We start from the raw sequence: 57,671 nt of genomic DNA on the forward strand, positions 1-57,671 counted from the left end.
CCGCAGGGCGGCGCCTACTGGATCGTCAAGGCCGTGAACACCACCGGCAGCCAGGGCGCGACGCTCACCATCACCGGGTCGAGCGCCGAGACCAGGTGGCTGCTCAAAGGAGCGGCGGCCGGCGACAAGGTCGACACGGTCAGCCCCGGCAGCGGCCTGACCAGCCGGCCGGTGGTATGGCGACCGTCCTCGCATCGCCGCACCGCAGCAGCACGCGCACGCTCAGACCATCCACAAAATGCAGATCAAGGACACGCGACTTCATCTCCTGCGAATACATCACGGACTCCAATCCAGACGCCAAGGCGCCCAACTTTTCGTCCGCGCCCCCTTTCCACACGCTCACACGGCCCACTTTCAATTGAACACACACAGCTTGCAGAACCGGTCGTACCCCATGAACGGCATCCTGCCCGGGAACAGCATCGCGTACACCTCGTCGTCCATCTTCGTCTCCACGTCCTTGTATGAGACGCCGAGCCGGTCGGTCGCGTCGAACACGTCGAACACGCTGTGCTTCGACATGCCGTAACCCACGGCTATCGCGTTGCGCGACAACCCCTGATCGTGAAGCCTGAGCACGAGCTTCACCTTGATCCCAGCGAAAACCAGCCCACCCAAACCCAGCCGGACAAGCCAAACAAACGCCCGCCCAAATATGATGTCGCAAGTTCGAATCCCGCTGTCCCGACGGCAAGAGTCCTGCTCACGCAAGGGAGACAGGACTCCTCCTTCTTTTGCATTTTGCAGATGTTGCAGGGCTATAACCTTGCGACGATATCTTTCTCGATGGCCGAAGGCTTGGTAGTAGGGGCGTACCGCAGTCCAAGTCATCTGAAATACGCCGACGGACCCAGTTCATCGGGATGATGAGCCGGGTCCGTCGATTGCGAGAAGAAATTAGAACTCGGGGTCGGCGGTCCAGGGATCAGCGGTCTCGTCGTCCCAGTGGTACCCGCCGCCTGCGACGGGCCGTGCCGTACCAGTACCGGCCGAGTCCGCCGTGTCGGTGCGGGCTCGAGCGGCGTCGGCGCGCGCCTGGCGAAGGAGATCGATACCGATGGTGTCGATGATGACGACGGGGTCGGCGTGCACCGTGCCCTGCCGGTCGGTCCAGGTCTCGGGCGCGTCGAGCCGCCCGGTAGCGACGACGGGCGTGCCCTTGGCGAGCCGACCGTCGGCGACGAGCCGGCCGACGAGGTCGGCCGTCGGGCCGAACGCCTTGAGGATGACGACCAGCGTGACGCCGGTGTCCTCCCACCGTCGGGTCTCGGGGTTGCGGCGGCGTTCGGATTTGAGCAGGCGGATCGCGGCGAAGCTACGGCGGCCGTCCCGTCCTGCCCTGTAGACGGGTTCGCGTCCGATGTTGCCGTCGGCGCGCAGCGTGGGTGTGATGATGTCAGTCATAGTGATGTTCCTTTCTTGGTTGTTCTACATATATCAACCGGACAAACGGGAAAAGGAGCGCATCATGGCCGGGACCGTCGATCCCACACGGGCACGGTTCCCTCGGGCACCGGCTCGCCTATGGGGATCCCGTCGCACGAGTATCCGAACTCGTGGTCGCCGATATGGAGCCGGCCGGAGGATCGGTTGGACAGGACGATCAGACGAAGAAAGCATCGAAGGAGCTCCTCCCCTCCGCTTTCGTTTGCCGCTGCGGCAGTCCCAAGAAGGAACGCATACTCCTGATTGCAGCCGTATTCCTTACTCCCTCCACTGCAGTAGGGAGACACGTATCGGGAGCGAACGGCGAGAAAGACCATTTCCCATTCATCAGGTCCGGCCGCAGCGAGCAGTCCCATCCGCTGATCCAGCGTCAGATACCGACGTCCGAAACGGCCGCTGAGCGCGATCATCCACGCCGGGCTGATCGCATACTCGAGGCGATCCAGACTATCGTCCGAAGGGACGATACCCAGACTGTCCCTCATTTTCATGGGCCTGCGGAAGTGTTCGTCGGCCCGGCCTAACAACGGGTGGCCGAGGATTTCGCCGACCGTTTCCGCTGATGCCAGACCGAGATCGAGCGTCTGGTCGAGCAGCGGGTATTCCCGCTTGGCCTTTTGCCTGGTACCGTCTTCGTGACGCATTTCATTCCCTTTCCATCGTTGCGTATCGGGATGCACCAAGTGCAACCGGACAATTTCACAAATTGGGTGATTTCACTGAGTTTTCTGGGCGGATCCCGAACTACGCACACGCGCCACTCGCCGCGGCCGGAGTTCCCTTGTATACTCCACCACGGCCATCCCGAAACCCCAGTCCAAGAAACAGCCCCCGTATACGAAGAATAGGCCTTTCGCAACGCAGTCGGTTTCGCTGCAGTCACCGACCAAGCCATGCGAAGTCGCCTCTACGTAGACGCATGTAGATTCCCCGCGTCATGTCCGGGCGTGCGGACAATGTTGATGGTGCAGTTCAGTGCTGTTGGTAGTGCAGTTCGGTTCAGTGCAGTAGCGAGTGGTGAGAGGGGACGCCATGCGTCTGTTCAGGAGCTCAGCGAAACAGATAATGATCGCATTGGTCGTAGCAGCCGCAATGCTGTTGAGCGGCATAGGCATCGCCAGTGCCGCGGAGGGCGACGGCGTCTACAATCCCGACGCCCCGGCCGTTGAAGTCGGCAAGGACGGCTCCAAAACCAAAGTCACCGTCAAGCTGTATCGGGACAAGGATCACATGGATCCGTTCGACTCGACCGCCGACAAGCTCAAGGTGGGCGAAACCCTCTACGGCTACATCGAATGGGATTGGGATGAATCCGAAAAGCCCACATTGGAAAGCCCCACACGCTTCTACACGTTTCCCGACAACATCAGTGTCAGGAACATCGAACCGAATGACCTGTTCGATGGCCAGGGCAACGTGGCGGGAACATGGTGGATCAGCAACGGTCTGGCCTATGAGAAGTGGAACGAAGACTGGCTGCGTCAGCACGGCTCCGACATCAAATCGTTCGTGAGCTTCGACTTCACGCTCAAAGGCGATGGCGGCGTCGACAGCAACAAGGAGACGGTCACCTTCCCCGGTACCGGTTCGGGCATCACCATCCAGCTCGATAAAACCGAGATAGAGGGCGGCAAGGATTGGACGGTCAACGACGACGGCACCGTAACGTTCACCGTCACGCTCAACAACAGGTTCGATGTCAGCAACCTCGTGGTCACCGACATGATGGGCACGAACTTCCGGTTCGCGCCCGAAAGCTTCCGGTTTGACGGCAAGACGATTGCGGCGGACGGTGTCTCCGTGGACGGGCAGCAAGCCACCGTAAGGCTCGGCAGCGTCAAAACCGCCGACGGCAATGGCCACAAGCTCACCTACAAGGCCACGCTTTCCGAGGCGGCACTCAGCAAGCTCGCGCAGGGCGAGAAGCTCGACGACGCCGACAACACCGCCACATGGCAGTGGGATGGCAGCAATCCGGGAGGCAGCGAGCCGAACAGCGCCCATACCACACCCGATCTCTCCTATCGGATGGTGGACAAGGGCGATGGTGCAGCCGACGGCAGCGCGGGCATCAAATGGACGGTGAACCTCAACGTCGGCAACCTCAAGGCCGACATGGGCGACTACGTCTTCACCGACACCCTGAAGTCCGGCCATAAGTACGCCGGCTCCTACACCGTCTATGAAGGCGCCAGCGGGAACAACATCTACGCCACCGGCACACTGGATCCCACGGCCACGAGCTTCACCTACACGTTCCCCCAGGATGCCGGACGGCGGCAATACCGCATCGTCTACCACACCAGGCTCGACGACCCGAAATCGCATGGCAGCGCGGTCAACAACGCGCAGGCCACTCCGCCGCCCAACTCCGGGCGGCCCAACGGCAGCGACGTCGGCGTGTTCACACCCGACATCGACTACATCCATAAGCAGCTTGATTCGAGCGCATCCACGAACGACGCCGGCGAAGCCACCTGGACCTCGACCATCTACACCTCCCGCATGCCGAAATCGACCGACCCCACCACACTCGAATTCGCCGACGCGCTGAACGGTCAGCCGAACGGCTCTACCTTCCATTTCACAGCCAAACCGACGTTCACGATCGGAAGCGCCACCCTCGTGGAGGGAACCGACTACGATTTCACGCGGTCCTTCACGCCCGGCAAAGACACATCATTCAACGTCAAATTCAAAGGCGACTCCGTCAAGGCCGCCTTCGGCGCCGCCGACATCATCGTCACCTACGCCACCGTGTGCAGCGGAACGCCCGGCGACTACGCCAACCGTTCCCTCGTCAAGTTCGGCAGCAACCCCAGTCAGGGCTACAATGCGGTGGACCACGTCGACAAAACCAATCTGGTCTCCAAAACCGGCAAACTCCACAGGGACAGCCGCTTCCAGTGGAGCACGATCGATCCGAACGACACCTCAGTGGGCGCATGGGTGGCCAACTGGACCGTCGTGGTGAACGAGGATGCCGATCCCAACAACCATCATGGTCAGGTGAACACCGAGGGCAAGCCCATCGTGGTGCGAGAAACCCTACCCGAGGGCATGAGCTACGTGCCGGGCGGCAAATACGACATTCAGGCGGGTCTGGATGTCGGCCCATTCAGGAATCAGGACCTTGACAAGACCATCACCTCCAACAACAACGGCCGGCTCGAATTCACCATCCCCACGGACAATCTGCGGCAGAACGACGGCTACTACAAGGCCTTCGCCACGCTCACCTATCAGACCGCAGCCAAGGGAACAGGCAAGGACGTAGCCTTCACCAACACCGCGAGCGCATCGACGAACGGCACCGATCTCGGCGGCGGCTCCGCCACGGTCACCGGCAGGAATCCCGTGATCGACAAGACAGCCCATGCCGAGGAGCAGCTCAACCATGTGCGCTACACCATTGCGGTGAACCCCGAGGGCGTCGACACCGTGCCGGACTCCGACACGGTGACGCTTTCCGACGTGATGGATGCCAAGGGAACCTTCCTGCCCGGTTCGATGCGGATCACCAATGATGCCACGGACGGCAGGCTTGATGTGCCCGTCAGGCTCGAAGACGTCACCGACGCCGACGGCAATCCGACGCAGAAACTCACGATCACCCTGCCGGATGCCACGCCAGTGAGGGTCGTCTACGACGTCATGCCCTCCGGCAGGCCCGGAGACAAGGTGAATCTCAGGAATGTGGCCACGCTGGAAGGGCAGCGTGGCGGCAGCGCAACCAACGAAAGGGAGTGGGGCGTCACCAACGCGCAGGCCGGCACGTCGGGTACGGCCGGCTCCATCGCCATCATCAAGGTGGATGCGTCGTACCTGTCCCGGACTCTGCCGGGCGCCAGGTTCGCGCTCTACAAAGTAGACATGAACAAGCTGGGCAAGCCGTCCAACGGCAAGGTCACCGACGAGCAGGTCGAGACCGCGGCAGCGAAGGTACGCGCCGGTACGACCGATGCCAACGGCTCGCTGGAATTCGGCACCGCGGAGGATCCACTCGACAACTACGCGCTCTACTATTTCGTGGAGACCGAAGCCCCCACCTTCACCAGGGATGATGGCACTGTGGTGAAGTACGTCCTTGACTCCACCAAGCACTATGCGATGATCAGGGGCGACAACGACGCCGAGTATCAGAAGGCGCTCGACAAAGCCCGGAGCTTCGGGCTGCCGGTGTCGACCAACACGACGTTCACGGTTGCCGACGAGCGCATCCCAGTGCCGGTCAACACGCTGCCGCTCACCGGCGGTTTCGGCGTGCAGATCGGCTGGGCGGCCATCGGAGGCCTGTTTCTGATCGTCATCGGCACTGCCATGACGCTGGCCGCCCGACGCCACGGCAAGCGTCACCAGGCGTAGGCACGGCAACGTGCAGGGAAATCAGCCGGGAAATTCGCTACGGAGCATGTCGGCGACGGCGTCGGCCAGCCGCGCGTGGCTCCTCGCATCCATGTGCAGCTTGTCGGCGTCACTGGCTTCGGCCACGGCGGCCGCGTCGAGGAACAGCCATCCGTTCTCCTCGGCGACACTGCGGTAGAACGGCGCCAGACGGTGCGAACGCTCCACGGAATCCTCGGCGAAGCCCACATACGGGCTACGCGAAATCCCGGGTTTGACGGCGATCGGCGACACCAGCAGAATCCGAGGGGCGGGACCGCATCCGCCGTACGGATAGTCGCGGATCGTCGCACACACCTGACCGGCCGCCGCGGCGATGGTGCGCGGCGACGCGTGGAACAGCTCCTTGAGATCATTCGTGCCGAGACTTACGATCACGCAGTCGAGCGGACGATGGGACTGCAATATGATCGGCAGCGCGTGAATGCCCGCACGCTGCGGTTCCAGCGGATTATCGAACACCGTGGTCCGCCCGCCCATCCCCTCCTCGATCACACGCCACTCCGGGGCGAGCATCGTGGCGAGCCGACCGGTCCAGCGAACGTCGAACGGATGCCGTGTTCCCGGATGGAGCGGATCGGTGCCGAACGTGTTGGAATCACCGAAGCAAAGCAGAGTTCTCATGCTTCATGATGGTACACGTCCAATATGACCGGAGGTGAGATCCACATCCTCGGCGGTGGCCGTGGACAGCAGCATTGATACGGCGAGATCGGCGATATATGAGGCCATCGGCGAAAGCTCCCAATCCTTGCGGGTCACCAGAGCGAACGTATCGTAGATCGGCTCCTCAAACGACGTGGTGTACACGGTCGACGGGAAATCCACGTCCATGGCCACCGCCTTCGGCAGGATCGTATCCCCCAGACCGTGGGCCACCAGATCGACCGCCGCGCCCACCGTTTCGATCTCGATGATCGGTTCCAGCGTGATGCCATGCATCTGCGCCTGCTGGGCGAGCTGACGGCGGGACGGATCATGCCATCCATGGTGGGCGTCATAGAGGATCAACGGCTCGGCGGGAATGTCCTCGACCCGCATCGGCCGTGCGCACCGCTCCGGCTTGGAACTGGCCCACACGATCTCCTGCCGCATCAGCGGCGTGATCTCCAATCCCTCGGACGGCACCGGCAGACATAGCAGACCCGCCTCCAGTTCACCGTCACGCACTGCATCCGCCACTTCGAACGAATTCTGTCCGACAAGACGCAGATGTACGTTCGGATGCGCCTCGCAGAACACCGCCGCGAGTCCGGACAATCCGTAGTATCCGGCGTTGCGCAGAATCCCGAACGATACCGTACCCCCCTTTCCCGTCAGCAGCGACGTCAACGCGCTTTGCGCCCCCAGCGCACCGTCGAGCAGACGCTTCGCCCACGGCAGCAAGGTACGTCCGGCCGTGGTGAGCACTAGGCGACGCCCTCCTCGAACAAACAGCGGAAGACCGTAACTGGTTTCTATCTTGCGCACCAGCTCGCTCACCGTCGGCTGCGTCATGCCCATGTAGTCGGCGGCGGCGGTGAACGACCCCAATGTGGCGGCGTAGTAGAACGCCTGAACCTGCGTCAACGTCATCGAAGCGGCAGTCATATACCCCCCTATTCTTGTGAGCAACCAATCCATCGCACTGCCATGGCCAGCGGGATCACTCCTCGAATCCATAGGCACCAACGATGCGGACAATCTACAATCCATAGGTTTTCCCTGTGTTAATTCAAGGAAGTGGTGCTCTTGTGCGATACATCATGGGTGCGTATGGTCTGGAACTGTTGATTTCCACGGCGCACCCCCACGAAACCAGCACGCCGACACCTCGGCAAAACCGAGCATTACCGAACACCAGGAGGTTACCAATGACCGCTGCGACCCTGACCGATGTGGCCATCACCGATACCATGCGCAATCCAGACGGCGTCCGTCCCTTCGACCCGAACACCGGCGACAACCGCGCCACCAGAACGGAGCACGACTGCATCGGCAGCCTGCCGGTCCCGGCGAAGGCCTATTGGGGCATCCACACGCAGCGAGCCATCGAAAACTTCCCCATCTCCGGCATCCCCGTCAGCCACCACCCCGAACTGATCCGCGCCTACGCGCTGGTGAAGCAGGCATGCGCCCGGGCCAACGCCGAACTGGGCGGCATCACCCAGACGCAATGCCGACTCATCGACGCCGCCTGCCGGGACCTCTACGACGGGCGCCTGAACGACCAGTTCCCCGTGGACGTATTGCAGGGAGGCGCGGGAACCAGCACCAACATGAACGTGAACGAGGTGATCGCCAACCGCGCCCTGGAAATCGCCGGCCATCGCCGCGGCGACTACCGGCTCATCCATCCGAACGACACCGTCAACAAGTCGCAGTCCACCAACGACACCTACCCAGCCGCATGCCGTCTCGCGCTGATCTTCGCGCTGCGCAGGCTCATCCGCAGCGGCGAGGCTCTGGCCATGTCGTTCATGGCGCTCTCCCACCGCACCGACCACATCGTCAAGCTGGGCCGCACACAGCTCCAGGACGCCGTGCCCATGACGTTCGGCCAGGAGTTCGGCGCATACCATTCCGTGCTGTGCGATGACGTACGACAGCTCAACGCCGAAATCGGCCGTCTCTCCACGGTGAACCTCGGCGGCACCGCCATCGGCACCGGCATCTGCGCCGACCCTCGGTTCCGGGAAACCGTCGTCAAACACCTGCGGTACGTCTCCGGCATCTGCGTGACCGCAGCCAAGGATTCCATCGCCGCCACCAGCGACATGGGCGATTTCGTCGACACGTCCAGCGCGATGAAGCGCATGGCCGTGCATCTGGGCAAGATCGCCAACGACATCCGTCTGCTCACCAGCGGACCTCAGGCCGGTCTCGTGGAGATCCATATTCCGGCGAGGCAGGCGGGTTCCTCGATCATGCCGGGCAAGATCAACCCGGTGATCCCGGAAAGCGTGAACCAGAGCGTATTCACCGTGATGGGCATGGACACCACGGTGGCGTTCGCATCGGAGGCGGGCCAGCTTCAGCTCAACGCCTTCGAACCGGTGGTCGTGCATTCGCTGCTCGACGGCATGACGATCCTCGCCCATGCCATGGATACGCTGCGCGCCAACTGTGTGGACGGCATCACCGTCAATGCCGAACTGGGGCGTGAGCGCGCCGAGCACAGCGCGTCACTGGCCACGTCGCTCAACGGCTACGTCGGCTACGAGGAGGCGGTTCGTCTGGCCAAGAAGGCATTGGCCGAGGGACGCAGCGTGCACGACGTGGCGGTGGATGAAGGTCGGATCCGCAAGGAGATCCTCGACGACGTGCTCGACCCGCTGAAGCTCTCCCGCCTCGGCCGCTGATGATTCAGACCCGCATCGACCAGGGGTCGGTGTTCGTCCGCGAGAGCTCGATCAACGGACGAACACCGGTTTCCCGCTCCACCGCGTCGGCGACATCGCCGACGAGATAGTGGAACAGCGAACGTTCGATCGCGGAGTGCGGCGTGTTGATCAGCATCGGGCGGGGCATGGCATCGCCGGATCCGACCGCAAAGCCACGGGCGCGCAGCTCGGCCTCATACACCGCCTGCTGCCAAGCGTCGGTGGCCGGATGATGCCGCAGATCACTGGTGATGTATACGTCCACACCGCTGGCCCGCACCTCGTCGAACAGGGAGTCTCCCGAACCGGGCAACGTAGCGACGGTACGAACCTGCGCATCGGGATCGCCCGCCACCTGAACACCCATCTGCGTGTGAGGCAACAGCTGCGACACCTTGCGGGCAAGATCACCCAGCGTCGTCGGAGAAGCGAGCCGACCGACCCGCCCCAAGCCCACGGGATGGTCGCCATTCGGATCGTCGATGGGCACCAGAGGCTTCTGCTCCAACAGTCCCAGACGATCGGCGAAGGCGTGGGCCGTTCCCCGGTGAGCCGAATCGGCGTTGGTGTGTCCCACCCACAGCGCGCAGCCGGCCCCCACCAGCGTATTGACGATATCCCCCCGAAATCCCAGACCGGACACCGCATGCACCGAACGGAAGAACAGCGGGTGATGGGTGATCATCAGATCGGCCCCATAGGCCACGGCCTCGCGAACGGTCGCGATCGTCGGATCGACCGCGCAGTATATGCGGCGCACCGGATGAGCGAGATCACCCACGATCAGACCCGGCTCATCCCAGCTTTCGGCATATCTCAACGGATACAGAGTCTCCAGCACGTCGACCACGCGCTTCACCGTAGGATCACCCATACGTCTCCTCCTTACGATCCCATGATCGGACTTCGATCAGGCGTCTCCATACCATCACCTTCGAATCCGACGATACGCAGCACGCCCCTGATCAGTGCGCGGCCAACTGCCAGTCGTCGCCGATGCCGGTGGAAACATCCAGCGGCACGTCCAGATGCACCGCGGTCTCCATGGCCCGGCTCACCAGATCGGTGACCCGCTCGGCCTCTCCCCCGGCCACCTCCAGCACCAGTTCGTCATGGATCTGCAGAATGATGCGGCTTCGAACGCCCGCCTCACGCAACGCGCCATCAGCCTTGATCATCGCCAGCTTCATGATGTCCGCGGCGGTTCCCTGAATCGGCGCATTGAGAGCGCCACGCTCCGCCGCATCCCGAACCCGACGGTTCGTGGAACGCAGTCCGGGGAAATACCGGCGGCGACCGAACATGGTTTCGGTGTACCCCTTCTCCCTTGCCTCGGAAACCAGCGTCTCCAAATATTCATGCACCTTGCCGAAGGTGGCGAAATACTTGTCCTTGAGTACATCGGCCTCCGCGGGAGAGATCTTCAGCTGCTGGGCCAAACCGTATGTGCTCAGACCATAGGCCAGACCATAGCTCATCGCCTTCACATGCGAACGCTGATCCGCAGTGATATCATCCACGGGAATCCCATACACCAGCGAAGCCACATACCGATGAAAATCCGCTCCCGACCGGAACGCTTCGATCAGCGACTCGTCACCGGAACAGTGCGCCATGATGCGCAGCTCCACCTGCGAATAGTCGCAGCTCATCAACGACACGTAGCCTTCTCCCGGCACGAAGGCGCCACGAATCTCACGACCGGCCACATTCCGGTTGGGAATGTTCTGCAGGTTGGGGGCCACGGAACTCAGACGCCCAGTGGCGGCTACGGTCTGTTCGAACGTGGTGTGAATGCGACCGTCGTTCCCGTTCACCTCATCAAGCAGACTCTGCACGATCTGCTTGAGCTTGTTGGTCTCCCGGAATCGCAGCAACGATACGAGGAACATGCTGGCACGCTCGTTGTTGACGTTGCGAATGGCCATCTCCTGCAAAGCCGAAGCATCGGTGGTATACCCGCCGCTTTTGGTCTTGCGCGTTCCTCGAAGCTGCATGTCGTCGAACAGCACCGTCTGCAGCTGCTTAGGACTCTGCAGGTTGATGCGCTTGTTCGCGGCATCCCATGCCTGCTCCTGCGCCTCGCGGGCCTCCGCCGCGAAACGGTCGCGCATATCGACCAATCGGGATTGATCCACGGCGGCGCCACGCAGCTCCATGGCCGCCAGAATCTCCGAAACGGGAATCTCCACGGTGTGCATCAGCTCGTACTGCCGACGCTGACTCATCATCGGCACCAGTTTGCACACCAGTGCGCTCACGCAGGCGACCCGTCGTGCGGCAAGGACCTCGTCGATCTCACCGGCATCACCCTGAGCCTGATCGCCATCAAGCAGAAGCTCGCCCTGGGACGGCTGATCCTTCCGGGATTCGACCTGAACATCCAGAAAATGGGACACGGCCGCATCCAACGAATCCGGATGATAATCGGATTCCACCAGATATCCGGCCAGCTGGGTGTCGAACCACGGATGCGCCGCTTCAATGCCCAATGCTGCGAGCAGATGGATCTGCTCCTTGTACCCGTGCATGGCGCATGTGCCGGCATGGGAGGCCAGCAATCGCGAAATCACGGCACTCTGTTCGCGAGCCTGCGCCGGAGAGAGCACCACCGCATGACGATCAGGGGCGAGAACGCTCAACGACCACGGCGTGCTTTCCCCGTGAAGGATCGTACCTTCGACGTGAATCGTCCAGAAAGCGTTCACGGTTCGGGAAGGATCGTCCAACGAATCGACATGAACCTCGCCTGCGGGAAGAACTTCGACGATATGCCGGGCCGCCCACCCCTCAAACCCATCCGTATCGATATCATCGATGGTCGGATCCTCTATAGCGCATTCAGACTCGGGCTCCTCCGTCGTGATCCGCGAGGATTCGCCTCCGGGAAACGCCTTGAGCAGTCGCTGCTTGGTTCTCGGCCCGAATTCCAACTCGGCGAAGAGCTTGTCCACCGCCGAAAGATCCGGTTCGGCGAGCACCAGGTCGCCCACCTGCGCATTAAGATCAAGATCACGCACCAACGCGTTCACCCTGCGATTGAGCTTCACCTGCTCGATGTTCTCGCGCAGCGCCTCGCCCTTCTTGCCGCCGATTTCGTCGGCGTGCTCGATGATCCCATCAAGGGAGCCGAACTGGTTGATCCATTTCGCGGCGAACCCGTCACCCACGCCGGGAACGCCGGGAATGTTGTCGGCCGTCTCGCCCCTCAACGCGGCAAGATCCGGATACCGCTGCGGGGGAACCTTGTACTTGTCCTCCACGGCCTGCGGCGTCATATGCTTGAGATCTTTGAAATGATGCCCGGGATACAGCACGGTGATCTTGTCGTCGATCAGCTGGAACGCGTCGCGATCACCGGAAAGAACAAGCGTATCGAACCCCGCCTGCTCCCCCATCGTGGCAAGGGTGGCGATGACGTCATCGCCTTCGAATCCCGGCTTCTCGATATACGTGACGCCAAGCGCGTCGAGCAGCCTTTGGATGACCGGCAGCTGCGTGAGCAGATCCTCGGGGGCGGCATCCCGCGTGCCTTTGTATTGAGGCAGCAGTTCGTTGCGGAAGGTACCGCCCTTGACGTCGAACGCAACGGCGATATGAGTCGGGTGCTCGTCAAGAATCACCCGGGAAAGCATGGATGCGAAACCCCACACCGCATTGGTGGCCATGCCGGCCGAAGTGGTGAAATTCTCCACCGGTAGCGCGAAATAGGCGCGGAACGCCAGCGAATGGCCGTCAATGACCAGCAGACGCCTGTCTGCGATCGCTGGTTTCAGACTGGTCGCAGACAGATCCATCGACACCTCAGCCCTGCACCTGATCGATGACGGCGTCCGCGACCTCCTGCATGGTCAGACGACGATCCATCGACGTCTTCTGAATCCAGCGGAATGCCTCGGACTCGGTCAGCCCCATCTTCTCCATCAACAGGCCCTTGGCGCGATCCACACGCTTGCGGGCTTCGAAACGAGCCTTCATATCGGAGACTTCATCACGCAGAGCGTTCATCTGATCGAAACGGCTGATGGCCACTTCCAGCGCGGGGAACAGCTTCTCGGGCACGAACGGCTTAACCACGTAGGCCATGGCACCGGCATCGGCGGCCTTTTCCACCAGATTCTGCTGGGAGAACGCCGTCAGCATGACCACGGGAGCCAAATTTTCCTCAGCGATCTCCTTGGCCGCGGTGATACCGTCCTTCACCGGCATCTTGACATCCATCACCACGACATCCGGCTCAAGCTCCTTGACCAGATCCACGGCCTCCTGGCCGCTAGCCGCCTCTCCGACAACGTCGTATCCCGCGGCGCGCAGGGATTCCACGATATCCAGACGAATCAAGGCTTCGTCCTCGGCCACCACAACAGTGCGACCCTTGGGATCATCGACCAGATCTTCAACATCCACATCAGCCATGTGAGAAGCCCCTTTCATTGTCACAATCTCATAAGCTTGCCGCCGACTTCTTTGTAAGCAGGGGCGTGCCTGTAAGGCCTAGCGAATTTAAAGCCGCACAAAGAAAAGCAGCCAAAGCCGCTCGACCGTGCCCCGGGTGGGACTCGAACCCACACTGTACAGATTTTGAGGCTGTCTCCTCTACCAATTGGGATACCGGGGCGTTTCCTCCTTGTGAGAGAGTACACCATTTGATTCTCCCGCACAAAGATTTGAGCCCGTCCGCGTGTCTTATGACGGAACGCGGACGGGCTCAGACGGTATCGAACCGATCAATTCAGACCATCAGGCCTGCGAATCGTCCGATATCGCGATACGGTTCACTCGCCGTGACCGACGGTGTGCACATAGATGGAGTCGGTGCTGCCCGGCTTGTGATCACCCTGAGAGCAGCTCAGCACCACGATGTGGTCGCCATCCTCCAGCTTGCCGGCAGCCTTCAGCGTGGAGTCGACAAGAGCCATGACTTCCTTGCGGGTCATGTCGTGGTAGTCCTTGTCGAGCAGGAAGGCCTCGGTGCCCCAGCTCAGAGCCAGCCAGTGCTGGGTGTGCTCGTTGGTGGTCAGACCGTAGATCGGGGCGGCCGGACGCTCGCGGGAGATGCGGTGCACGGTGTCGCCGGTCTGGGTGAAGGCCACGATGGCCTTGGCGTTGAGCTTGTCGGCCAGATCCACGGCGGCGGAGGAAACGGCGCCGGACTTGGACATATCCAGGTTCTTCATTTCCGGGATACGGTCGAAGCCGTGGGAGGTGGCGTAGCTGGAGATGCGCGCCATGGTGGACACGGTCTCGGTCGGGTACTTGCCGACGGCGGTCTCGTTGGAGGTCATGGTGGCGTCGGCGCCGTCAAGCACGGCGTTGGCGCAGTCGGAGGCCTCGGCGCGGGACGGCACCGGGGAGTTGACCATGGAGCCGAGAACCTCGGTGGCCACGATCACGGGCTTGGCGTACTTACGGGCCAGCTCGATGATGCGCTTGGTGGCCAGCGGGACCTCTTCCAGCGGGCACTCGACGGCCATGTCGCCACGGGCGGCCATGATGCCGTCGAAGGCCTTGACGATATCCTCAAGGTTCTCAAGAGCCTGCGGCTTCTCGATCTTGGCGACGATCGGGATGCGACGACCCTCCTCGTCCATGATCTCGTGGGCGCGATCGATGTCGGTGGCGAAACGCACGAAGGACATGGCGATGATGTCGGCGCCGGTGCGGATGGCCCAACGCAGATCGGCCTCGTCCTTCTCGGTCAGGGCGGGCAGGCTCACGGCCACACCGGGCAGGTTAATGCCCTTGTGGGAGGAGACGGGACCGGCCACAACGACCTTGGTGTGCACGTTGTTGCCCTCAACGCTGGTGACCTCAAGACGAACCTTGCCGTCGTCGATGAGGATCGGATCCCCCGGATGGCAGTCGCCGGGCAGACCCTTGAACGTGGTGGAGGTGATGTGCTCGTCGCCTTCGATGTCATCGGTGGTGATGGTGAACTCCTGACCGACCTTCAGGAAGACCTTGTCCTCACCATCGGCGTTCTTCTTGAACCAGCCGCAACGAATCTTCGGACCCTGCAGATCAACCAGAGCGGCGACGTTACGACCAACGGTCTTGCCGGCTTCGCGAAGATTGTTGTAGACCCTCAGATGGTCTTCGGGCGTGCCGTGGGAACGATTCAGACGAGCGACGTCCATTCCGGCTTCGACGAGCTTGGTGATGTTCTCCAGCGACTCGGTAGCCGGTCCGATGGTATCTACGATCTTGGCTTTACGCATATTGCCTGCCTATTCCTTCTAGACGGTGGGGGCACGGGATTCCGATGCCCCGCTGTTGCCATGGCTTAGCTTACTATCTGTTCCAGACCTGAGCGCCAACCGCGACGGCGTGTTGTGTGAGCGCTCACTGTTCATAATGCGGTCAGTCCTCGTTCGCCTTCTGCTCGCGAGTGGCCAACTTCCTCATCTTCACCACGCTGGCGATGGCCGCCGTGCCGATGGATACGATGATCACCGCCAACGAAAGCCAGGTGGGGATCTCGGGAACCGCATGGATCGGCTGACCGCCGTTGATGAACGGCAGCGTGTTGGCATGCAGCGCCTCCATGATCAGCTTCACGCCGATGAATCCGAGCACCACGGACAGGCCGATCGGCAGGTACACGAGTTTGTCGATCAGCGCGCCGAGCAGGAAGTACAGCTGCTGGAGTCCGAGCAGGGCGAACACGTTCGAGGTGAAGACGATGAACGGATCCTTGGTGAGACCGAAGATGGCCGGTATCGAGTCGAAGGCGAACATCACATCGGTGGTGCCGATGGCGAGGAACACCACCAGCAGCGGAGTCCAGTAGCGCACTCCGTTCTTCGTGGTGCGCAGCTTCTCGCCGTCGTAGTCCTCGCTGATGCGGATGGCCTTGCGCAGGGTGGCGATCAGAGCGTTCTCATGATATTCCTCATCGTCGTCCTTACCGAACGCAAGGTTGAAGGCGGTATACAGCAGGAACGCGCCGAAGAGGAAGAACACCCAAGTGAACCGGGTGATGATCGCGGCGCCGAGCAGAATGAAGATGCCTCGGAAGATCAGAGCGATGGTGATGCCCACCGAGAGCACGTACTTCTGAATCTGCTTGGGAACCGCGAAGTTCGACATGATGATGACGAACACGAACAGATTGTCGATGCTCAGCGAGTATTCCGTGAGCCATCCGGAGTAGAACTCGATGGCGGGCTGATGTCCGGCGAAATACCAGATGCATCCGCCGAAAATCAACGCCATGACGACGAAGAACGCGATGTGACGCACGCATTCCGCCGTGGACGGCACATGCGGCCGCCGACCGATGATAACCAGATCGACGATGAAGAAAATTGCCAGTACCACAAACGTGGCAACCATGAACCATAAGGGTGTCTCAGCCATGTGACACCACTATACGGAAAAAACATGACGGATGATGCGGACTTGAACCACGTACCGGCATTTGCCTTGCGGATCGCGCCTCCGGCATCATCCCCTCCGGGGGAAGGATGCAGCGACGTTCCCCGTCCTAGTCGGCGTGAGACGTCGTGACCTTTCGCGACGTGCGATCATGTTCGCTGTCAGCGGTATCGGACGCATCCTCCTCGGCCACCGCACGACGGACAGCGGTGAACGGCTCCAGCAGCGTTGAGGCATCGGTGATGCCGAACGCGCTACGGCCACCGGTCCGTTCCGGATGATGGTGGATCACGATCGTGGCCAGAACCGCCGGAATCATCATGATCATCAGCAGCACGGCGAGCCGCCAATCATACAGCAGACCCGCGGCCACGACCAGCCCTGCCGCCATCAGCACGCCCACGACGATCTGCACGATCGCCATCCGCCGATCACGGCCGTTGCCGTCTCCGGTTCCATCATTCGTCATCGATAGCATCCTTCCTCGTCACGGACCAAACCAGCCGTCCGGATCCGTTATTTTTGCGCTTCGGTCATCTGACGGAGTTCCTTCTTCAGATCCCGTATCTCGTCGCGCAGACGCGCCGCAAGCTCGAACTGCAACTGTTCGGCGGCGGTGTGCATCTGCTCGGAAAGCTGTCGGATGAGATCGACCAGATCCTGCGCCGGCAGACCGGCTTCGAGAATCTCCCGATGCCTCTTCTCGGCCTCGTCGGCGTCGAAGGTGGGAATGCCCAAATGCGAATTGCCGGCCTTGTTCGCATTGCGGTATCCGCCTTCCAACAGGGTTTGGGTATCCACATCCTCCTTGGCAAGCATGTCGTTGACGTCGCTGATCTTCTTGATGAGCGGCTTCGGATCGATGCCGTGCTCACGGTTGTATTCGATCTGCCTGGTCCGCCGTCGATTCGTCTCCTCAATGGCCTTGCGCATGGCGTCGGTGCGATGATCGGCGTACATGATCACCGTGCCGTCCACGTTTCTGGCCGCACGTCCTATCGTCTGGATCAGCGAACGATACGATCTGAGGAAGCCCTCCTTGTCGGCGTCGAGTATCGCCACCAGCGAAACCTCGGGCAGGTCGAGGCCCTCCCTGAGCAGATTGATGCCCACGATCACGTCGATCTTGCCTTCGCGCAGCTCGCGCAGCAGTTCCACCCTTCGCAGCGTGTCCACATCGGAATGCAGATACTCCACCTTGATGTCCCGTTCAAGCAGATAGTCGGTGAGATCCTCGGCCATCTTCTTGGTCAGCGTGGTGACCAACACCCGCTCGTTGCGGCCGACACGCGTCTTGATCTCGCCGAGCAGATCATCCACCTGCCCGCGAACCGGCCGCACATCGATCCTCGGATCCACCAATCCCGTCGGACGGATGATCTGCTCGACCACGCCGTCGGAAAGCCCCAGCTCATAGTCCCCCGGAGTGGCCGACAGGTAGACGGTCTGCCCGATGCGCTGCAGGAACTCATCCCATTTGAGCGGACGGTTGTCCATTGCGCTCGGCAGTCGGAAACCATGCTCCACCAATGTTCTCTTGCGGCTGGCATCCCCCTCGTACATGGCCCCGATCTGCGGGATCGTAACATGGGATTCATCGATCACCAGCAGGAAATCGTCAGGGAAGAAATCCAGCAGCGTATGCGGCGGTGTGCCGGGCTCACGCCCGTCGAAATGCCGTGAATAGTTCTCCACCCCTTGGCACACGCCGATCTGGGTGAGCATCTCCAGATCGTATGTGGTGCGCTGGGTGAGTCTCTGGGCCTCAAGGTCCTTGCCCTGCTTCTTCAACTCGGCCACACGCTCGTCGAGCTCCTCGCGAATGGTCTTGAGCGCGCGCTCCATGCGTGCCGGCCCCGCCACATAATGCGATGCCGGAAAGATGTGCACCTGCGGCTCGTGGGCGATCTCATCGCCGGTCAACGGATGCAGAGTGCTGATGCGGTCGATCTCATCGCCGAAGAACTCGATGCGGATCGCCAGTTCCTCGTATACGGGAATGATCTCGACGGTATCGCCTCGAACCCGGAACGTGCCTCTGGTGAAGGCGATGTCATTGCGCTTATACTGCATGTCGACGAACTTGCGCAGCAGATCGTCCCGGTTGATCTCCTGCCCTTCCTTGAGAAACAGCATGCGCCCGGCGTATTCCTCCGGCGTGCCGAGACCATAGATGCAGCTGACCGTGGCCACCACCACGCAGTCGCGACGGGTGAGCAGATTCGCCGTGGCGGCATGACGCAACCGCTCCACATCGTCGTTGATGTTCGAATCCTTCTCGATGTAGGTGTCCGTCTGCGGAATATAGGCTTCAGGCTGGTAGTAATCGTAGTAGCTGACGAAATAGCTCACTGCGTTGTCGGGCATCAGCTCACGGAATTCGGCACATAGCTGTGCGGCAAGGGTCTTGTTGGGCTCCAGAATCAGCGTGGGACGTTGAAGCCGCTCGATCAGCCATGCGGTGGTGGCGGTCTTTCCCGTTCCCGTGGCTCCCATCAGCACCACGTCATTCTCGCCGTTCTCGATGCGACGGGCCAGCTCGTCGATGGCCTGAGGCTGATCGCCACTGGGCCGATAGGGGGATTTCACCACGAAAGGCTTGTCAATACGCTGAATCTGGAATCCCATATCGCCTGATCACCGTTCCTCTCCTCGACTGTCCTCCGCGTAGCGCCGCATCATCGACCGCCTTCGAAAAAGACGTTGGTAAAACCGGCAAACCATCAGTATGCGGGATGCGTCAGAATACGGTACAGTCTATCCACATCCTCGTACATCTGTTCGAGAGGCTTGGTGGAATCGATCACGTAGTCGGCGATGTCGAAGCGCTGCTGCTGGGTGGCCTGATTCCTGATGCGCGCGATCGCAGCCTCCTTCGTCATGCCCCTGTTGCGCACCATGCGTCGGATGCGCACATCCTCGGGAGCCTCCACCGTGATGATCGCATCGAAGTAATCCCAACGGGCAGTCTCCACCAGTAGGGGGATGTCATGAATCACCAGCCTGCTGGTGCCGTCCTTCGGATCGGGATGCTCGTCTATCCACCGGTATTCAAGACTTCCGGCCTCACGAAACACCAGAGGGTGCACGATGGCATTGAGCGCCCGCAGCTTTTCGGGATCATTGAACACGTTGGTCGAGAGCCATCCGCGGTTGAGCTCCCCGTCACGTCCTCTGGCCCGGCGACCGAACGTACGGATGATCCGGTCGAATCCTTCGGTGCCGCTCGCCGTGACCCTGCGCGCCAGTTCGTCATAGTCGATCACATAGGCACCGAGACTGCGAAACCGGCTGGAAACGGTACTCTTCCCCGCTGCGATGCCTCCGGTAAGTCCGACCCGAGTAAACATCTTCGCTCCTCACGTAGCAAGACGGGCGTCAATGCCCGATCCTCTTCCGCCAACGTTGTTCAGTCTACCCCCGATACGCGGTCAACAGCGGTAGGAGATGAGGCGAATATGCTATGCAAAGCGAATATGCAAAGTGCGGTCGCCGAATCATCGACGACCGCACCCGGTATGTCATTTAGCAGTAACTATTCGATTACTACCGATCGAAGAAGCGATTCACTTCTTCTCGTTGAGCAGCTGCTCGCGCAGGGCGGCCAGCTGGTCGGAACCGGCGAGGGTACCTTCGGAAGTGCTCTCGGAGGAGTAGTTGGAAACCTCTTCCGGCTTGTCTTCCTTCGGAGCCTGACCGTCCTCGGCAGCGGAAGCCTCGGCGTTCGCCAGCTCCTTGGCGACAAACTCCTTGTGCTGCTCCCACAGATCGTGGGCCGCGGCGTACTGGGACTCCCACTCCTCGCGCTGCTTCTCGTAGCCGGGGATCCACTCGTTGGTCTCCGGGTCGAAGCCCTCGGGGTACTTGTAGTTGCCGTTCTCGTCGTACTCGGCCGGCATGCCGTACAGCGCCGGATCGAAGTCTTCGGAGGCGGAATCCACGGAGTCGTTGGCCTGCTTGAGGGACAGGGAGATACGACGACGCTCGAGATCGACGTCGATCACCTTGACGAACACCTCTTCGCCCGGCTTGACGACGGTCTCCGGGTTCTCGACGTGGCGGTTGGCCAGCTCGGAGATGTGCACCAGACCCTCGATGCCGTCATCCACGGAGATGAACACACCGAACTGCACGATCTTGGTGACCTTGCCCTTGACGATCTGTCCGGGGATGTGGGTGCGTGCGAAGCGCTGCCACGGATCCTCCTGGGTAGCCTTAAGCGACAGGGAGATGCGTTCGCGATCGAGATCGACGTCGAGCACCTCGACGGTGACCTTGTCGCCGACCTTGACGACTTCGGACGGGTGGTCGATGTGCTTCCAGGACAGCTCGGAGACGTGGATCAGGCCGTCAACACCGCCCAGATCAACGAATGCACCGAAGTTGACGATGGAGCTGATGACGCCTTCGCGGATCTGGCCCTTCTTGAGCTGCGAGAGGAAGGTCTCGCGCACTTCGGACTGGGTCTCCTCGAGGTACTGGCGACGGGACAGCACCACGTTGTTGCGGTTCTTGTCGAGCTCCAGGATCTTGGCCTGGATCTTCTGGCCGATGTACGGGGCCAGATCGCGCACGCGGCGCATCTCGACGAGGGAGGCGGGCAGGAAGCCGCGCAGACCGATATCGACGATAAGACCACCCTTGACAGCTTCGATGACGGTACCTTCGACCACGCCATCGGCTTCCTTGATCTTCTCGACATCGCCCCAGGCGCGCTCGTACTGGGCACGCTTCTTAGACAGAATCAGACGGCCTTCCTTGTCTTCCTTGGTGATGACAAGGGCCTCGACGGTGTCGCCGACCTCGACGACGTCATCGGGATCGACGTCCTTCTTGATGGAAAGCTCGCGGGAGGGGATCACACCCTCGGTCTTGTAGCCGATATCCAGGAGGACCTCGTCACGATCGATCTTGACGACGGTGCCTTCGACCAGATCACCATCATCGAAGTTCTTGATGGTGGAATCGACTGCCTTGATGAAGTCCTCTTCGGTGCCGATGTCGTTGATGGCGACCTTGGTGACTTCTGCGTTGTTCTCTGCCATGTAAATGTACTGGTTTTCTAATAGATGGATGGATAATACTCGATATTCAATTATGCGTAACGCCTTATGAGCGCACAAGGAGATAGTCTAGCGGGATCCCCGGTCAAATACATTGCGAGGAATCCGGGCGTGTCGCCGATGGGTGGAATCGGGCCGGATCGCACCGCATCGCACCGCCCGAAACAGCTTCGCCGGGATTTCAGTCCCGGGTCCGCAGGGATCGTTCGGCGATGTCCACCACGTTGCTCACCAGCATGGCGCGGGTCATCGGCCCCACTCCCCCCGGATTGGGCGTGTAGGCATAGCAGACCTCCCTCGCAGCCGGATCGATGTCGCCGAGGATCCGTGATCTACCGGTCTGCGGATCCGTCACCCGGCTGACGCCCACATCCACGAGTACGGCATCGGGGCGGACGTCTTCGGGCTTGACGAAATGCGCGCTGCCCATCGCGGCGACGATCACATCCGCCTGACGCATCAGATCATGCACGTTGCGGGTTCCGGTGTGGCAGCACGTCACCGTGGCGTTGATCTCCCTGCGGCCGATCAGCAGACCGATCGTGCGGCCGATGGTGATGCCGCGGCCGAGCACCACCACATGCTTGCCGTCGAGGTCGATGCCGTTCATCGCCAGCAGTTCCACCACGCCGCGCGGCGTGCACGGCAGCGGGGTGGTCAGCTCTCCGCGCGGATGCAGCACCAGTTCGCCGAGATTGTAGGGATGCATGCCGTCGGCGTCCTTGGACGGATCGATCTCGTCGATCACGGCGTTCTCGTCGATGCCCTTCGGCAACGGAAGCTGGACGATGAATCCCGTGCATGCCGGGTTTTCGTTCAGCCGGTGCACGGCATCCACGATCTCTTCGAACGTGGCCGTTTCGGGAAGCTCCTCGGCGATCGATGCAATGCCCACCTCGGCGCAGTCACGGTGCTTGCCCGCGACGTATTTCACCGATCCCGCATCCTGTCCCACCAGCAGGGTGCCCAGTCCGGGGTTCACGCCCTGTTCCTTGAGACGCTCAACCCTGGCGGCGAGATCCGCCTTGATCGAGGCCGCTGCCGCACGGCCGTCCAAACGCAATGCCATATGCTCCTCCGTCGCTGTTCATAGGCCCGCGATCCGCTTCATGTATTCAAGCCGGCGGGCAATGCTCCGCATAATAGGCTATCGTGAAAACAAATCAACCCTGATCAAGGCGGTAACGATGTCGTTCATGTTGTCCCGGATGAAGAAGGTCGCCGCGGCCACCATTACCTGCGTGGCGCTGTCGGCGCTCGGCGCGTGCGGAGGGTCGGCGTCCTCCGGAGGGCAATCCCCGCAGGAACCGATCGCCGTCACCTCATCGATCAATCAGTGGGGTCTGCTGGCCAAGCAGATCGGAGGGGATCAGGTAAAGGTCACTTCCATTCTCGGCAGCACGAACGTCGACGCCCATGATTTCGAACCGCAGACCAGTGACATCGCCACGATTTCGAAGTCGAGGATTCTCGTGGTCAATGGCGCCGGATACGACGAATGGGCCGTCAAGGCATCCGCGGGCACCGTGACCACGGTCAGTGCCGCCGATGCCGTCGGCGCTGCGGATGGGGACAATCCGCACCTGTGGTTCTCGAAGGACGCGCGAAAGGCCATGGCCCGTGAGCTGGCCGAGGCCTTCGCCAAGGAACGCCCCGCCGAGAAGGACTATTTCGACGGTCGGCTCCAGACGTGGTCGAAGAGCGAGAGCGAACTCGAAACCACCATGGACACGTTCGCCGAGAGGCATCCGAAAGCCACCTACGCAGCCACCGAATCCGTGGCCTACTATCTGATGAGCGATCTCAATCTCACCGACGCCACGCCGCAGGCGTATGCCCAGGCGGTTGCGAACGAAAGCGAGCCGGCCCCGGCGGACGTTCAGAAGTTCCAGTCGCTGATCACGGCCGGCAAGATCTCCGTTCTGGTGAACAACACGCAGGAGGCCTCGGACATGACGAATCTCATCACCGGCACGGCCCACAAGTCCTCGGTGCCGGTGCTCGACGTGAGCGAACAGGTTCCCGAAGGGCAGGACAGTCTGGTCAGTTGGATGAACTCGCTGATCTCGGCATGCGAGAAGGCCCTCGACGAGTCGGCTCCAGAGAAGTAGCTCCGAAAAGGAGTCCCGTCACGGCTCCCGCAGCCGGACCACATATGGGTGCGGGACACGTCGAGGGTGCGGACCGACGGAAAATTGATTACTATTCTCATTTAGTTCCATTGAATCCGCATCCTATGACTGGAGCACATCCATGACGACATCCGCGAATGAGCCGGCGAGCGTCACGCTCCATGACGCCGAAGTGCGTCGTGGCGGTCGAACCATCTGGTCCCACGGCAACTTCTCCATCCCCCTCGGCACGGTAACCGCCGTGGTGGGCACCAACGGCACGGGAAAGACCACCCTGCTCGACGCCGAACTCGGACTCATCCCCACGTCGCACGGCAGCATCACCGTGCTCGGCCGCCCCGCCGGCCAGAGCAACGCACAGATCGGCTACGTGCCCCAAAGCTACACCTCCGGGCTCGATTCGAACATCACCGCCCGCCAATCGGTGCTGCTGGGACTCACCGGCACGAGGTTCGGCCTGCACCGCGTCACGAAGACCGAACGGGACCGAGTAACGAAGGTCCTGGAGTTCGTCGGTCTTGACGACAAGGCCGACTACCGGCTCAACGAACTCTCCGGAGGACTCCGACAGCGGGCCGCCATCGCGCAGGCGCTGGTGGGAGAACCGAGACTGCTGCTGCTCGACGAGCCTCTGGCCAATCTCGACATCGCCAGCCAGCGCTCGATGGTGGAGCTGCTGGCGCGTATGAACCATGAATGGCGGATGAGCATACAGGTCGTCTCCCACGACCTCAACATGCTGCTGCCGATCCTCACCGGCGCCATCTATCTGCTGGACGGGCATCCGCACTACTCCCCGATGAGCTCGGTGCTGGATTCGAATCTGCTGACCCACCTGTATGGCACGCGAGTCGAGGTGGTGACCACCCCGCAGGGAGACATGTTCGTCACACCGAACCGACGCCTCGAACCAAGCGGCAGATCCCAGGACACGCACGACGTGCACGAGGCCGCGGCGTTCCATTCACACGACCAGCTCCACTCCCCCGAACACATGCAGCATGAGGAGACGCAACGATGAACGTACAATTCGCCTTCGATCCCGAATGGCTATCGGTGCTCACCGCCCCGTTCATGACCAACGCCATCGAGGCGGGCCTGCTGATCTCCATCGCCGCGGGCATCATGGGATACTTCACCATCACCCGCCATTCCACGTTCGCGGCGCACGCCCTGGCCCACATCGGCCTGCCGGGAGCCACCGGCGCGGTGCTGCTCGGTCTGCCCGTATCCCTGGGACTTGGCGCGTTCGCGCTGGGCGGCGCGCTGATCATCGGCGCATTGGGCAAGAAGGTCTCCGAACGGGAGATCGCAACCGGCACGGTTCTGGCGTTCGCCACGGGTCTGGGCCTGTTCTTCGCGCGCCTTTCCTCCAGCGCATCCCAGCAGATGCAGTCGATCCTGTTCGGCTCCATCCTCACCATCACCCCCGGTCAGATCATCGGCTTCGCCGTGTTCGACGCATTGCTGCTGGTGGTGCTGGCGATCGTATACCGGCCGCTGTTGTTCAGTTCGCTGGATGAGCAGGTGGCCCGCGCGAAGGGTGTTCCGATCACCCTGATGAACGTGCTGTTCATGGCGATCATGGCCGGAGTGATCACCGTGGCCGTCCCGGCGGTGGGAACCCTGTTGATCTTCGCATTGGTGGTCACGCCCGCGGCCACGGCATCGATGATCACCAGATCGCCGTTCGCCGCGATCGTGGCAAGCTGTCTGCTGTGCCTGATCAGCATCTGGGGAGGTCTGCTGATCTCATCGATGTTCCCCACACCCCCGAGCTTCGTGATCGTCACGCTCAGCACACTGATGTGGGCCGTTGCCCGCATCGCCACGTCGAAGCGGAATCGCTGACGAAACCGACGCCTGCTGCGCGCCAGCGTCTGCACGCCGACGCCTATACGCGGTGCGCGGCCGGCATGCACAGCGCGCTGGCGATGGCGGCCACCCCTTCGCCGGTGCCGGTGAACCCCATGCCGTCCGTCGTGGTGGCGGTGATCGACACCGTCGCCCCCAAAGCCCGGCTCATCGCCGTCGAAGCCTCGCCTCGATGGACGCTCACCCGCGGAGCATTGCCCACCACCGCCACCGACGCACTGACGATGGACCATCCTCTCGCCGTGACGTATTCGCGCAGTATGCGCAGCATCTCATCGCCATGAAGACCGGCCCCGGCAGAATCGGAACCGACGCCGAACAGCGTACCGATGTCTCCGAGCCCACAGGCCGACATCACGGCATCGATCACCGCATGCGCGGCGACATCACCGTCGGAATCGCCGTCGAGTCCGCGAAATCCGCGGGCCTCATCCTCCGGCCACCGCATGCACGCCAGCCAAAACTCCCGATCCGAACAGGCATCCGCGAACCGATGGGCGTCAAACCCCTGCCCCACACTGATCCCGGATGCCATGCCTTCGCTCACGCCCCTCACTTCTTGCGGGACGCCTTCTTCTTCTCCTTGGCTGCCTTGGCCTCCGCCTCGATGCGGTTCAGCGTCTCGCTGGCGGCCTCCTTGGGGGCCTTGGTGTGATGCTTCTCATCGCCGGGACGGGGATCCGCATACCCCAGATTCACGTCGAGCAGACGCTGGGTCTCCTCCTCGCTCAGCTTTTCGCTCAGCGAAATCTCCGAAACGAGGATGTTGCGCGCCTTGGTGAGCATGCGCTTCTCTCCGGCGGAAAGACCATGCTCGTCGTCGTCGCGCTGGGCAAGGTCACGCACGACCTCGGCGACCTTGTTCACATCGCCGGTCGCGATCTTCTCGACATTGAGCTTGTATCGACGGGACCAGTTGGTCTTCTCCTCCACGATCGGAGTGCGAAGAATCTCGAATACCTTGGAGACCGCCTTGGCGTCCACGATGTCACGGACACCGACCTTCTGCACGTTCTCGGCGGGAATCTGAATGACGAGTCCGTCCGACGAAAGCACGGACAGCTTGAGGTAGGTGCGCTTCACACCGCCCATCTCACGCTCGGTGATCTCCTCTACGCGAGCCGCGCCGTGACGCGGATAGACAACGGTATCGCCAACCTGATAAGTCATGAAAGAAGCCCCTCCAACGATAGAAAAAGACAACTTATATTTGCACATGGGACGGACATCGCCGCGCATCGGCAATCGGACCGGACGCCGGCCGAACGCCGACCGTGAAACCCCCGACCGACGATGCGCGCGACCGCGACGCGCACACGGCCACGTTGCGACACACGATGAAATTGCGGGATTTGTCCACACTTCGGCACGCCGTTCAACGATTCCGCGCGTTCGATACGTAAACTCATGAGTATGGCTATTACAACAGAGAAGAGCATCCCCCAGCCGATCAGCGTCGATCACTCCACATTGGATGCCGTAAGCAATGGCGTTTACTACGACCCCCACACCATTCTCGGCGGGCATCTCCACCCAGCCCCGGACGACGGCTTCGTCACCGTCCGGGTGCTCAAGCCGCTCGCCAGAACGGTGACCATCATCACCCCTGACGGATCGTTCTCATCACAGCATGAATGGAACGGCATATTCACCTCCGTCATTCCGGCCGCGCAGACCGAATCCGGCCCTGCCGTGCCGTCGTATCGCGTGCTCACCGAGTACAAGGACGGCAAGGAGGTGCTTGAGGACGATCCCTACCGCTACCTGCCCACCGTGGGAGAGATGGACATGTACCTCTTCGGCGAGGGACGGCACGAACGCCTCTGGGAGGTTCTGGGCGCACGCGTGCGCACCTACGACGACGTGATGGGAGAGCCCGACGGATCTTCGCCGAACACCATCAGCGGCACCTCGTTCGCCGTGTGGGCCCCCAACGCGCGCGCTGTACGCGTCGTGGGTGATTTCAATTCGTGGGGTGGCCGCCAGCACGCCATGCGCGAACTCGGCTCCTCCGGCATCTGGGAGATCTTCATCCCGGGCGTCGGCGACGGACAGCGATACAAGTACGAGATCCTCAACGCCAACGGCGAGTGGAAGCAGAAGGCCGACCCCATGGAACGCCTGCACCAGATCCCGCCGGAGACCGCCTCCATCGTGGTGGACTCCAAGCATGAATGGCGTGACGGGCAGTGGATGGATCACCGTCGTTCCACCGACCCCCATGCGGGACCGATCAGCATCTACGAGGTTCATGCCGGCAGCTGGAAGATCGGCATGGACTACCGCAAACTGGCCGATGAACTCGTGCCGTACGTCAAGAAGATGGGCTTCACCCATGTGGAGTTCATGCCTCTGGCCGAGCATCCCTTCACCGGATCATGGGGATACCAAGTCACCGGATACTACGCCCCGCAGTCACGACTGGGCAATCCCGACGATCTCAAGACGCTCATCGACGCCTTCCATCAGGCAGGCATCGGCGTGATCGTGGACTGGGTGCCCGCCCACTTCCCCAAGGATGACTTCGCGTTGGCCCGGTTCGACGGCACCCCGCTGTACGAGGATCCCGATCCGTTGCGCGGCGAGCACCCTGATTGGGGCACTTATGTGTTCAATTTCGGGCGCAACGAGGTGCGCAACTTCCTCGTGGCCAACGCCTGCTACTGGCTCGACGAATTCCATGTGGACGGTCTGCGCGTCGACGCGGTCTCCTCGATGCTGTATCTCGACTACAGCCGCGAGAACGGCCAGTGGAGGCCGAACAAGTACGGCGGCCGCGAGAACCTCGAAGCCATCGAATTCCTCAAGGAGGCCACCTCCACCGCCTACGGCCGATACCCCGGCATCATGATGATCGCCGAGGAATCCACCGCATGGCCGGGGGTCACCGCCCCCACCGACGGCGGCGGTCTGGGCTTCGGGCTCAAGTGGAACATGGGCTGGATGCACGACACCCTCGAATACCTGCATGAAACGCCCATCAACCGCAAGTGGCATCATGGCGAGATAACCTTCTCGATGATGTACGCCTATTCGGAACATTATGTGCTGCCCATCAGCCACGACGAGGTCGTGTACGGCAAGGGGGCGCTGTTCGGCAAGATGCCCGGCGACGACTGGCAGCGATATGCCGGAGTGCGCAACCTGTTCGCCTATCAGTGGAGCCATCCCGGCAAGAAACTCACCTTCATGGGCAACGAGATCGCGCAGTACGGCGAATGGAACTACAACTCATCGGTCGATTGGGACGCCCTGAACTGGCCGGACCATCAGGGAGTGCAGAAACTCGTGCAGGATCTCAATGCCGTGTATCGCGAGAACCCCGCGCTGTGGAGTCTGGACTTCGATCCCGCCGGATTCCAGTGGCTCACCAGCGACGACGCCGATCACAACGTGCTGGCCTACATGCGTCTGGACAAGGAGGGCAACCCGATCGTCGTGGTGGTCAACTTCTCCGGCTGCGCCTGGCAGGACTATCAGGTGCCGTTGCCCTCGGGCGGCAGGTGGACCGAGATCCTCAACACCGACGCCGAGGAATACGGCGGTTCGGGCATCGCCAACACCAACATCGTGGCCGAGGAGGTCGAATATCACTCCCGCCCGTATTCGGTGAAGATCACCGTACCGGCTCTGGCTGCCGTCTACCTCAAGCCCGAGGAGAAGTAGGGTGGTTTGCAGTCGCCTCGGTAGTGGACGCAGGTGATTGCGCCGGTGATTGAATGACCGATATGACGTAAGGCCCCGGACCATTCCGGGGCCTTACGTATGATGGATGGGATATTCGGGATTATCGAATTACTGACGATTGGACAAAAGGCATATATCGGTATGAACAGCATGGAATCAAGGACCGCACAGCGTACGATTCTCGTCGTCGAGGACGAGCCCACACTTGCCACCGCCATCGCCCAGCGGCTCACCGCGGAGGGATGGAACGTCAGGGTGGCCGGAGACGGTGCCAGTGCCGTACAGGCCGCAGCCCAGCTCAAGCCCGATCTGGTGATCATGGACATCATGCTTCCCGTGATGGATGGGCTTGAGGCCACCAAGCGAATCGTGGCCGCGCGGCCGGTTCCGGTGATGATCCTCACCGCTCGCGACGACGAGGCCGACAAGGTCATCGGATTGGGTGCCGGAGCCGACGACTACATGACCAAGCCGTTCTCCATGCGAGAGCTCATCGCCCGATGCAAGGCGCTGCTGCGCCGCGTGGAACGGGCGAAGGTGATCGCCAAGAATTCCGAGAACGAGAAGATCCTCGATTTCGGAACGCTGGTGATCGACCCCGCACAGCGCATCGTGACGTTGGACGGCACGGAAGTGCATCTGACCCCCACCGAGTTCGACCTGCTGGCCACGCTGGCACGACGTCCCAAATCCGTGCTTACCCGGGAGAAACTGCTCGAAGAGGTGTGGGATTGGGTGGACGCCTCCGGCACCCGTACCGTGGACTCCCATGTCAAGGCGCTTCGGCACAAGCTTGGTCCGGAGCTGATTCGCACCGTCCACGGTGTCGGATACGCGTTCGAGCCGCCGGAATCCAAGTGACATGCAACCTTCCAAGCAAACAGGCAAGCAGCGCAAGACCGGATCGTCGAAATCGAAAACCGTCTCCGACGCCATCGCCCGGCAGCATCAGGCGATGAAGGCACGCCGTCCCATCGGCATGTTCTCCTCGCTGAAGGCGGAGCTGAGCGTGCTGATCGTACTGGCATCGTCCATAGCATTCATTCTGGCCTGGCAGTTCCTCAAATGGGGCTGGAGCGGTTGGCTTGCGATGCCGCTGTCGATGATCGTGGCCCTGAGCTTCACCTACCTGTTCTCCCATGGCCTCACGGCGCCGTTGCGGCAGATGCGCGACGCGGCCAAGGCCATGGCAGACGGCGACTACACCGTACGGGTGAAGACCGCCACCGATTCCCGCGATGAGATCGGGCAGCTGGCGCGCTCGTTCAACGAAATGGCCGAGGAGCTCGAACACGCCGATCAGATGCGCAGGGACATGGTAGCCAACGTGAGCCATGAACTACGCACCCCCGTTTCCGCGCTGCAGGCACTGGTGGAGAACATGGCGGACGGCGTGGTGGAACCCACTCCGGCGAATCTCGAAGGCATTCTGGACCAGACCCACAAGCTTTCCGACCTGATCGCCTTCCTGCTCGATATGTCACGGGTGGAGGCGGGTGCCGCCAGTCTGGAAATCGAGATCTTCGATTTCGGCGAGTTCATCGATGACACCGTCAAACCGTTGGAGATCGCCGACGGAGGTCACGCCCACGACATCCATCTTCAGGTGCCGGAGCATCTGCGCATGGAGGGAGATCCCAACCGACTTCGCCAGCTGTTCACGAACATCATCGCCAACGCGCTCAAGCACTCCCCCGACGGCACTTCGGTGCTGATCGAGACCCATGAGGACGAGACCAACGGCACGGTGGTGACCAATGTGGTGAACTATGGCTCTCAAATCCCCGAAGAGGCCCGAAGCCTGATCTTCCGACGCTACGTGAAGGGCGCCGGACGCCCAGGCACCGGATCAGGAGGCACCGGTCTGGGACTTTCCATCGCCCGATGGGCGGCCGGACTGCATGGCGGCACCGTCAAGGTGGTGCCAGATGACCGCGGAGCCAATTTCGAGATCACTCTGCCCAAATATCACATCACCGAGGACGAGCGGACGGCATCCGGCACCTGAGCCAGCACGAATGCCGTGATCACGGGAAGATGCGCCTCGCGAAGCGCCTTCGCGCACTGTCTGAGCGTCGATCCCGTCGTGGCGATGTCGTCGACCAGAACCACCGGATACATCTGGCGCGCGTTTCCGCCGTCCGGTATGAGCCGGGGCTGCACCATAATATGATCGGCGAGTCTTGCTGATCGTTCCACGGCACCGCGTTGCTGCACGGATTTGGATCGAACACCCGTGATGGACAGGATGGAGTCGGCTTCGGCCCGGACTCCCTGAGCGGTGAGGCAACGGGCGACGGATACCGCCAATGGCAGGGTATGCCGCCGGCCTCGGCTTCTCATCGATGTCGGTGACGATGGTACGGGAACCACCAGCACATGATCGTATCGGCTTAGTTTTCGCCCCACACCGCTTTCGCGCACGCACCGTTCCAAGACGAAGCACAGGTCGCCGGTGATCTCCTCATCACCATGATCCTTCCATTGCAGAATCGCCCGCCGGACCGATCCCCGGTATTCGCCGCAGGCATAGACGCACCCCGCCGAGAACAAGGATCCCGGCATCCTGCGCGTCATGCATAGCGAAAATCCCCGCCGGCAGGAGGAGCATAGTCTTTCATCCGGCTTGTCGCATCCGGCGCAACCCCTTGGAAGCAGAACGTCATGAATCTCGCGAACCAGCGAAATCAGCGGACCTGTGCTGCCCGTCGGAGGATACGCGAAGCCGTTCATGATCCATCACCCAACAGTCATGGCGTCGAGCATTCCGCGGATCATCGCCAGCGTGTCGTCAGGGCCATTGACGCGCACTGCGAACGCTCCCGCCACCGCGGTCGGATAATCGTTGCCGTCGGGGTCCATCCGATCACCCACGAACCCGATCCTCTCCACGGGAACGTCGAGCAACTGGGAAAGACGACGAATGGCATAGGACTTGTCGATCCCCTTGGCCACCACGTCCACGCTGGTGGAACCGCCGGAGCGAACCGTCAACTGAGGCAGATCACGGGCCACCGCGGCGGCAAGAGCGTTCTTCTTCCTGCGATCCGGATCCCATGCCTCCTTGGCCGCGGGGGTTGCCATCTGTCCGAGCGCCGAAAACGTGATCTGACTGCCTCGATCCTCGATGCGTTCTCCGCTGACCTGATCATCATCCAGCCACAACCCCATCTCCTTGGCGTGCCGGGTCAACGATTCGATGGCAGCCCGACGATCGTCGGGATCGAGATCATGAGCATACCGGCACCGCCATTCGCGTCCGTCCCACGCATAGTATCGGGTGCCGCTGGTGGGCATCAGATGCAGGTTCTCCCTCTCCGCCATGTCACCGATCCTCGCGATGATCTGGCGCTCGAACAGTCCATACTTGCCTCCGGACACCACCGCGCACGGCATCCTGTGCGTGAGGGAGGAGAACGCCTTCGCCATCTCGTCGGTCATGGGCTGCTTGGAAACCGCCAGAGTGGTATCAAGATCGAATCCAATGGCATCGATCCGCGCGATCAGATCCCGATAGTCCACGGAATCCCACCGATGAATGATGACCTGATCCATCCCATAACTCCTTATGCCGCACACGAACTGTCCTTGCATTATCGCACACCCCACGGCATATGCCGCCGTGGATAGGCGGTATTTCACGGACGTATCCGCCGATGTTCCATGACACGCTGCACCGTATGCCGAAACCGTGTCATCGCCTCGGTTAGGCTGGATCATATGACCCGTGAATCATCCGAATCATCCGAATCGAATCTCATCTTCTCCAAGCCGACCGTGCTTCCCTGGGAGCGCAAGGTGTATCGGAACAAGCATGGACGCGGGATGCGTCAAGCCACGTTCGGCATCAGACTGCCACGATATCGTACACGATCCGGAGCCTTCGACGGCATGGTGGTGGCGCAGCTGAAGCGACTCAACGGCGCCTGGCCGGAACTGCTGAAGGACGTGCAGTGCGCAGTTGAGGACGTTCCCGCTTCATCACCGGTTTCATGGGAGACTCGCAGGGTCATGCTTTCGCAGAGCTTTCCGGCCAATCATGGCATTCCCGCACGAATCGTGCTCTACCGCAAACCGATCGAACAGCGTGCGAGGGATCGCATCGACATGCAGTTCATCATCCGCGACGAGATCGTCGCACGGCTGGCCGATCTGAGCGGCAAGCATCCCGAGGACATCGATCCCGATTGGGGATTCTGACCGAAGATCCCGCGGGAGTCGTCCTGCCATCCGCGGCCGGTATCCGGTTATTGGCTCGTACCGGTTATTGCACGACTTACTGCACGACGGTAAGCGAGTGTTCGGTACGCACGGTGGCTTGTACGGGCATCAGGCTGGTCGGCTCAAGAAAGGCGATTCCCCTCACCTTTGCCCGATCCACATCCGAAACATGGACCAAACCTCCCCATGCCACCTGACGGCTGTCACCGGTCATCGTCATGGCCACGATGCCGGATGCCACGTCGCCGGGCTGCAGCCAGATTCCGGATCGGGCGGGTACCGAAAGATCCTTCCGCCCGGCACGGGATCCGTCCTCCTTGTATCCGATCAGGCTGACCTTGGCATCCTTTTCGCCGGTATTGACCAGATTCAACGTGGTCTTCACCCCCTGGGGCAGAACAATGGCTCCGATCCGGGTCACGGTGACTCCGTTGATCAGGGAGAAATCGGACTGGCCATCGCCGCTGCCGCTCAGATCGCAGATGGCCGCGGCCTGAATGGCGTTCTTCGATTCAGCCATCACACCGACGGTGTTCGCCGGCACCTTGCCCAAAGCGACACGACTGACCGTATCGGCCTTGATCGTCACCTGCTTCGCCTGCTTCAGCCCTGCTCGGGTAATCCAGAACAGGGTGACGTCGCCGGACGATCCGGCATACATATCGATGGTGGCGTTCGCACCGGACTGCATGCCGGGCAGCACGACACGATCGGCGGCCTCGGCCAATGGGGTGGCGAAATCCGAACCTTTCGGCGTCAAACCATCCATATGCACGACTCTGACCACTGCGGACACCGCGGTCGTCTCACTGCTGATCGAAACGTAGACGGCCTGCTGATCAGGCACCGCAGCGGAAAGGTTCACCACCGTTTCGGATCGACCGGCCACGGTGACCGTACTGTCGGTGGCCAATGCAATGGGTTCGCCGTTCTTCGCACCCCATGCGGTGATCTTCACCGAAGTGGATTTGTCCGACGGATTGGCCAATACCATCTGCTGGGTCCATCCCGTCCGGGTGTCGGGCAGCAGGAACGACTGGGACAGCTGCGGTGAGACGCAACGTGTAGCCGAGACTCCCTGCAGGTCGCCTTCGGTGGCCCACGACACGGTGGAGGCCGCCGATCCCGATCCGGAGCTCATGTCAAGCATCCGAGTGGTCTGCAGCAGCGATTGGTCCGTATCGTCGGTACCGTGAACGAACGCCTTGGTCGTATCGGTGAGATCCACCGACTTCGTCTTCTGCGCATGACTGCCATCAAGCCTTGCGATGTCCGAATCGTAGACGGATCCGAATGCGGCGAACAGCGATCGGCCGGTGTTGTTGCCTTCCGACACCTGATATTCGGAATCACCGTAGGATCCGGTATCGGCCAATCTCATACGCGCCGGACAGTACGATTGCAACACGGTCTGCCCGACCTTGACGGACCTGGTGCCGGTGACTGCCCCCCGATCGGTGGCATCGGGCAGAACGTCGGTGCCCAGAACCGCGAATGCCAGAACAAGAATGATGATGGTGACCGCGGATACGGTGATCTTGCCCACCGAGCGGAAACGAGAACCGCCGTTGCGACGGTTGCGACGGGAGGTGCCGCCGACCTCGGACGATTCGACTGCCTTATCCATGCTCATGTTCCCACTCATGCTCTCACCTCGTATCGGCGCAGTCGCGGAAAGGCGACGATGCAGTACAGGATGATCACGACCGTCATGCAGATCATCCATGCCCTGCGCCAAGGACTCTCCAGCGCCTGCCGCTGCGACGAGATGTCGATGCCCTGATCGTTGGTGTCGGCGACGGTCAATCTCACATAGGTTCCGGAATCGTTGCTGACCACGCTCTGGGTGCCGCTGCTGGCAAGAATGTTGGCGATCAGCGTGCTGGTGGCGGAATCCTCAGCATACGGTATGTAGATTCCACCGAAGCCTAGCTTCACCAAGGTAGCGACGGCTTCGTCATCACTATTGAGCAGAAGACGCGCGCTGCTTTCGGCGATGCTCCGCTCCCCCTGATCCATCGGTTCGTTGGTGCGCAGGATGTTCACGGCGGGCGAACTGTCGATCAGATCACCTTGCGCGGTACGCATCGCTGAGTAGTCGACCGCAGTGGACGATCGTGCCCTGAGCGCAAGGATGCGATGCCGCGGATTGGAGTCGAGGAAGTCCTGGGCGATCAGCGGTAGTTCCACATGCTCAGAGGAAAGACGCTCGCCCTGCTGGGCGCGGATACCGCACAGGGAACCCCAGACCGCCACGCATGACACGAGCAGCACCACCAATATGGACCGGGCGACGATGATCACGTTGCGACGAGCGTAATGCCGATGATGCCGATGTTCGATCCTCGCCGTCGTATCGCCCGGCGTTCTTCTGATCAGAGGACTGAACGGACGGGCCGCACGGCCGGCCACCACGCAGACGCACGACAGCAGACCGAGCATCATGAACGCAACGCCGGGCAGCAACGTACCGGCGATCGCCTCCGTGGTTCCCGGGGAGATCGACACGCGGGACGCGACCACCGCCACCGTGGCGCCGGAGACGACGATGACCCACATCATGCGGGAGACGCGAAGCGCGAACGGCAGGAACAGCGCCACCAGCGCCAGAACGAGGATCACGACAAGGCTCGCCGCCAGCATCCAATGGTCGAAGCCATGCGCGCCGATCCCCGGAACGGATTGCATGACCGATGACGGCCACAGGCCGATGGCACGGTTCAGCACATCGAACAGATTCGCCGAGGAGACGACGCCGTTCACGGTCTCGTCGGGAATCATGACGTCACTGAACAGCTGCCGATAGGAGCCATCGGTTGGATTCATGACGACGTTGATCAGGGTCGGGGCCAGCAGGAACGCCCCGGGAACGGGAATCAGCAGGAGCATCACGCGGTGGGCCCGCACAAGGATCATGAACGCGACGAACACCACCAGCAACGGCACGACGAGCTGGGGTTCGCACGCACAGACCACGCCAAGACACAGCGATGACAGCGCTGCCGACTGTATGGAGGCTCGGGGCGAGACGACATCCTCCGTTTGGTACATGCCGACGGCACGGAAGACGAACGCCATGCCCGCGGGCAGGAACACCATGACGACGAGCATCGGAAGATTGCCATACGAATACAGTCCCATCAGGCCGCCCAGCGTGCACCACAGCAGACCGCAGACCACACGAACCGGATTGGATCGGGTGAATATGCCCGCCAGAGCCCAGAACGACAGCGCCGACAGCGGCGCGGCAAGGAAAACGATCAGAGCCACGGCGTACGCGACATGACCGGCCGTGACGGTCGATGCGACGAGCAGCACCAGCAGGAACGGAGCAGGAGGCGCCCACGCGCCGAGTCCGTTGCCGTAGGTGTACAGACTCGTGGCCGATTCGAACAGCTGACGGAACGAAGCGGCCGAAGGAGCCAATATCGCGGAGTGAAGACCCTGGCCGGAGATCGCAGCCCGAACGATCGGGAAGTTCACCGCCAGACCCGCCGCGAACGCCACCGCCATCATGACGAGCGACCAAAGAAGGCGGCGTCTGCGCTGCACACGCAGATGCTCGACCGCCAACGGGCTGAGCAACGGAACATCCTTGGCGTTGGCGAAGGCATGCCCGCGTTCGCGCCATCGGGTGATCTGATCCCTGCCTGCGACCAGCACCGACAGCTGCCTTAGCGAGGTCTTCGTCTGCCTGGCCACCTTGCGTCGCGCGCCCAGCGCCGAGGGGAACCAGAACAGCATCCGCCACGGAGCGCCAAGCTCGCACGCGGCTTCATACGGACGCTTCCCGGCAAGCATGGAGAAGAACAGCACCACGGATACCACCACACGCCACAGCCATACCGGCAGCCAAAACACCCCGCAGATATCGGTGAATCGGTATCGTTCCCGGGCATCCACGACCGAAGCATAGCTCTTCACCGGCCCCGAATCCTCTTCGACGGAATGTCCAGCGCGGGTTCGGATCCCCTCGAACCTTGCACGCCGATGCGCAATGGCACTGTGGGGAACCACCACCACCCTGCCACCGGAAAGACACACCCTGCGACAGAAATCGGCAGACTCCCCGAAGGTTCCCATGGCCGTCGTGGTTCCATCCAACTGCCTCCAGACCTCCAACGAGACCAGGCAGCCGGCCAGATCGACCATGAACACATCCTGACGGGAATCATACTGTTCCTGATCAGGCTCACCGTCCACCACCAGAGAGGCGACGCCGTGACCGGGCGCCGCATAGTACCCGACATCATGCAGACCATCCCCGGACCATTCAAGCTGCTTGCAGCCGAGCACCGATGCGGTCGGCGTATTGCGCCATGACTCCAGCAGATTCTCCAGGCAACGCGCACCCGCGGGCCGCGAATCATCATGCAGCAGCCAGAGCGCACGGGTGCGGGCAGGCGGATTCACCTGCTCGAGCGCATGACGGACGCAATCGCCGAACGACATGGCCCCCTTGGTCCGCACAACCTGAACGTCGATCCGATTCGTCGCATCCGACCCCATGCGGAACCAATCGTCCCTCCCGACGACCGCGGACCCCGGCAGCTCGATCACGGCATGCACCGGGGATTGGGTCGCGTCGGTGCAGTCGGCCACCACAACGATGCCCGGCACCACGGTCTGATCCAATACCGCCGACAACGTGGCGGAGAAGAACCTGAGATCATCCTCGACGCCGATCACCGCAACCACGGTCGGATCCACCGTCTGCCCCGAGGACATCCGATGAGCACGAACCGCGTCGGAAACCACGTCCTGTACGTTCTGGGTCTCGTTCATGACAGGTATAACGGAATTCATCCTCTCCACTGTAAGACAACAACGGCGGTCACGCCCCATCGGCGCGGCTCCTCTACGCCTGTTCTTTACCATGCTCCTTCTTGTAGCGTCGGCGTTCGCGTTCGCTCATGCCGCCCCAGATGCCGAATCTCTCGTCATGCTCGATGGCCCACTGCAGACACTGCTCGCGTACTTCGCACCGGGCGCACACCTTCTTCGCCTCTCTGGTGGATCCGCCCTTCTCGGGGAAGAACGCCTCGGGATCGGTCTGCGCGCACAAGGCCTTGTGCTGCCAGGAAAGATCCTCATCGGGCTCGAACAGCCCCCAGAGCTCCAGCAGGGCCTCGCCCTTGCTGCGTGGATGTTCCTCGTCGGAGGCCTTTCTGCTTTCGATTCGGGAATCGTCGAACACTCCCCACATGTCGCAGCCTCCCAAATGCCTAGAAACCATAGTCCGAGCAACTAATCTTGCTAAATTACACACTTGTCATTCAATATTTGTCAAGTCTCTTGGGTGTCGCTACCGCATTTTCGAGACGGCAGTGATAAAGTTCCCTCTTCGCCACGGCTACCGACCGCATCCTCCCGCGGGGATGCGCAAAACTGTGCTGTTACTGAGAAGGAATCGACGGTTCCACCACCGTCGACGGGAAAATGCGTCATAGTCTACTGAAGCAACGATCGAACAGACCTAAGACTTAAGGAGGGGCAACATGGCTCAGGAGCCTCTTGACAACATGTCAGGGAGCAATCCACCGAGTTTCATACCCTCAGGCGCACCACGCCGCAGGCCCTCATCGCAGGACGCTCCGCAGTCCTTCCAGCCGAAGAGCACGCATCGCACCTCCGGGGGCGCCCGGCAGTCCGCACCGCAATCGTCCTCATTGCCGCCGAGCTTCTCACCCATCGCGGCGAATCATTCCCCGTCCCCCGCTCCACGAACGGCGGGAGGCCGTCATCATGCCGCAGGCGGAGCCGATGCCGCTCATACCGGCATCACATACCGAACGTCTTCGAACAATTCCCCCGCAAAACCCCTTCACGGACGGAACGCCGGTACGGCGGCGACGTCACTCGCCAGGCATCGGAGGCATCCGCGCAATCGACTGCTCACCGCTCTCGCGGTCATCGTGGTCGTAGCGCTGCTGCTTGCTTTCGGTCTGATCAGTTGGGCCAACGGACAGCTCAACCACAAGACCATGCTGACTTCGGCCGCGAACACGCCCGCCTCGACATGGCTGATCCTCGGTTCGGACCAGCGAGACGGCACATCGGGCACCGGATCGTCCAAGGATATTCCGGGTTCCCGGACCGATTCCATTCTGGTACTGACCAAGCCGAAGACCGGCCATAGCTCGCTGATCTCGATCCCTCGAGACTCGTTCGTGAACATCAACGGGCAGGATATGAAGATCAACGCCGTGGCCTCGCAGGTCGGCTATAAGGCGCTCACCGGGCAGGTCGAGAGCATCACCGGCATGAAAATCGACCATGTGGTTCAGGTCGGCTTCGGCGGCGTGGAGAAGGTGGTCGACGCGATCGGCGGGGTGGAGCTGTGCTACGACAGCACCGTCAACGACGTGCTTTCCGGTTTGAATTGGAAGGCGGGATGCCATCAGGCCAACGGCGCCACAGCTCTGGCGTTCTCCCGCATGAGGTATTCCGATCCCACCGGTGACATCGGTCGAGCGAAGCGGCAGCGTCAGGTGTTGTCCGCCGTCGCCAAGAAGGCGACGTCGCCGCAGGTGCTGCTCAACCCCATGACGACGAAGAAGCTGGCCGAGGCCGGTCTGTCATCCCTGACCGTCGACGAGAAGTCCGGTGCCTTCGACCTCGCGCAGATGGCCCTGGCCTTCAAGTCCGCCTCCGGCGATTCGGGCGTGACGGGTTCGTTGTACTACACGGACATCGATTATCGACCCGCATCGGGCATCGGTTCATGCATTCTGCTTGACGGAGCGCGCAACACCGAACTGTTCAAGCAGCTGCAAAGCGGCACGCACGATCCCGGCACGGTCGGAGGGCTGTGACGCTAACGGGTCGGCGGCGGCGTTCACGGTAAGTCATGGCAAATACGGTAAGTCATGGCAAATTGTGGATAGTCGTTGCTTCGACCACATTGTCCGTTTCGGATTGATTTCATCGGCCTGTCCACTGCATGCTCGATCCATGACCAGATGCGAATCATCACGGCGAGTCCGGAGCAATCGACGCGGCGCAAAAGGATCGGCTTCGACCGATCACGAACGGCGTCGGATCCGTCTACCGCGAGATGTCAACGGTTCCTCGCTGTTCGTGATCTCCATGATCGCGCCGGCGATGGGTCAGGTGATGCTGCTGGCCATGCTGATGTCCGAAGGACGCTGGATGTTCGCATGGCTCATCGTTCCCGGAATCATCGGCTGCGCAGCCTCTGCACTGGCCATGATGCTGTCGCAAAGGCGCGCGTCCAGGGATTCTCATAATCCAGGCGGCACGGGGAGCGACGGCCCCTCAAACGAGGTCGGCACCGCCACTGCCTTCCCCGCCGTTGATCTGCCCTCCGTCAGTCTTGATGCCCTGCTGGATCTGGAATCGCGGAACCCGGCCGATCTATGGCGTCTCATCTCACGTCAATGGCATGCGGCAGGGGAATCCTCGACCCTCCGACAATCATCGTCGTCGATCAGTGCCGTCGTCGGCATGGGCGAACGGGGCCGTTACCGCATCGACCTGTCACGGTCCGGCCCTCATGCGCTGGTTGCGGGCACAACCGGTTCGGGGAAATCAGTGCTGCTGGAAACCTGGTGCCTATCGCTGGCATGCCGCATGTCTCCAGACATGCTGAACTTCGTGTTCCTGGATTTCAAGGGAGGCTCATCGTTCCGCATTCTCCACCGACTGCCGCACACCGTCGGATTCGTTTCCGACCTCGACATCTCGCACGCCGTCCGCGCACTTCGCGCCATCGAGGCGGAACTCAAACGTCGGGAGCATCTGGCGGCTGACCATCACGCGGCATCGATCAGCGAGCTCGACTCCCCTCCGCCTCGTCTGATGGTGGTGATCGATGAATTCCATGCGTTGCGGAACCAGCTGCCGGATTACATCGACCGGCTGGTCTCACTGGCCGCTCTGGGACGTTCACTGGGCATGCATCTGGTGGTCTGCACGCAGAATCCGATGGGTCAAGTCACCACCGACATGAAAGCGAACATCGGACTGAACATCTGCCTGCGGGTGAGGGATTCCCTGCAATCGACGGAATTGATCGGAGATCAGCGAGCCGCACTGATCAGTTCTCAAAAGCCCGGACTGGCCTATGCCTTCGACGGCGACGATTGTCTGGCCTTCCGCTGCGCGGTCCCGGAATCGTCGCAGGCTCTGGTGACCGGATGCCTTCGGGCCGCGCGCTTCATGGGAATCGAACCGATCGCACCCCTGTTTTCCGCACCGCTGCCACGAACCATCCCTCCCGATCATCCACTGCTGCGCGACGCGGTTCCGGAGCTGAACCACCCCCGGGGAACCGGAGATCATATCCCGCGAACCATTACGATCGGCCTGGAGGACACCGGCGTTCGGCTGCGCCCCTGCCGATTGCCATTGGATCAGGGCAACATCGCCATTGTGGGGTCCGACGGCAGAGGCAAAAGCACCCTGCTCGCAGTCATTGCCAAAAGTCTCGCGAAGCGGTCGAACATCGACATCATCGTCACCCGACGTACGGAATCCGATCGTCATGATCTCTCCCTTCCCACCGACCAGACGGCATGCGGACGGATATGGCTGGCGGATGACGCCGATGCCTTGCTCGACCCGATGAGTGCGGACGCTTTGGGACAACGATTCCGGGCGGCGCTGCATGATCCTCGGTGTCTGGTGGTCTTCACGCTCGCCTCATCCCGATACCTGCGGTTCCCCGAACATTGCGGAGTGCGTCTGATCTTCCCCACTGGAGATCGTGCGATCGACATGATGGCCGGCATACCGTCGTCGCTGCTTTCGGGACTGACCGACGCGGATGTTTCCACGGCCGGGCGATTCGTGATGCTCGCCCGGGGTCATTCCGCCGTCATTCAGTGCATTCAGGGTGATCCGAAAGACGATCCGATAGGACAAACCGGCATCTAAAAGCGTAAAACCCTTGAAATGTCGAGCCATTCATGGTTTGCTCGTACTTAAGATATCTGTAGTCAACATCGGATCGAGGAATACCATGAGCAGTGCATACGATTGGCGAGCCAAGGCAGCCTGTCGAGACAAGGATCCCGAACTGTTTTTCCCCGTGGGCAATACCGGGGCGGCCTATCAGCAGATCGAGGAAGCCAAGGCCGTATGCCGCACCTGCAAGGTGATCGACGCCTGCCTTAAATGCGCGATGGATACGAATCAGGATTACGGTGTGTGGGGCGGCCTGAGCGAGGACGAGCGTCGTGCGCTGAAGCGTCGCGCGATGCGCGCCCGTCGTTCCGCCGCACTGCAGATGCAGGCGTAGTCCGTCGCCGCACGAACGGCGACCGCACACCCGGACACGGGAAGGCACCGGCTACCGGGCCGGGAAGGCGCCGGTTATCAGCATCATCACCGAGGCCCTGTTCGAACGATCGGAATCGTTTGAACAGGGCCTCGAACTGTAATCGAACGCACCCAGCCGCTACGGCTACTTCGCAGCACGCAGCTTGATGTCGAGCACCACGCGCGTACCGCCATCCCGTCGAGGCTCCCAGCGAACGGAGCCGCCGAAATCATTGGTCACGAAGGTGTTGATGATCTGCGTGCCCAGTCCCGATCCGCTGGAACGGGCCATACCTCGATCGGATTCCGACGTGTATCCGATGCCATCGTCCTCCACGACCACATTGAGGTTGTTGCCTCCACGTCCCACGGAGATCCACACGTTCCCCTCGGTACGTCCCTGGAATCCATGCTCCACCGCATTGGTGACCAGCTCGGTGAGCACCAGCGACAGCGGCGTGGCGTCCTGAGCAGGCATCATACCGAACTTCCCCAGATAGGAGATGTGGATGTGCTGCTCCTTGCTGGTCGCCAGATCCACACTCATGCGCAGCAGGTCGGCGATCACCTTGTCGAAGTCGACGATCTCGTCGGCGGTCTGGCTCAGCCCCTCATGAACCACGGCAATGGTCTCCACGCGCCGCATGGCCTCCTCGAGCTCCGACTTCACCTCGGGGGACTTGGTTCGACGGGCCTGAAGACGGAGCAACGCGGAAACGGCCTGAAGGTTGTTCTTCACACGGTGGTGAATCTCGGCAATGGCGGCATCCTTGGTCTCAAGCTCCTTCTCACGACGACGTACCTCCGTCACATCGCGGCACAGCACCACCGCGCCGGAGCGTCCGTGTCCATCGAAGAACGGCAGCGAGCGCATGGAGACGGTGGATCTGTTGGCGTTGATTTCGGAATCCACCGCGGCCTTGCCCGAAAGCACCAGCGGCAGGGTTTCGGGAAGCATGTCGCGCTCATGAATCAGTGAAGTGCCGATTTCGGATAGGTACTGCCCTTCCATGACCTCGACGGAGCCCAGACGTCGGAAGCAGCTGATGGCGTTTGGGGAAGCGTATTCCACGACGCCGTCCTCGGAAAGCACGATGAAGCCGTCGGAGACGCGGGCGTTGTGACGCTGGTTGAGGATCGCGTCGTGATACGGGAAGGTTCCCGCGGGGATCATCTCGAACAGCTTCTTGCCCGCCGCGATGGATTCGGATTCGTAGCGGCCGTTGAGCATGCGCGTGGCCATGTTCGTCTCGCGTACCACCACGCCGAGCACCTTGCCTTCTCGGCGCACCGGAGCGTACACATCGCATACGGTGGTGTTGCCCACCGCCCGGTAATGGTCGAGACGGGATATCTTCTGTTCGCCCATGGCCTTGGAGATTGCGCGGACGTCCTCACCTTCGATGAGTTTGCCGACCATGTCGTCAAGACGCACCGACATCACCGTGGACGGTCGGCACTGACCGGCCACGATGTATTCTCCGGAGGGTGTGGGCAGCACCAGCAGCAGATCGGCGAAGCTCAGGTCGGCGATCACCTGCCAATCCGCCACCAGATGATGGAGCCATTCACGATCCGGATCCGTGAAATCCGGATTATTCGCCACGAAATGAGAAAAATCAACCATGCTTTTTATGCTAATGGGTGAAGTGGAAAAATCCTCCGGTCAACACGGTTTTACGCGACGAACACGCTGATAAGCGTACTGCGGAGTGGAATCCGGCGTATGCATTGACACTTAACCTACGGTAGCGTAAGTTACGGTAGCGTAGGTTAGTGTTCGATCATCGGAAAGAGGCAGTGATGGGCAATCTGGACACATCGGACTCGGCACGAAGCGATGACTCGCTGATCGGCGTGGATCCGTCCACCCTCGGACCGGAGGATCGTGCCCGGCAGCTCGAGCAAGCCAAGGCCGCCGTACGACGGGCGTTCCTCGAAGATCGCAGGGCCAAGGCCCAGGAGGTGCGAGCCAAAGCCCAAGCCAAGGCCGACAGGATCATCGCCCGAGGCGAACTCAAGGCCCGACGCATCGAGGACAAGGCCATCGGCATACGAAAGGTGCGTCTCGACGTGCATGGGCGGCCGAAGCCGATCATGCGCGGATGGATTCACGCCGTCGCCACGCCTCTGGCACTGGCGGCCGGCATCGTGCTGATCTGCATCTCCCCCACCGTTGCGCTGAAATGGGCGTGCGCCGTGTTCATGACCTGCTCGCTGATCCTGTTCGGCAACTCCGCCGCATACCATCTGGGAGACTGGTCCCCCAAGGTCACCGACGTACTGCGCCGGATAGACCACGTCAACATCTTCCTGCTGATCGCCGGCACCTATACGCCCGTATCGTTCGCACTCTCCTCGTTCTGGCGCGACTTCATCCTGATGAGCATCTGGATATGCACCACCATCGCACTGATCATCCACGTCGTATGGATCAACGCGCCTCGATGGCTGTACACCATCGTCTACATCATCTTCGGGGTTTCGGGAGTGGCCTATCTCGGACTGTTCTGGGTATCCCCCTATGCCGGTCCCGTCGTAGTGATCCTGCTGGCCGCGGGAGGGGCCTGCTATATCGCGGGTGCCATCGTCTACGCGCTGCGAAGGCCCGACCCGTGGCCGAAGGTGTTCGGATTCCACGAGATCTTCCACTGCGGCACGGTCGCCGGATACGCCTGCCATATGGTGGCGATCTATTTCGTTGCGGTCGCGCTCATGCAATAAGTCTCAGAATAATAAGTCTCAGAATACGCAAAAACCTCCGTCGTCATAACGGAGGCTTCGAAGAATGCATGTCGGCCGACGAGCGATCATCGGCCGACAGATAAGCAGTGTCAGGCGGTCAGCGGCTTCGAATCCTTGATCGTAACCTGAATCTCACGGCCGTTGGGAGCCTTGTAGCTCACGGAATCACCGGCGTTGGCGCCCATAATGGCCGCTCCGATCGGCGATTCGGGGCTGATGATGTCGTAATCGGTAGCCACCGAAAGATCACGGGATCCCAGCACATACACCATTTCGTTGCCCATCACATCGAGGGTGACGACGGAACCGTTGCCCACCTTGCCGGCGGCGGGAGCGCTCAGGATCTTAGCGGAACGGAGCTTGACGGTCAGTTCGTCGATACGTCCCTGATTCTTACGCTGAGCCTCGCGTGCGGCCTGATATCCGCCGTTCTCGCTCAGATCCCCTTCTGCACGGGCAGCAGCCACCTTCTCGATGATCTCGTCGCGGTATTCGCCTTCACGCCACTTCAGCTCCTCCTGGAGCTTGTCGTATGCCTCCTGAGTCAGCAGCAAAGCCTTCTCTTCGGCCATATTGACCTCCTCATCATCGGGCCTTCCGGCCCGCAATACTTGTTCTATGATTACAGTTTCCGATGAGCCGTGCGCGAATAGTCAGCCGCCAGTCGACTGTCCGCGCGCGAACTACAGCGAGACCGACGACACAACCCCATTTCGGTATGGGAAGCGCCGCCGGTCTCGCATCACGCACCGCCGATGCCGGCGGCGTGCGAAAAATCTTCCGCGCTCAGCGGGTGGAGATGATGTCGATAACGAACACCAGCGTATCGCCACCGCCGATGCCTGCCTGCAGCACGCCACGAGAACCGTAGCCGTACTCCGGAGGAATCGACACGACGAGACGGGAACCCACGTTGTGCCCCGGAACGGTCTGGTCCCATCCCCTGATGACCTGACCGACACCGATGCCGAAGCTGGCGGGCTGATGCCGTTCGAAGCTGGAGTCGAACGGCGTGTTCTTGCCCCAGACCACACCGTGATAGTTCACGGTCACGGTGTCGCCCTTACGCACCACGGGACCGTCGCCTTCCACAATCTCCACGCTCTTCAGACCGGCGGGCGCAGTTTCGGTGGGAAACTCGATCGCCGGAGTCGCGCCGAACTCGGCATTCACGCTGGGCATCGTAGATTCGCTCATCGTCACTCCTTGCTTGTCCTATTGCCGCAGGACCACAGTCCCACCGGCACATATAACGTCTCAAAATACAGGGTGGTTCGGACACCCGTGTTCGGCAGCCGACATCAGCGGCACGATATCAGTGCAGCTGAGCGTAGAACCTCCAGAGGAAGAACGCGCCAAGCAGCGCGACGGCCACCACGGCCACGCCGATGGCGATCACCGTTCCCCTCTTCCGCGCAAGCATTGGGGCGAAAATATAGGCAAGGCAATAGGAAACCATGCCGATGATCAGGCAGTTGACCGCGATCATCCAATTGCCGGTTCCCGAGATTTCGGCCAGACCGGCGGGTTTCAAAATCGAATTGATGACCGCGGGGAAAACCAATCCACCCCAGATACCGTACGAGATCATACCCACCGCGCCGTAGCACACCGGCGCCGCCCTACCGGAGAAATTGCGGGAGAGACTTCCGGCCAGCCACAGAAACGCGTAGCCAAGAACGACGACGAAGACCGTTGACAGCAAGCAGGCGACACACGCCCAGGGAAGCAGGGTGAAGGCGCCTCCGGCCAGCGTATTGACGAGCGGTGCCGAAACCAGTTCGCACAGGCACATCACCCCGCCCGCGATAACCCCTTGGGTGACGGCGAGGAATCGGGAATCGTCCGGGGAGGAATATCCCGCAGAGCCCCGGTCCTGCGTGTCGTCCATGATTTCTGTCGAGCGATTCTTGATCAGATGGTTCTCAGTCATGCGACACATCTTTCCACACCTTTGCAACGAACACGTTAGATGCCCATTCCCGGAAAGTGCCTCCAGCGGGACTCGAACCCGCAAGCCGAAGCGGTCGATTTTAAGTCGACTGCGTATACCAATTCCGCCATGGAGGCCAATGCCGCAGGGCCAATGCCAAAAGGCAGATGCCACAGGGCAATAGCAAACATTATGCCACGGACCCGAACCAATGACGGAACCGACGCTCAGGCCGACCGACGAGTTCCGCCGATGGATCCGGGCCGGCCCGTGCAAGGCGGCTAGTCGTTGAGCATACGACGCCCGAGATCCAGCACGATGCCGTCGAGCAGACCGTGCTCACTGGCAACGTAGGAGTTCAGCGTACGACCGTCATGCTCCGCCACGGCGTCCCCGATGCGCCGAAGCACCCGATCCCACACCAGAGCCCCGCCGCCGATCACGTCGATTCGCCCCGGATGGATCACAGGATATCCGCGCCGCTGGCTGCGCGTCATCCGGAGCACACGATCACACGTTTCGCTGGCTTCGGCGAATCCGATTCGAGCGCCGTCGACGGTATCGCGATCATATTCCCTCAGTCCCAGCGCGATGCCGCTCATCGTGGTCACGGTACCGGAAACGCCGATCAGCGTACCGGTGCGGTAGGCCGGAACATGCTCGAACGCCTCATCGATATGCTCGTCGATATCGGCGATCGCCGCACGGATCTCATCCTCGCTGGGCGGATCGGAGACGAGATGCCGCTCGCTCATCCGAACCGACCCGATATTCATCGAGAATGCAGCGACCACCTGATCGATCGGAGCGGTCCGTCCGTCACCGCCGATCACCATCTCGGTCGACCCTCCACCAAGGTCGATCACCGTATACGGAGCGTCGGGCAGTTCGTCGGCGTCATGACGAGCCTCCATCACCGACGTGGCTCCCAGGAAACTCAGCGCCGCCTCCTCGGATCCCGGAATGACATCCGGACGCACGCCAAGCCTGTCGAATACCGAATCCTCGAATTCGTCACGGTTCTCGGCGTCGCGGGTCGCCGATGTGGCCACGAAGCGCAACGCATCCACCGGATGACTCTTCAGCACATCGGCGAATTCGTCTATGGCCGCATAGGTGCGCTTCAAAGCCGCATCGTCGAACCGATGGGTCTTGTCCACATCCTGCCCCAAACGCACCACGCGCATGATGCGGGGAACCTCCACATGCATGCCGTGATCGTCCACCGTTGCGATCATCAGTCGAATCGAATTAGTGCCGCAGTCAATGCCGGCCACCTTCACCGAAGCCATCGGCCTTCCCTTCTTTATTCCCATCCGTTCATGTCATTCGCAGATCATCGGATGATCCGCAAGCCATCCGTCATTCGGCGGTATCCGATCCGGAAGATGGCCTGACGGAGCATCGGCATACGTTCGGATCGAACCGATCCGCAATACGGTCGAGCACCTCATCGCCGATGGGATTCACACCGCTGCCCATGACCAGCGACTGACCGACCAAAGCATGCAGACACTTCACCCTCACGGGCATGCCTCCCGCACTGATACCGCGAATATGACTTTCGTCGTCACCCAGCCGTTCGGCCAGACGATGCCGAAATTCTAAGTACAGGGCATGAGCGCGGACGTAGGCACGGCCGAGCTCCTCATCGGCGGAAATCCGTTCCGTATACGACGCCATGTCTCCCGCGGCCTCGACACGCGACACCGCCTTCACCGCCTCGATTCCCGTCAGATAGCACGTGGTGGGGAACGGGATGCGCCCCTCCACCAAAGGTCTGGTGATCACCGCAAGAGGATTACCACATACGCACCTTGCGCCGACAGCCACCATGCCTCGGGGAAATCTGCCAAGCTGCCGCTGCACCGATTCCACGTCGGCGGGGTCGAGCTCCTTCGATAGACGTCGGTCAAGAATGTCGTCCACCAGGGCGAGATCATCATCGGTAAGCTCATAGGCCGTCATGGGGTCGAGTGTCTGATCATTGACTGATGCCTCTGCATATCCGCTCATAGCGTTTGCCCCTTCCTTAGGATTCGATCGTTCCATCCGTTTGTCCATTCAGCCGCTTTACCGGCCTGTCGTACTCGTCTGACCGTTGTTCGTCTGACCGTCCGTTGTTTCCCCGGTCTGCCCGCTTTGCTCGGAGGCGGCTCCGGATGACTGATCATCCGCCGCCTGCTCATCGGCCTTCTCGAATGACGCCAGCATATCTTTATACCATGGCAGGTTCTGATTGTTCTCCACCGGGGTATCCGTCTGGTTCTCGGTTTTGCCGGAGGAGCCACCGACCGCCTCGGGATGCAGCACTCTGACCGAACGCTCTCCCGGAAACACGAACCCCAAACGTTCGCGAGCCTGTGCGGTGACGTAGGCGCTGTCGTCCCAACGGGCGATGTCGTTTTCCAGACTGGCTTTCTTGGCCACCAACGCGGCTTCCTGATTGCGCAGAGAATTGAGTTCGACGAGATTCAGCGCATAGGTGTGGAAGGTGGACACCAGTTGTATCGTACCGAGCGCCACGATGATCAACGCGAGAAAGAACGTGACCGGAGCGAACGACGCGCCCGATCGCTGGGAAGGACGCTGCCCGGATGCGCCTCCGGTTTTTCCCCCGGATCGGGATTGCGATCCATTCCGCCCAGTTCCGGCAGAACGGAAAGGCCTGACTCCGCCACGACCGGCGCCGCTGTTCGTTTCACCTGCTTTGCCCATAGACATGAAAATACCCGTTGCAGCCGACCTATCGACCACAACGGGTATCACAAAACCGACGGAACCGAACGGTTCGTCAGTTCAACACCTTACTTGGTGTACTTCTTGCAGGCCTTGAAGGCGCTGTAGCCGGCGTACTGAGCGGTGGAGCCGAGCTCCTCCTCGATCTCCAGCAGACGGTTGTACTTGGCAACGCGCTCACCACGGGCCGGGGCACCGGTCTTGATCTGGCCGGTGTTCTTGGCGACGGCCAGATCGGCGATGGTGGTGTCCTCGGTCTCGCCGGAACGGTGGGAAACCATGGAGGTGAAGCCGTTCTTGGTGGCCAGCTCGATGGCGTCAAGGGTCTCGGTGACGGAACCGATCTGGTTGAGCTTGACGAGCAGGGAGTTGGCGGCACCCATGTCGATGCCCTTCTGCAGACGCTTCGGGTTGGTCACGAGCAGATCGTCACCAACGAACTGCAGACGGTCGCCCAGCTGCTTGGTGATCTTGGCCCAGTCTTCCCAGCCTTCTTCCTGGTACGGATCCTCGATGGAGACGATCGGGAACTCCTCGATCAGCTGCTCGTAGAAGTCGAGCAGGTAGTCGGCGTCGCGGTCGGCACCCTCGAAGTGGTACTTGCCGGTCTCCTTGTTGTAGAACTCGGAGGAGGCGACGTCAAGGCAGATGCCGATCTGCTTGCCGGGCTCGTAGCCGGCGGCGGAGATGGCGTCGACGATGTACTTCAGGGAGTCCTTGTTGGACTTCATCTTCGGAGCGAAGCCACCCTCATCACCGAGGCCGGTGTTCAGGCCTTCCTTCTTCAGGACGTTCTTCAGGGTGTGGTAGACCTCGACGCCGGCGCGCAGAGCCTCGCTGTAGGTGTCGAAGCCGTAGGGGGAGATCATGTATTCCTGAATGTCGGTGGCGAAGTCGGCGTGAGCACCACCGTTCATGATGTTCATGTTCGGAACCGGCAGGATGTGGCCGTTGGTGCCGCCGATGTAACGGTACAGCGGCAGATCGGCGGATTCGGCGGAGGCGTACAGAGCGGCGAGGGAAACGCCCAGGATGGCGTTGGCGCCCAGCTTACCCTTGTTCGGCGTACCGTCGAGCTCGATCATGGTCTCGTCAAGAGCGCGCTGATCGGCAGCATCCATGCCGATGATCTTGGGGGCGATGATCTCGTTGACGGCCTTGACGGCGTCGAGAACACCCTTGCCGCCGTAGACGGACTTGTCGCCGTCACGACGCTCCCAAGCTTCGGCCTCACCGGTGGAGGCGCCGGAAGGAACCAGGCCCTTGCCCAAAGCGCCGTCTTCGGTCTCCAGGTAGACCTGAACGGTCGGGTTGCCGCGGGAATCAAGAATCTGGCGTGCGTACACGCTTTCAATTGCTGCCACAACTACTCCTTTTGCAAATGTTGTGCTGACAAGCTACAGAATAATGCGTTTTATGGACGTTGCCCGAACGCGCCATCAACGTGTCGCCCAATTGCAGGTGGAAAACGGCTGAATTTCTTGGCGAACACCCGAAATGGGACCACCCGGCGTCACGCTCCTACAGCACGGTCTCCATGCCGATTCTGTACGGTCGAAGTCCCATATGTTCATAAAACGCCACGGCGCCCGGATTGCACGTCCATACGTTGAGCGTGACGTTATGGCATCCGCTGCGTCTGGCGAACGCCACCACATGGCGGTACAACGCCGATCCCACATGTTCCCCGCGTACGGCGGAGTCCACGCACAGATCGTCTACGTACAAGGTCGTGACGTCGGTGAGAATACTGTCGTGCAGATGATGCTGGAAGATGCAGAACGCATATCCGACCACCGGTTTGTCTTCGAGATCCGCCACGAAGATCGGCCGGGAATCATCGACGATGATCCCGCGAAGCTGATCGTCGTCGTACTTGCGTGCGTCCGCCCTGAACAGGTCCGGCCGCCCGTGGTGATGGACGTCCAGCACCTGGCCGAGCAGGATGCCGATCCGGGGGATGTCACGCTCCTCGGCCCGCCGAATCACGATCGCCGAGGCATCCGTTCCGCTCGCCCAGTCGTTCCCTGTTCCGCCTGCGATATCGCTTCGATCATTGTCTACGTTGCCCATGCAAACAGTGTCGCCATCGGTCTGGACTCGTTCGGCCGATGGCGACGATCCTCCCTTCCGGAAGTCATCACCGAATCCTATCTGTCAGAATCCTATCTGTCAGAATCCTTGCGCGGTTTTGGCGTCCAGGTCAGATCGTCGAGCAGTTGATTGACCCAGACGAGCACATCCTCGCCGTTCATCGGACCGGAACCCATCGACCCTTGGAACGGCGTGGGAATCAGATACTGGTGGGTGAGAGGACGGTACTGCACACCCTTGTAGATTCTGGCGATGCGCATCTGCACGGATTCACGGGGATCGAATTTACCGACGCGGAGGTTGCGCCCCTGCATCACCAGTTCGCTCAGCCCGATGCCACGGGCGCGCGCCCTCAATCTCGCCACGTCGAACAGCAGATCAAGCTGTTCGGGAGGCCGGCCGTATCGGTCGGTGAGTTCCTCGCGAATCTCGGTGAAATCATGCTCGTCGCGCGCCGCGGCGAGCTTGCGGTACGCTTCCAACCGCAGCTTGTCGGAGTCGATGTAGCTTTCGGGAATCGAGGCGTTCACCGGAATATCGATGGTAACGGAGATCGGTTCCGCCGAGCGTTCCGGCTCCTTGACCTGTTCCACGGCCTCGGAGACCATGCGCACATACAGGTCGAACCCCACCCCTTCGATATGACCCGACTGCTCGCCGCCGAGCAGATTGCCCGTACCGCGAAGCTCCAGATCCTTCATCGCCACATCATATCCGGATCCCAGCGCCGTGTTCTGTGCGATGGTGGCCAGCCGGTCATGCGCCGTCTGGGTCATGGTCTTCGTCGGATCGTACAGGAAATAGGCGTAGGCGCGTTCCCTTCCGCGGCCGACGCGCCCTCGAAGCTGATGAAGCTGGGAGAGACCGAACTTGTCGGCGTGATCGACGATCAGCGTGTTCGCATTGGAGATATCCAGACCGGTTTCGATGATCGTGGTGCACAGCAGCACATCGATGTCACGATGCCAGAAGTCGCGAATCACGGAATCGAGCTGCCTCTCCCCCATCTTGCCGTGGGCCACGCCGATGTTCGCCTCGGGCACCAACTCCTTCAGATGCGCGGCGAGTCCGTCGATGCCGGAGACACGGTTGTGCACGTAGAACACCTGACCTCCACGCAGCAGCTCGCGGCGGATCGCCGCGGTGACCTGCGCGTCCTCATAGGCTCCCACATAGGTGAGCACGGGAAGGCGGTCCTCGGGCGGGGTGGCCAGCGTGCTCATCTCGCGGATGCCGGTGATCGCCATCTCCAGCGTTCGCGGAATCGGCGTCGCGGAAAGCGAAAGCACGTCGACGTTGGTGCGTAGCGCCTTGAGCGTCTCCTTGTGCTCCACGCCGAACCGCTGCTCCTCATCGATGATGACCAGACCGAGATCCTTGAACTTGATCTTCGGATTCAACAGCTTATGCGTGCCGATCACCACATCCACGGAACCGTCGGCCAGCGCCTTGACGGTCTCGTTGATCTGCTTCGTGGTCTGGAACCGGCTCATCGCCGCCACATTGACGGGGAATCCCTCGAACCGTTCGGTGAACGTCTCGTAATGCTGCTGCACCAGCAGCGTCGTGGGCACGAGCACCGCCACCTGCTTGGAATCCTGCACGGCCTTGAACGCGGCCCGCACGGCGATCTCGGTTTTGCCGAATCCCACGTCGCCGCAGATCAGCCTGTCCATCGGCACCGGCTTCTCCATGTCGGCCTTCACCTCGTCGATGGTGGTGAGCTGATCGGCCGTCTCCTGATACGGGAAGGCGTCCTCAAGCTCCTTCTGCCATGGGGTGTCCGGGCTGAAGGCGAATCCGCGGGCGCTCTGGCGGGCGGAATACAGACGGACCAGATCCTGCGCGATCTCCTTGACGTGCTTGCGTGCCTTGGCCTTGGTGGCCGCCCAGTCGGAGCCGCCGAGCTTGTTGAGCTTCGGCACGTCGGCGCCGATGTACTTGCTCACCTTGTCGAGCTGATCCGTGGGGATGTACAGCCGATCCGGCGGGGCGCCACGCTTGCTGGGCGCATACTCCACCACCAGATACTCGCGTTTCGACTTCGCCGCGCCTGCGCCGACCATGCGCTGCTGCATGGTCACGAAGCGGCCGATGCCGTGCTGCTCGTGGACGATGTAGTCGCCTTCCTTCAGCTCCATCAGGTCGATGGCCCGACGTCGACGCTTCGGCGTCTTAGACTGAGCCGCCGTGCCGGACTTGCCCGTCAGATCCCGTTCGGTGAGCAGCGCCACCGAGGCCGGAACGTCTACGAAGCCGTCCACCGCGCGGGAAAGCGCATAATGCACGCCGACCACGCCGGCGGTCTCCAGCACACGACGCAAACGGGACAGCGTACCCTTCGCCGCCGCGGTGACGATGACGCGAAGCCCCTGATCCAACAGCCCTTCGATGCCTTGCGAAGCCCGCTGTTCGGAACCACGGAACTCCTCAGGCGCCACTGCGCCAAGCTGCACCCGGCCTTCCTGCTGGCCGTCAACGCCGAACGAGGTGAGGTTCCACACGGTTCTCCCGGAGGCGACGAGCGCATGAACGGCTTCGTCATAGTCGAGGAAACTGGCCTCATCGAAGCTGATGGGCGCGCCGGCTCCCTGGCCGGATGCGGCGACATGCCAGCTTGCGGCGAGGAACTCATCCGCCGTCTTGTTCAGATCCTCCCCGGCTCTGCGCAGTCGTTCGGGATCGCACAGCAGCACCTTCGCCGTCTTCGGCAGCAACGATCCCACGGACACCAGATCGTCGACCAAGGCCGGCATCAGCGATTCCATGCCCTCCACGGCTATGGCCTGCGAGATGGATTCAAGCATGTCGTCGGCATTGGGGATCTTGCCGATCAGCGATCCGGCACGTCTGCGCACCGCCTCGGTGAATTGAAGCTCCCTGCACGGGGTGGCCCATATCCGTTCGAGACCATCGCCATACGTGCGCTGATCGGAAGCGTGGAATTCCCTGATGGAATCGATCTCGTCACCGAAGAATTCGATGCGCACCGGGTGCGCCGCGGTGGGCGGGAACACATCGAGAATGCCCCCTCGTACGGCGAATTCGCCGCGGTCCATCACCAGCTCGGTACGGGCATAGGCGCTTTCCACGAGACGGGCGACGGCCTTGTCAAGCTCGATCTCCTCACCGGTTCGGAACACCAGCGGCTCCACATCGCCAAGACCCGCCGCCACCGGCTGGATCAGCGACCGCACGGGCATCACCAGCAGACGGATGGGCCCGAACATTCCGCTGCCGGCCTTCGGATGCGCGAGACGACGGAACACGGCCATGCGGCTGGCCACGGTGTCGCTGCGGGGTGAGAGCCGCTCATGGGGCAGGGTCTCCCATGCCCGCAGCACTGCGATGTCGGAAGGATTCGCGTCATACCACGATTCCAGAGAGCCTGCGATCTCCTCGGCGTCGCGTCCCGACGGCACGACGAGCACCACCATGCCGTCGTCGTTCGTCGCAGACTGCGTTTCGGCATGGTTTTCGCCGCAGCGCAGCGCCAACGCCGCGGCCAGTGCCGGACGGATGCCTTCGACGGCACCCACGGTAAGCTGCGGCTCCAGTGCGGACGACGAGGGCTCCGCCGTCCCGTCCAGCAGCGAACGGAACGCGGGATCCCGTTCGAGCGCGGTACGGATCCGCCTCATCGTGGTGTCCGCCACCTCCGCGAGGCCTGATTCCTCACCGCGATTGCGTCTATCGACCATTGAACTTCTCCTGAGCCTTGGCCAGTCCGTCGAAGATCACCGTTTCGGCCGCGTCGGCGCCGTCCGCGAGGAATACGGGCAGGTCCTTGCGCTGTGCCGGGGAGAATCCGCCGAGCACCCAGTTGATGGTGTTGTCGTGCGCGTGGGCTCCGCGCTGCGCATGACCGACGCCGAGCCTGACTCGCGCGTACTTCGGCGTGCCCAGCGAACGGTCGATGGACTTGATGCCGTTGTGCCCGCCGGCAGATCCTCCGGCCTTGACCTTGATCCGGCCGAATTCGAGGTCCATGTCGTCGTGGATCACCACGATATGCTCGGGCGGAATGTCGTAGTAGGCGCTGATCGAGGCGACCGCATTGCCCGAGGCGTTCATGAACGTCAGGGGTTTGGCGAGGAAGAACTTCACCCGTCGCCCTCCGAGCGACATCACGCCCTTGCCGAGCTTCGCCAGACCCTTGTGGTCGGAGAACGACACCGACCACCGTTCGGCGAGCACATCGGCACACATGAATCCCATGTTATGCCGCGTGCCTTCATATTTCGCTCCGGGGTTGCCGAGTCCCGTCACCAGCCAGAAATCAGATGCCATCGCTTCTTCTTGCCTTCCTGCGTCCTTAGTCTGTTCTTCTCTTCTTCCCATGTCATTCCCACGGCTTTTCCCATGTCATTCGCATGGCGTCGGCCGCCTACGAAGCCGCCTAATCGAGTTCCTTGTACCAGTAGGCCACGTCAAGGAATCGTTCGCCGTTGCGACAGGCCCGGGGCAGATATCCGTATCGTTCGAACCCGAATTTGTTCATCAATGCGGTGGATCCGGCGTTGTCGGCGAATACGACGCATACGGCGATTCGGAATCCGATGCGCTTGGCTGCGTCGAGCAGCCATCGCACCAGCCGCGTGCCCAGTCCCTGCCGGGCGTACGCCTTGTCCACGTAGTAGCTGAACTCGGTGATCTCGGAGTATCCGGCTCTTGAATGGTATTTCGACAGCGATGCGAAGCCCGCCACCTTGCCGTCGATTTCGATGACCACCACCGGGTACTGGTCGCGGGGATTATGGGAGTACACCCATTCGCGTCGCTGGTCCAGATTGCGTGGGGTGAGATCCGCGGTGCTGCCTCCGACCACCACCGCCATATTGTAGATGCGCGTGATGTCGAGCAGATCATCGTCCTGAGCGTCGCGAATGACGATGGTCCGTCCCTCATGCCGTTCCGTGGAATACGTTTCATTCAATAACTGCACGGGAACAGTGTAATACCAAACCGCGCGACGGAATGCCCTCGCGGCGGACGACGAAACAACGACGGAAAAGCAACGGGAACGCCGGAAACGACGAAGGGGCCGATGCCTCCCGTCTACGGGAATGGCATCGGCCCCCTAATCGCCATGAATGGCCGACGAAGCGGAAACGATCAGCCGATCAGCAGATCAGTTCGATCCGTTGAGCGTCATGGCCTTGTTGATGGCTTCCTGCAGCTTCTTCTGCGCCTGACCGTATGCCGTCCAGTCGCCGTTCTTCATGGCCGTGTCGGAATCCTTCATGGCCTGACCGGCGTCCTTGAGCGCCTGCTGCAGCTGCGGGCTCATCGTCGCGGAACCGGAGGA

At 61.4% G+C, this 57,671-nt stretch carries 49 protein-coding genes and 2 tRNA genes (1 of these 51 running past the window's edge); 13 read left to right on the forward strand and 38 right to left on the reverse strand.

Translation table 11 applies throughout. The features are described 5' to 3' along the window. Positions 1–139: 139 nt before the first annotated feature. From Uis1B_RS11890 to Uis1B_RS06860, 4 genes are all read right to left on the reverse strand, one after another. Entirely contained in the window at positions 140–346 is a 207-nt protein-coding gene (locus Uis1B_RS11890; protein ID WP_133124873.1) for a hypothetical protein, read from the reverse strand. A gap of 11 nt (positions 347–357) precedes the next feature. Further along, positions 358–582, reverse strand: coding sequence for a hypothetical protein (locus Uis1B_RS11895; RefSeq protein ID WP_133124874.1), 225 nt, complete (start codon positions 580–582; stop codon positions 358–360). Positions 583–900: 318 nt separating this feature from the next. Next, entirely contained in the window at positions 901–1,407 is a 507-nt protein-coding gene (locus Uis1B_RS06855) for a single-stranded DNA-binding protein (protein ID WP_101616820.1), read from the reverse strand. Positions 1,408–1,469: 62 nt separating this feature from the next. Next, entirely contained in the window at positions 1,470–2,093 is a 624-nt protein-coding gene (locus Uis1B_RS06860; protein ID WP_101616822.1) for a hypothetical protein, read from the reverse strand. Positions 2,094–2,523: 430 nt separating this feature from the next. Here Uis1B_RS06860 and Uis1B_RS06865 point away from each other — a divergent pair, with 430 nt between their 5' ends. Further along, complete coding sequence (locus Uis1B_RS06865; protein ID WP_165782778.1) at positions 2,524–5,814, forward strand: collagen binding domain-containing protein; 3,291 nt, start codon at positions 2,524–2,526, stop codon at positions 5,812–5,814. Positions 5,815–5,835: 21 nt separating this feature from the next. On the opposite strand, the gene Uis1B_RS06870 is transcribed toward Uis1B_RS06865, so the two are convergent. After that, on the reverse strand, positions 5,836–6,477 hold the full coding sequence (locus Uis1B_RS06870; RefSeq protein ID WP_101616826.1) for a GDSL-type esterase/lipase family protein: 642 nt from the start codon (positions 6,475–6,477) through the stop codon (positions 5,836–5,838). Positions 6,478–6,480: 3 nt separating this feature from the next. Further along, complete coding sequence (locus tag Uis1B_RS06875) at positions 6,481–7,443, reverse strand: LysR family transcriptional regulator (protein ID WP_243390293.1); 963 nt, start codon at positions 7,441–7,443, stop codon at positions 6,481–6,483. 305 nt (positions 7,444–7,748) lie between these two features. Between Uis1B_RS06875 and Uis1B_RS06880 the strand changes: the two genes are divergently transcribed. After that, positions 7,749–9,194 (forward strand): aspartate ammonia-lyase, encoded by a 1,446-nt coding sequence (locus Uis1B_RS06880; RefSeq protein WP_101616950.1) that lies wholly within the window; start codon positions 7,749–7,751, stop codon positions 9,192–9,194. 4 nt (positions 9,195–9,198) lie between these two features. Here the strand turns inward: Uis1B_RS06880 and Uis1B_RS06885 are convergent, their stop codons facing one another. The 11 genes from Uis1B_RS06885 to Uis1B_RS06935 form a co-directional block, all read right to left on the reverse strand. Beyond that, positions 9,199–10,089 (reverse strand): Nif3-like dinuclear metal center hexameric protein, encoded by an 891-nt coding sequence (locus Uis1B_RS06885; RefSeq protein ID WP_101616828.1) that lies wholly within the window; start codon positions 10,087–10,089, stop codon positions 9,199–9,201. Positions 10,090–10,180: 91 nt separating this feature from the next. Continuing rightward, a complete protein-coding gene (gene polA / locus Uis1B_RS06890) occupies positions 10,181–13,012 on the reverse strand; it encodes a DNA polymerase I (protein WP_101616830.1) in 2,832 nt (943 codons plus the stop codon). 7 nt (positions 13,013–13,019) lie between these two features. Further along, entirely contained in the window at positions 13,020–13,631 is a 612-nt protein-coding gene (locus tag Uis1B_RS06895) for an ANTAR domain-containing response regulator (RefSeq protein WP_207763391.1), read from the reverse strand. Between the two features lie 128 nt (positions 13,632–13,759). After that, positions 13,760–13,833, reverse strand: a tRNA-Leu gene (locus Uis1B_RS06900). Between the two features lie 157 nt (positions 13,834–13,990). Beyond that, entirely contained in the window at positions 13,991–15,433 is a 1,443-nt protein-coding gene (gene pyk, locus Uis1B_RS06905) for a pyruvate kinase (protein ID WP_101616834.1), read from the reverse strand. 142 nt (positions 15,434–15,575) lie between these two features. Next, positions 15,576–16,574 carry a TerC family protein gene (locus Uis1B_RS06910; protein WP_101616836.1) on the reverse strand — a complete coding sequence of 333 codons (999 nt, stop codon included), beginning with the start codon at positions 16,572–16,574 and terminating at the stop codon, positions 15,576–15,578. A gap of 127 nt (positions 16,575–16,701) precedes the next feature. Next, the gene (locus Uis1B_RS06915; RefSeq protein WP_101616838.1) at positions 16,702–17,061 is read right to left on the reverse strand and encodes a hypothetical protein; all 360 of its coding nucleotides are present in this window, start codon (positions 17,059–17,061) and stop codon (positions 16,702–16,704) included. Positions 17,062–17,108: 47 nt separating this feature from the next. After that, positions 17,109–19,220, reverse strand: a complete 2,112-nt coding sequence (gene uvrB / locus Uis1B_RS06920; protein ID WP_101616840.1) for an excinuclease ABC subunit UvrB — start codon at positions 19,218–19,220, stop codon at positions 17,109–17,111. Between the two features lie 95 nt (positions 19,221–19,315). Continuing rightward, positions 19,316–19,942 (reverse strand): dephospho-CoA kinase, encoded by a 627-nt coding sequence (gene coaE / locus Uis1B_RS06925; protein ID WP_101616842.1) that lies wholly within the window; start codon positions 19,940–19,942, stop codon positions 19,316–19,318. Positions 19,943–20,158: 216 nt separating this feature from the next. Next, positions 20,159–21,637 carry a 30S ribosomal protein S1 gene (rpsA, locus tag Uis1B_RS06930; RefSeq protein ID WP_101616844.1) on the reverse strand — a complete coding sequence of 493 codons (1,479 nt, stop codon included), beginning with the start codon at positions 21,635–21,637 and terminating at the stop codon, positions 20,159–20,161. 199 nt (positions 21,638–21,836) lie between these two features. Then, positions 21,837–22,724, reverse strand: coding sequence for a bifunctional methylenetetrahydrofolate dehydrogenase/methenyltetrahydrofolate cyclohydrolase (locus Uis1B_RS06935; protein ID WP_101616846.1), 888 nt, complete (start codon positions 22,722–22,724; stop codon positions 21,837–21,839). A gap of 118 nt (positions 22,725–22,842) precedes the next feature. Here Uis1B_RS06935 and Uis1B_RS06940 point away from each other — a divergent pair, with 118 nt between their 5' ends. The 3 genes from Uis1B_RS06940 (at position 22,843) to Uis1B_RS06950 (ending at position 25,638) form a co-directional block, all read left to right on the forward strand. After that, positions 22,843–23,766, forward strand: a complete 924-nt coding sequence (locus Uis1B_RS06940; protein WP_165782779.1) for a metal ABC transporter solute-binding protein, Zn/Mn family — start codon at positions 22,843–22,845, stop codon at positions 23,764–23,766. 142 nt (positions 23,767–23,908) lie between these two features. Continuing rightward, positions 23,909–24,808, forward strand: coding sequence for an ABC transporter ATP-binding protein (locus Uis1B_RS06945; protein WP_101616850.1), 900 nt, complete (start codon positions 23,909–23,911; stop codon positions 24,806–24,808). Continuing rightward, on the forward strand, positions 24,805–25,638 hold the full coding sequence (locus Uis1B_RS06950) for a metal ABC transporter permease (RefSeq protein WP_101616852.1): 834 nt from the start codon (positions 24,805–24,807) through the stop codon (positions 25,636–25,638). Before Uis1B_RS06945 ends, Uis1B_RS06950 begins: the two co-directional genes overlap by 4 nt. A gap of 43 nt (positions 25,639–25,681) precedes the next feature. Here Uis1B_RS06950 and Uis1B_RS06955 read toward each other — a convergent pair whose 3' ends face one another. Both Uis1B_RS06955 and Uis1B_RS06960 read right to left on the reverse strand, forming a co-directional pair. Beyond that, entirely contained in the window at positions 25,682–26,197 is a 516-nt protein-coding gene (locus tag Uis1B_RS06955) for a 2-C-methyl-D-erythritol 2,4-cyclodiphosphate synthase (RefSeq protein WP_101616952.1), read from the reverse strand. A gap of 17 nt (positions 26,198–26,214) precedes the next feature. Then, entirely contained in the window at positions 26,215–26,832 is a 618-nt protein-coding gene (locus Uis1B_RS06960; RefSeq protein WP_101616854.1) for a CarD family transcriptional regulator, read from the reverse strand. A gap of 243 nt (positions 26,833–27,075) precedes the next feature. Here Uis1B_RS06960 and glgB point away from each other — a divergent pair, with 243 nt between their 5' ends. The 3 genes from glgB (at position 27,076) to Uis1B_RS06975 (ending at position 31,357) form a co-directional block, all read left to right on the forward strand. Further along, positions 27,076–29,328: a 1,4-alpha-glucan branching protein GlgB gene (glgB, locus tag Uis1B_RS06965; protein ID WP_243390294.1), complete on the forward strand. Its 2,253-nt coding sequence runs from the start codon at positions 27,076–27,078 to the stop codon at positions 29,326–29,328. A gap of 171 nt (positions 29,329–29,499) precedes the next feature. Further along, positions 29,500–30,210: a response regulator transcription factor gene (locus tag Uis1B_RS06970; protein ID WP_423734871.1), complete on the forward strand. Its 711-nt coding sequence runs from the start codon at positions 29,500–29,502 to the stop codon at positions 30,208–30,210. 94 nt (positions 30,211–30,304) lie between these two features. After that, entirely contained in the window at positions 30,305–31,357 is a 1,053-nt protein-coding gene (locus Uis1B_RS06975) for a sensor histidine kinase (protein ID WP_101616954.1), read from the forward strand. Here the strand turns inward: Uis1B_RS06975 and Uis1B_RS12040 are convergent. After that, on the reverse strand, positions 31,318–31,914 hold the full coding sequence (locus tag Uis1B_RS12040; RefSeq protein WP_165782780.1) for a ComF family protein: 597 nt from the start codon (positions 31,912–31,914) through the stop codon (positions 31,318–31,320). The genes Uis1B_RS06975 and Uis1B_RS12040 overlap by 40 nt on opposite strands. Positions 31,915–32,088: 174 nt before the next feature. Next, positions 32,089–32,904 carry an HAD-IIB family hydrolase gene (locus tag Uis1B_RS06985; RefSeq protein WP_101616862.1) on the reverse strand — a complete coding sequence of 272 codons (816 nt, stop codon included), beginning with the start codon at positions 32,902–32,904 and terminating at the stop codon, positions 32,089–32,091. 270 nt (positions 32,905–33,174) lie between these two features. Between Uis1B_RS06985 and Uis1B_RS06990 the strand changes: the two genes are divergently transcribed. Continuing rightward, the gene (locus tag Uis1B_RS06990) at positions 33,175–33,549 is read left to right on the forward strand and encodes a metallopeptidase family protein (RefSeq protein WP_243390305.1); all 375 of its coding nucleotides are present in this window, start codon (positions 33,175–33,177) and stop codon (positions 33,547–33,549) included. 76 nt (positions 33,550–33,625) lie between these two features. Here the strand turns inward: Uis1B_RS06990 and Uis1B_RS06995 are convergent, their stop codons facing one another. Genes Uis1B_RS06995 through Uis1B_RS07005 form a run of 3 tightly spaced genes read right to left on the reverse strand, consistent with a single transcriptional unit; the run spans position 33,626 to position 38,776 of the window. Further along, a complete protein-coding gene (locus tag Uis1B_RS06995; protein WP_133124876.1) occupies positions 33,626–35,215 on the reverse strand; it encodes a DUF5719 family protein in 1,590 nt (529 codons plus the stop codon). Then, positions 35,212–38,376: a glycosyltransferase family 2 protein gene (locus Uis1B_RS07000; protein WP_165782781.1), complete on the reverse strand. Its 3,165-nt coding sequence runs from the start codon at positions 38,374–38,376 to the stop codon at positions 35,212–35,214. Before Uis1B_RS07000 ends, Uis1B_RS06995 begins: the two co-directional genes overlap by 4 nt. 52 nt (positions 38,377–38,428) lie before the next feature. Then, the gene (locus Uis1B_RS07005) at positions 38,429–38,776 is read right to left on the reverse strand and encodes a WhiB family transcriptional regulator (RefSeq protein WP_101616871.1); all 348 of its coding nucleotides are present in this window, start codon (positions 38,774–38,776) and stop codon (positions 38,429–38,431) included. A 709-nt stretch (positions 38,777–39,485) separates the two neighbouring features. On the opposite strand from Uis1B_RS07005, the gene Uis1B_RS07010 reads away from it, so the two are divergent. The 3 genes from Uis1B_RS07010 (at position 39,486) to Uis1B_RS07020 (ending at position 42,832) form a co-directional block, all read left to right on the forward strand. Continuing rightward, entirely contained in the window at positions 39,486–40,385 is a 900-nt protein-coding gene (locus tag Uis1B_RS07010; RefSeq protein ID WP_243390295.1) for an LCP family protein, read from the forward strand. 274 nt (positions 40,386–40,659) lie between these two features. After that, the gene (locus tag Uis1B_RS07015; RefSeq protein ID WP_101616956.1) at positions 40,660–42,468 is read left to right on the forward strand and encodes an FtsK/SpoIIIE domain-containing protein; all 1,809 of its coding nucleotides are present in this window, start codon (positions 40,660–40,662) and stop codon (positions 42,466–42,468) included. An 85-nt stretch (positions 42,469–42,553) separates the two neighbouring features. Continuing rightward, entirely contained in the window at positions 42,554–42,832 is a 279-nt protein-coding gene (locus tag Uis1B_RS07020) for a WhiB family transcriptional regulator (protein ID WP_093961469.1), read from the forward strand. A 165-nt stretch (positions 42,833–42,997) separates the two neighbouring features. On the opposite strand, the gene Uis1B_RS07025 is transcribed toward Uis1B_RS07020, so the two are convergent. Next, on the reverse strand, positions 42,998–44,479 hold the full coding sequence (locus Uis1B_RS07025; RefSeq protein WP_101616874.1) for a sensor histidine kinase: 1,482 nt from the start codon (positions 44,477–44,479) through the stop codon (positions 42,998–43,000). 176 nt (positions 44,480–44,655) lie between these two features. Between Uis1B_RS07025 and trhA the strand changes: the two genes are divergently transcribed. Next, on the forward strand, positions 44,656–45,576 hold the full coding sequence (gene trhA, locus Uis1B_RS07030) for a PAQR family membrane homeostasis protein TrhA (RefSeq protein WP_101616876.1): 921 nt from the start codon (positions 44,656–44,658) through the stop codon (positions 45,574–45,576). Between the two features lie 110 nt (positions 45,577–45,686). On the opposite strand, the gene Uis1B_RS07035 is transcribed toward trhA, so the two are convergent. The 13 genes from Uis1B_RS07035 to Uis1B_RS07095 form a co-directional block, all read right to left on the reverse strand. Further along, on the reverse strand, positions 45,687–46,169 hold the full coding sequence (locus tag Uis1B_RS07035; RefSeq protein ID WP_101616878.1) for a GreA/GreB family elongation factor: 483 nt from the start codon (positions 46,167–46,169) through the stop codon (positions 45,687–45,689). A 214-nt stretch (positions 46,170–46,383) separates the two neighbouring features. Then, positions 46,384–46,794: an FKBP-type peptidyl-prolyl cis-trans isomerase gene (locus Uis1B_RS07040; protein ID WP_101616881.1), complete on the reverse strand. Its 411-nt coding sequence runs from the start codon at positions 46,792–46,794 to the stop codon at positions 46,384–46,386. A 118-nt stretch (positions 46,795–46,912) separates the two neighbouring features. Continuing rightward, positions 46,913–47,530 (reverse strand): hypothetical protein, encoded by a 618-nt coding sequence (locus Uis1B_RS07045; RefSeq protein WP_101616883.1) that lies wholly within the window; start codon positions 47,528–47,530, stop codon positions 46,913–46,915. Between the two features lie 57 nt (positions 47,531–47,587). Then, a tRNA-Leu gene (locus tag Uis1B_RS07050) sits at positions 47,588–47,667 on the reverse strand. 144 nt (positions 47,668–47,811) lie between these two features. Further along, complete coding sequence (locus Uis1B_RS07055) at positions 47,812–48,822, reverse strand: Ppx/GppA phosphatase family protein (protein ID WP_101616885.1); 1,011 nt, start codon at positions 48,820–48,822, stop codon at positions 47,812–47,814. 70 nt (positions 48,823–48,892) lie between these two features. Further along, on the reverse strand, positions 48,893–49,546 hold the full coding sequence (locus Uis1B_RS07060) for a DUF501 domain-containing protein (RefSeq protein WP_423734872.1): 654 nt from the start codon (positions 49,544–49,546) through the stop codon (positions 48,893–48,895). A gap of 57 nt (positions 49,547–49,603) precedes the next feature. Then, positions 49,604–50,254 carry an FtsB family cell division protein gene (locus Uis1B_RS07065; protein WP_243390296.1) on the reverse strand — a complete coding sequence of 217 codons (651 nt, stop codon included), beginning with the start codon at positions 50,252–50,254 and terminating at the stop codon, positions 49,604–49,606. 83 nt (positions 50,255–50,337) lie between these two features. Beyond that, on the reverse strand, positions 50,338–51,633 hold the full coding sequence (gene eno / locus Uis1B_RS07070; protein WP_101616888.1) for a phosphopyruvate hydratase: 1,296 nt from the start codon (positions 51,631–51,633) through the stop codon (positions 50,338–50,340). A gap of 157 nt (positions 51,634–51,790) precedes the next feature. Next, positions 51,791–52,342 (reverse strand): GNAT family N-acetyltransferase, encoded by a 552-nt coding sequence (locus tag Uis1B_RS07075; RefSeq protein WP_101616890.1) that lies wholly within the window; start codon positions 52,340–52,342, stop codon positions 51,791–51,793. Positions 52,343–52,434: 92 nt separating this feature from the next. After that, positions 52,435–56,004: a transcription-repair coupling factor gene (mfd, locus tag Uis1B_RS07080; protein WP_101616959.1), complete on the reverse strand. Its 3,570-nt coding sequence runs from the start codon at positions 56,002–56,004 to the stop codon at positions 52,435–52,437. A gap of 49 nt (positions 56,005–56,053) precedes the next feature. Continuing rightward, entirely contained in the window at positions 56,054–56,653 is a 600-nt protein-coding gene (gene pth / locus Uis1B_RS07085; RefSeq protein ID WP_101616892.1) for an aminoacyl-tRNA hydrolase, read from the reverse strand. A 109-nt stretch (positions 56,654–56,762) separates the two neighbouring features. Beyond that, positions 56,763–57,308 carry a GNAT family N-acetyltransferase gene (locus Uis1B_RS07090; protein ID WP_243390297.1) on the reverse strand — a complete coding sequence of 182 codons (546 nt, stop codon included), beginning with the start codon at positions 57,306–57,308 and terminating at the stop codon, positions 56,763–56,765. 186 nt (positions 57,309–57,494) lie between these two features. Beyond that, positions 57,495–57,671, reverse strand: the final stretch of a protein-coding gene (locus Uis1B_RS07095) for a UPF0182 family membrane protein (RefSeq protein ID WP_101616894.1). It continues 3,048 nt past the right edge of the window; 177 of the gene's 3,225 nt are visible here — the last part of the coding sequence; its start codon lies off the right edge, out of view; it ends in the stop codon at positions 57,495–57,497.

It is taken from the genome of Bifidobacterium margollesii, assembly GCF_002860355.1.
Taxonomy (GTDB): Bacteria; Actinomycetota; Actinomycetes; order Actinomycetales; family Bifidobacteriaceae; genus Galliscardovia; species Galliscardovia margollesii.

Coding starts and splice junctions, on each gene's coding strand:
- Uis1B_RS06950 (WP_101616852.1), top strand. CDS start 24,805: ATGAACGTACAATTCGCCTTCGATCCCGAATGGCTATCGGTGCTCACC.
- Uis1B_RS07020 (WP_093961469.1), top strand. CDS start 42,554: ATGAGCAGTGCATACGATTGGCGAGCCAAGGCAGCCTGTCGAGACAAG.
- Uis1B_RS06935 (WP_101616846.1), bottom strand. CDS start 22,724: ATGGCATTGCGTTTGGACGGCCGTGCGGCAGCGGCCTCGATCAAGGCG.
- Uis1B_RS06880 (WP_101616950.1), top strand. CDS start 7,749: ATGCGCAATCCAGACGGCGTCCGTCCCTTCGACCCGAACACCGGCGAC.
- Uis1B_RS07035 (WP_101616878.1), bottom strand. CDS start 46,169: ATGGCCGAAGAGAAGGCTTTGCTGCTGACTCAGGAGGCATACGACAAG.
- uvrB (WP_101616840.1), bottom strand. CDS start 19,220: ATGGGATTCCAGATTCAGCGTATTGACAAGCCTTTCGTGGTGAAATCC.
- pyk (WP_101616834.1), bottom strand. CDS start 15,433: ATGCGTAAAGCCAAGATCGTAGATACCATCGGACCGGCTACCGAGTCG.
- Uis1B_RS06990 (WP_243390305.1), top strand. CDS start 33,175: ATGCGTCAAGCCACGTTCGGCATCAGACTGCCACGATATCGTACACGA.
- Uis1B_RS06870 (WP_101616826.1), bottom strand. CDS start 6,477: ATGAGAACTCTGCTTTGCTTCGGTGATTCCAACACGTTCGGCACCGAT.
- Uis1B_RS06885 (WP_101616828.1), bottom strand. CDS start 10,089: ATGGGTGATCCTACGGTGAAGCGCGTGGTCGACGTGCTGGAGACTCTG.
- Uis1B_RS07015 (WP_101616956.1), top strand. CDS start 40,660: ATGATCGCGCCGGCGATGGGTCAGGTGATGCTGCTGGCCATGCTGATG.
- polA (WP_101616830.1), bottom strand. CDS start 13,012: ATGGATCTGTCTGCGACCAGTCTGAAACCAGCGATCGCAGACAGGCGT.
- Uis1B_RS06975 (WP_101616954.1), top strand. CDS start 30,305: ATGAAGGCACGCCGTCCCATCGGCATGTTCTCCTCGCTGAAGGCGGAG.
- trhA (WP_101616876.1), top strand. CDS start 44,656: ATGGGCAATCTGGACACATCGGACTCGGCACGAAGCGATGACTCGCTG.
- Uis1B_RS06985 (WP_101616862.1), bottom strand. CDS start 32,904: ATGGATCAGGTCATCATTCATCGGTGGGATTCCGTGGACTATCGGGAT.
- Uis1B_RS06875 (WP_243390293.1), bottom strand. CDS start 7,443: ATGACTGCCGCTTCGATGACGTTGACGCAGGTTCAGGCGTTCTACTAC.
- mfd (WP_101616959.1), bottom strand. CDS start 56,004: ATGAGGCGGATCCGTACCGCGCTCGAACGGGATCCCGCGTTCCGTTCG.
- Uis1B_RS06940 (WP_165782779.1), top strand. CDS start 22,843: ATGTCGTTCATGTTGTCCCGGATGAAGAAGGTCGCCGCGGCCACCATT.
- Uis1B_RS06915 (WP_101616838.1), bottom strand. CDS start 17,061: ATGACGAATGATGGAACCGGAGACGGCAACGGCCGTGATCGGCGGATG.
- glgB (WP_243390294.1), top strand. CDS start 27,076: ATGGCTATTACAACAGAGAAGAGCATCCCCCAGCCGATCAGCGTCGAT.
- Uis1B_RS07040 (WP_101616881.1), bottom strand. CDS start 46,794: ATGAGCGAATCTACGATGCCCAGCGTGAATGCCGAGTTCGGCGCGACT.
- Uis1B_RS07005 (WP_101616871.1), bottom strand. CDS start 38,776: ATGTGGGGAGTGTTCGACGATTCCCGAATCGAAAGCAGAAAGGCCTCC.
- Uis1B_RS06995 (WP_133124876.1), bottom strand. CDS start 35,215: ATGAGTGGGAACATGAGCATGGATAAGGCAGTCGAATCGTCCGAGGTC.
- Uis1B_RS07060 (WP_423734872.1), bottom strand. CDS start 49,546: ATGAGCGGATATGCAGAGGCATCAGTCAATGATCAGACACTCGACCCC.
- Uis1B_RS06910 (WP_101616836.1), bottom strand. CDS start 16,574: ATGGCTGAGACACCCTTATGGTTCATGGTTGCCACGTTTGTGGTACTG.
- rpsA (WP_101616844.1), bottom strand. CDS start 21,637: ATGGCAGAGAACAACGCAGAAGTCACCAAGGTCGCCATCAACGACATC.
- Uis1B_RS07055 (WP_101616885.1), bottom strand. CDS start 48,822: ATGGCTTCGGTGAAGGTGGCCGGCATTGACTGCGGCACTAATTCGATT.
- coaE (WP_101616842.1), bottom strand. CDS start 19,942: ATGTTTACTCGGGTCGGACTTACCGGAGGCATCGCAGCGGGGAAGAGT.
- Uis1B_RS06955 (WP_101616952.1), bottom strand. CDS start 26,197: ATGGCATCCGGGATCAGTGTGGGGCAGGGGTTTGACGCCCATCGGTTC.
- Uis1B_RS06970 (WP_423734871.1), top strand. CDS start 29,500: ATGGAATCAAGGACCGCACAGCGTACGATTCTCGTCGTCGAGGACGAG.
- Uis1B_RS07075 (WP_101616890.1), bottom strand. CDS start 52,342: ATGGGCAACGTAGACAATGATCGAAGCGATATCGCAGGCGGAACAGGG.
- Uis1B_RS06960 (WP_101616854.1), bottom strand. CDS start 26,832: ATGACTTATCAGGTTGGCGATACCGTTGTCTATCCGCGTCACGGCGCG.
- Uis1B_RS06860 (WP_101616822.1), bottom strand. CDS start 2,093: ATGCGTCACGAAGACGGTACCAGGCAAAAGGCCAAGCGGGAATACCCG.
- Uis1B_RS12040 (WP_165782780.1), bottom strand. CDS start 31,914: ATGCCGGGATCCTTGTTCTCGGCGGGGTGCGTCTATGCCTGCGGCGAA.
- Uis1B_RS07045 (WP_101616883.1), bottom strand. CDS start 47,530: ATGACTGAGAACCATCTGATCAAGAATCGCTCGACAGAAATCATGGAC.
- Uis1B_RS07025 (WP_101616874.1), bottom strand. CDS start 44,479: ATGGTTGATTTTTCTCATTTCGTGGCGAATAATCCGGATTTCACGGAT.
- Uis1B_RS06945 (WP_101616850.1), top strand. CDS start 23,909: ATGACGACATCCGCGAATGAGCCGGCGAGCGTCACGCTCCATGACGCC.
- Uis1B_RS07000 (WP_165782781.1), bottom strand. CDS start 38,376: ATGAATTCCGTTATACCTGTCATGAACGAGACCCAGAACGTACAGGAC.
- Uis1B_RS06895 (WP_207763391.1), bottom strand. CDS start 13,631: ATGGCTGATGTGGATGTTGAAGATCTGGTCGATGATCCCAAGGGTCGC.
- Uis1B_RS06855 (WP_101616820.1), bottom strand. CDS start 1,407: ATGACTGACATCATCACACCCACGCTGCGCGCCGACGGCAACATCGGA.
- Uis1B_RS07065 (WP_243390296.1), bottom strand. CDS start 50,254: ATGTCTATGGGCAAAGCAGGTGAAACGAACAGCGGCGCCGGTCGTGGC.
- pth (WP_101616892.1), bottom strand. CDS start 56,653: ATGGCATCTGATTTCTGGCTGGTGACGGGACTCGGCAACCCCGGAGCG.